This is a genomic window from Flavobacterium sp. (assembly GCF_031422135.1).
GTDB lineage: Bacteria > Bacteroidota > Bacteroidia > Flavobacteriales > Flavobacteriaceae > Flavobacterium.
Genome location: NZ_JANOQD010000028.1, coordinates 1 through 49,245, shown reverse-complemented (window position 1 = coordinate 49,245; position 49,245 = coordinate 1). Strand labels below are relative to the sequence as shown.

At 34.0% G+C, this 49,245-nt stretch carries 40 protein-coding genes, 1 other RNA gene and 1 pseudogene; 16 read left to right on the top strand and 26 right to left on the bottom strand.

The genetic code is table 11. The features are described 5' to 3' along the window. Positions 1-46 precede the first annotated feature (46 nt). The 6 genes from RMO70_RS04335 to RMO70_RS04310 all read right to left on the bottom strand — a co-directional run bounded on the left by RMO70_RS04335 (position 47) and on the right by RMO70_RS04310 (position 11,183). Complete coding sequence (locus RMO70_RS04335) at positions 47-928, bottom strand: LamG domain-containing protein (RefSeq protein ID WP_310379845.1); 882 nt, start codon at positions 926-928, stop codon at positions 47-49. Between the two features lie 42 nt (positions 929-970). Beyond that, positions 971-2,347 carry a glucoamylase family protein gene (locus RMO70_RS04330; RefSeq protein ID WP_310379847.1) on the bottom strand — a complete coding sequence of 459 codons (1,377 nt, stop codon included), beginning with the start codon at positions 2,345-2,347 and terminating at the stop codon, positions 971-973. 82 nt (positions 2,348-2,429) lie between these two features. Continuing rightward, on the bottom strand, positions 2,430-3,902 hold the full coding sequence (locus RMO70_RS04325) for a RagB/SusD family nutrient uptake outer membrane protein (protein WP_310555193.1): 1,473 nt from the start codon (positions 3,900-3,902) through the stop codon (positions 2,430-2,432). 4 nt (positions 3,903-3,906) lie between these two features. Then, a complete protein-coding gene (locus tag RMO70_RS04320; RefSeq protein WP_310555192.1) occupies positions 3,907-6,888 on the bottom strand; it encodes a TonB-dependent receptor in 2,982 nt (993 codons plus the stop codon). 241 nt (positions 6,889-7,129) lie between these two features. Continuing rightward, positions 7,130-9,874, bottom strand: coding sequence for a two-component regulator propeller domain-containing protein (locus RMO70_RS04315; RefSeq protein ID WP_310379853.1), 2,745 nt, complete (start codon positions 9,872-9,874; stop codon positions 7,130-7,132). Positions 9,875-9,980: 106 nt separating this feature from the next. After that, the gene (locus RMO70_RS04310; protein WP_310379855.1) at positions 9,981-11,183 is read right to left on the bottom strand and encodes an NAD(P)-dependent oxidoreductase; all 1,203 of its coding nucleotides are present in this window, start codon (positions 11,181-11,183) and stop codon (positions 9,981-9,983) included. A 219-nt stretch (positions 11,184-11,402) separates the two neighbouring features. Here RMO70_RS04310 and RMO70_RS04305 point away from each other — a divergent pair, with 219 nt between their 5' ends. The 7 genes from RMO70_RS04305 to RMO70_RS04275 all read left to right on the top strand — a co-directional run bounded on the left by RMO70_RS04305 (position 11,403) and on the right by RMO70_RS04275 (position 19,384). After that, on the top strand, positions 11,403-12,596 hold the full coding sequence (locus tag RMO70_RS04305) for a serine hydrolase domain-containing protein (protein ID WP_310379857.1): 1,194 nt from the start codon (positions 11,403-11,405) through the stop codon (positions 12,594-12,596). A gap of 101 nt (positions 12,597-12,697) precedes the next feature. Further along, positions 12,698-13,094: a transfer-messenger RNA gene (gene ssrA, locus RMO70_RS04300) on the top strand. A gap of 246 nt (positions 13,095-13,340) precedes the next feature. Beyond that, a complete protein-coding gene (locus tag RMO70_RS04295; RefSeq protein ID WP_310555191.1) occupies positions 13,341-14,588 on the top strand; it encodes a site-specific integrase in 1,248 nt (415 codons plus the stop codon). Between the two features lie 299 nt (positions 14,589-14,887). Next, a complete protein-coding gene (locus tag RMO70_RS04290; RefSeq protein ID WP_310555190.1) occupies positions 14,888-15,979 on the top strand; it encodes a DNA cytosine methyltransferase in 1,092 nt (363 codons plus the stop codon). After that, a complete protein-coding gene (locus tag RMO70_RS04285; protein ID WP_310555189.1) occupies positions 15,966-18,122 on the top strand; it encodes a sensor histidine kinase in 2,157 nt (718 codons plus the stop codon). The genes RMO70_RS04290 and RMO70_RS04285 overlap by 14 nt, the downstream gene beginning before the upstream one ends. A 4-nt stretch (positions 18,123-18,126) precedes the next feature. Further along, complete coding sequence (locus RMO70_RS04280; protein WP_310555188.1) at positions 18,127-18,756, top strand: hypothetical protein; 630 nt, start codon at positions 18,127-18,129, stop codon at positions 18,754-18,756. Continuing rightward, a complete protein-coding gene (locus RMO70_RS04275; RefSeq protein ID WP_310555187.1) occupies positions 18,746-19,384 on the top strand; it encodes a hypothetical protein in 639 nt (212 codons plus the stop codon). The genes RMO70_RS04280 and RMO70_RS04275 overlap by 11 nt, the downstream gene beginning before the upstream one ends. A 292-nt stretch (positions 19,385-19,676) precedes the next feature. Here the strand turns inward: RMO70_RS04275 and RMO70_RS04270 are convergent, their stop codons facing one another. Continuing rightward, positions 19,677-19,964: a DUF3892 domain-containing protein gene (locus RMO70_RS04270; protein ID WP_310555186.1), complete on the bottom strand. Its 288-nt coding sequence runs from the start codon at positions 19,962-19,964 to the stop codon at positions 19,677-19,679. Positions 19,965-21,163: 1,199 nt separating this feature from the next. Between RMO70_RS04270 and RMO70_RS04265 the strand changes: the two genes are divergently transcribed. From RMO70_RS04265 to RMO70_RS04255, 3 genes are read left to right on the top strand one after another with little or no spacing between them, the layout of a single operon-like run. Further along, positions 21,164-24,163, top strand: coding sequence for a SusC/RagA family TonB-linked outer membrane protein (locus RMO70_RS04265; RefSeq protein ID WP_310555185.1), 3,000 nt, complete (start codon positions 21,164-21,166; stop codon positions 24,161-24,163). A gap of 17 nt (positions 24,164-24,180) precedes the next feature. Further along, a complete protein-coding gene (locus tag RMO70_RS04260; RefSeq protein WP_310555184.1) occupies positions 24,181-25,575 on the top strand; it encodes a RagB/SusD family nutrient uptake outer membrane protein in 1,395 nt (464 codons plus the stop codon). 3 nt (positions 25,576-25,578) lie between these two features. After that, positions 25,579-28,215 (top strand): prolyl oligopeptidase family serine peptidase, encoded by a 2,637-nt coding sequence (locus RMO70_RS04255; RefSeq protein ID WP_310555183.1) that lies wholly within the window; start codon positions 25,579-25,581, stop codon positions 28,213-28,215. 424 nt (positions 28,216-28,639) lie between these two features. Here RMO70_RS04255 and RMO70_RS16885 read toward each other — a convergent pair whose 3' ends face one another. The 5 genes from RMO70_RS16885 to RMO70_RS04235 all read right to left on the bottom strand — a co-directional run bounded on the left by RMO70_RS16885 (position 28,640) and on the right by RMO70_RS04235 (position 31,960). Further along, the gene (locus RMO70_RS16885; protein WP_409025068.1) at positions 28,640-28,906 is read right to left on the bottom strand and encodes a DUF6520 family protein; all 267 of its coding nucleotides are present in this window, start codon (positions 28,904-28,906) and stop codon (positions 28,640-28,642) included. Positions 28,907-28,984: 78 nt separating this feature from the next. Then, complete coding sequence (locus tag RMO70_RS04250; protein WP_310555182.1) at positions 28,985-30,487, bottom strand: MauE/DoxX family redox-associated membrane protein; 1,503 nt, start codon at positions 30,485-30,487, stop codon at positions 28,985-28,987. A gap of 111 nt (positions 30,488-30,598) precedes the next feature. Then, positions 30,599-30,991, bottom strand: coding sequence for an AraC family transcriptional regulator (locus RMO70_RS04245; protein WP_310555181.1), 393 nt, complete (start codon positions 30,989-30,991; stop codon positions 30,599-30,601). A gap of 78 nt (positions 30,992-31,069) precedes the next feature. Continuing rightward, positions 31,070-31,528, bottom strand: a complete 459-nt coding sequence (locus RMO70_RS04240) for a hypothetical protein (RefSeq protein ID WP_310555180.1) — start codon at positions 31,526-31,528, stop codon at positions 31,070-31,072. A gap of 48 nt (positions 31,529-31,576) precedes the next feature. After that, positions 31,577-31,960, bottom strand: a complete 384-nt coding sequence (locus tag RMO70_RS04235; protein ID WP_310555179.1) for a hypothetical protein — start codon at positions 31,958-31,960, stop codon at positions 31,577-31,579. Positions 31,961-32,193: 233 nt separating this feature from the next. On the opposite strand from RMO70_RS04235, the gene RMO70_RS04230 reads away from it, so the two are divergent. From RMO70_RS04230 to RMO70_RS04205, 6 genes are all read left to right on the top strand, one after another. Continuing rightward, a complete protein-coding gene (locus RMO70_RS04230) occupies positions 32,194-34,629 on the top strand; it encodes an aminotransferase class I/II-fold pyridoxal phosphate-dependent enzyme (RefSeq protein WP_310555178.1) in 2,436 nt (811 codons plus the stop codon). A gap of 28 nt (positions 34,630-34,657) precedes the next feature. Beyond that, positions 34,658-35,488, top strand: a complete 831-nt coding sequence (locus RMO70_RS04225; RefSeq protein WP_310555177.1) for an RteC domain-containing protein — start codon at positions 34,658-34,660, stop codon at positions 35,486-35,488. Between the two features lie 537 nt (positions 35,489-36,025). Continuing rightward, complete coding sequence (locus RMO70_RS04220) at positions 36,026-36,316, top strand: helix-turn-helix domain-containing protein (RefSeq protein ID WP_310555176.1); 291 nt, start codon at positions 36,026-36,028, stop codon at positions 36,314-36,316. Between the two features lie 322 nt (positions 36,317-36,638). Further along, positions 36,639-37,325 (top strand): transcriptional regulator, encoded by a 687-nt coding sequence (locus tag RMO70_RS04215; protein ID WP_310555175.1) that lies wholly within the window; start codon positions 36,639-36,641, stop codon positions 37,323-37,325. An 82-nt stretch (positions 37,326-37,407) separates the two neighbouring features. Continuing rightward, complete coding sequence (locus RMO70_RS04210) at positions 37,408-38,016, top strand: ATPase (RefSeq protein ID WP_310555174.1); 609 nt, start codon at positions 37,408-37,410, stop codon at positions 38,014-38,016. Between the two features lie 122 nt (positions 38,017-38,138). After that, positions 38,139-38,792 carry a hypothetical protein gene (locus RMO70_RS04205; protein ID WP_310555172.1) on the top strand — a complete coding sequence of 218 codons (654 nt, stop codon included), beginning with the start codon at positions 38,139-38,141 and terminating at the stop codon, positions 38,790-38,792. 212 nt (positions 38,793-39,004) lie between these two features. Here the strand turns inward: RMO70_RS04205 and RMO70_RS04200 are convergent, their stop codons facing one another. The 14 genes and pseudogenes from RMO70_RS04200 to RMO70_RS04135 form a co-directional block, all read right to left on the bottom strand. Then, a complete protein-coding gene (locus RMO70_RS04200; RefSeq protein WP_310555171.1) occupies positions 39,005-39,583 on the bottom strand; it encodes an NAD(P)H-dependent oxidoreductase in 579 nt (192 codons plus the stop codon). 2 nt (positions 39,584-39,585) lie between these two features. Then, complete coding sequence (locus tag RMO70_RS04195; RefSeq protein WP_310555170.1) at positions 39,586-40,605, bottom strand: saccharopine dehydrogenase; 1,020 nt, start codon at positions 40,603-40,605, stop codon at positions 39,586-39,588. Between the two features lie 62 nt (positions 40,606-40,667). Beyond that, entirely contained in the window at positions 40,668-41,234 is a 567-nt protein-coding gene (locus RMO70_RS04190; protein WP_310555169.1) for a Crp/Fnr family transcriptional regulator, read from the bottom strand. 252 nt (positions 41,235-41,486) lie between these two features. Continuing rightward, positions 41,487-42,659 (bottom strand): nitronate monooxygenase, encoded by a 1,173-nt coding sequence (locus tag RMO70_RS04185; protein WP_310555168.1) that lies wholly within the window; start codon positions 42,657-42,659, stop codon positions 41,487-41,489. Between the two features lie 13 nt (positions 42,660-42,672). After that, entirely contained in the window at positions 42,673-43,197 is a 525-nt protein-coding gene (locus tag RMO70_RS04180; protein ID WP_310555167.1) for a YceI family protein, read from the bottom strand. A gap of 149 nt (positions 43,198-43,346) precedes the next feature. Continuing rightward, entirely contained in the window at positions 43,347-43,868 is a 522-nt protein-coding gene (locus tag RMO70_RS04175) for a Crp/Fnr family transcriptional regulator (RefSeq protein WP_310555166.1), read from the bottom strand. Between the two features lie 471 nt (positions 43,869-44,339). Continuing rightward, entirely contained in the window at positions 44,340-44,666 is a 327-nt protein-coding gene (locus RMO70_RS04170) for a GNAT family N-acetyltransferase (RefSeq protein WP_310555165.1), read from the bottom strand. Beyond that, positions 44,632-44,841 (bottom strand): hypothetical protein, encoded by a 210-nt coding sequence (locus RMO70_RS04165; protein ID WP_310555164.1) that lies wholly within the window; start codon positions 44,839-44,841, stop codon positions 44,632-44,634. The genes RMO70_RS04170 and RMO70_RS04165 overlap by 35 nt, the downstream gene beginning before the upstream one ends. A gap of 625 nt (positions 44,842-45,466) precedes the next feature. After that, entirely contained in the window at positions 45,467-45,868 is a 402-nt protein-coding gene (locus RMO70_RS04160) for a carboxypeptidase-like regulatory domain-containing protein (RefSeq protein ID WP_310555163.1), read from the bottom strand. A gap of 163 nt (positions 45,869-46,031) precedes the next feature. Continuing rightward, on the bottom strand, positions 46,032-46,526 hold the full coding sequence (locus RMO70_RS04155; RefSeq protein WP_310555162.1) for a YdeI/OmpD-associated family protein: 495 nt from the start codon (positions 46,524-46,526) through the stop codon (positions 46,032-46,034). A gap of 6 nt (positions 46,527-46,532) precedes the next feature. After that, entirely contained in the window at positions 46,533-47,162 is a 630-nt protein-coding gene (locus tag RMO70_RS04150) for a hypothetical protein (RefSeq protein WP_310555161.1), read from the bottom strand. A gap of 73 nt (positions 47,163-47,235) precedes the next feature. Further along, the gene (locus tag RMO70_RS04145; protein WP_310555160.1) at positions 47,236-47,931 is read right to left on the bottom strand and encodes a YafY family protein; all 696 of its coding nucleotides are present in this window, start codon (positions 47,929-47,931) and stop codon (positions 47,236-47,238) included. Between the two features lie 472 nt (positions 47,932-48,403). Beyond that, on the bottom strand, positions 48,404-48,856 hold the full coding sequence (locus RMO70_RS04140; RefSeq protein WP_310555159.1) for a hypothetical protein: 453 nt from the start codon (positions 48,854-48,856) through the stop codon (positions 48,404-48,406). A gap of 266 nt (positions 48,857-49,122) precedes the next feature. After that, positions 49,123-49,245: pseudogene (locus tag RMO70_RS04135) on the bottom strand (IS982 family transposase); the annotation flags it as partial.

The window sequence follows — 49,245 nt, the reverse complement described above, 5'->3', positions numbered from 1 at the left end:
AAAAACAGATAGTAACGAATTTGGCTGTCTGTTTTTAGTTAAAATACTATCTTTTACTTTTTTCTAGTTTATACAAAAATCTAACTTCTACATCAGAAAGTGCTATATCATAAATTCTAAATTCGTCCATTAGACCCGTGTATGGTATCATCCAAGGTTCTGGAGTTCCCCATGGTGCTCCTAAATGCTGTTGAAAACCTCCAATAACAAATTTGGAAGCATCCGAATTAACTAAACCTCCTAAAGGCAATCCTCCGTTTGATGGATCACTTGCATATCTATTTGTAAATCCATCCGAAAGGTTTAATTTTTCTCCGTCTACATACATTTTATATTTAGATGTTGTGGCATCATAAGTCCAAACTAATTGTTTCCATTCCCCATACATATTTGGTAAAGCATTATTGCCAACATGTTCCATCCATTGACCACTCCAATCAGCACCCGTTTTTTGAATATGAACTTTTAAATTCATGTTTCCGTTACTAGAACCATCAATTAACACAAAAATATTACCAAAAAAATCGGATGTTTTTGGTAACATAAACAAGCATTGAGCGCCAGAACCAGGCGAAGTTTTAATCCACATTGAACTAGTTATACTTTTTAAACCAATAAGTTTTGCACTTGATGCGCTATAACCCACAAAGCTTGTTGAAGTACCATTATATGCTTTTCCTTTTACGCCTTCTACATAGGTAACATTCGTTGCAACTCCGCCAGTAGCACCATTAAAAGCATCATTAATGTTGTCTTCAAAACCTAATTTTACAATTAAATTAGATTTTGCAATATCATCAGAAGTCTCATATCCACCAATTGGCGGATAAGGTAACGGCTCATTGCTGTCAACATTATCGGAACAACTTGTGAATAACTGCAAAGAAATCACTGCCATTAGACAGCTTATTTTTATACTATTTTTCATATTTTAAATTTTTAATAATTAATAATTAATAGTTACTTTTTTTTAAAATCCGTATTTACCAGAATGAAATCCAAGAGTAATCAAACCTTGTTTTACCTCTGGAGCATTCATAAATAATTGCCAAATTAAACCGGATCGGTAATTTTCTAACATGACCATTTCTGGTCCTTGGTCTATAGCTAAATAGCGTTGTGCTGACCAATTGTATTGCTGACTGTGTGCGTCATAAAATCCAGCAACTCCCCAAGTATCTTTATTATAATTTTCATATAAATTACGCATGAGCGCTTTAGATTCTATAGGTGTATAAACAATCGAACTTATTGCCGCTGTTGGCGAAATAACTGCTTTGTCGTTGCTTGGCATGTGTGAGTCATACCCTATTGTTCCATCAGTATTTCTAGAATATGATGCAGATAATCCCCAATAATTTGCGCCATAACCTTTGTAGCTTAGAGGATTTGCAACACAATACAAATAATCAATTTTGACTTGATTTGAATTTAAATCCCAATAATTAGCATACTGATCAGTTAATTGATGTGGGTCTAAACCTAAATACGAATAATGAGCCCAAAACAATGGACCACCAAATTCTTCTGCACCATTGTGTTTTAAAATCAATGGCAAATTGTATTTAGTTCTAGCCGAAACTATCGCGCCACTTCTCGCCCAACCTTCGTGATAAGCAATAGGTGCAATTGGATGTGTTGGCGAAGCTGCAGCCATGACATAGGTTATCAAGCATTCGTTATAGCCTTCGAGCGGAAAATTCATTTGCCAAGCATAATTGGGAGACCAATGCCAAAATAATTTATTCTGACCGTTAGTGTACCATTGCCAATCGACTCCTTTATAAAGATCATCGAATTTTTGAGCCAAAGCTTTTTCGCTGGTTGTGCCATTTTTTAAATATTCACGAACGGTTATCATTCCAGCTACTAAAAATGAGGTTTCAACTAAATCGCCACCATTATCTTTAGTTCCAAAAGGGATAACTTGTCCTGTGTTTCCGTTTATCCAATGTGACCATGCTCCATGAAAACGATCAGCAGTTGCCAAAAAATTAGCAATTTTATTGAGCCTTTCTGTGCCTTGATCTCTACTGATATAACCTCGAGACATTGCCGAAATTATAGCCATTAAACCAAAACCTGAACCACCTGTTGTAACAATATGTTCGTCATAAGTTGGGTCTTGAGGATGGTATCGCTCTCGTGCCATTCCAGAATTGGGTTGCGCATAATTCCAAAAATAAGCGAAGGTTTGTTTTTGTACTAAATCCATCAGTTCTTCGTCTGTGAGTTTTACAACAGGAACTTCTACTGGAGGAACAACAACTGGCCCACTTGGCTTCGACCCAGAAGAATCGCAACCAGTAAATAGGAAAAATGCAAATAAGATTGATATTTTAATCATTTTTGGATTCTATTTTTATAATATTTAAACCAAACTGCCTTAAACTTCAACCCTTAAAAAAAGGGTTGAAGTTGTTGGCCTTTTAATTATAACCTGGATTTTGAGTTGATTTTCCTGCGGCTTGAGTAATGAATTTTTGAGGAATCGGGAATAATTCATGTTTTCCAACTACAAAAGTTTTTCCATCAGCAGCCATAGCACTTTGTGCTTGACCAGTTCTCACTAAATCAAACCATCTGTCGTGTTCAAAAGCCAATTCGTGTCTTCGTTCTGCTCTAATTGCAGTTCTTAATCCTACTTGACCAGTAGCAGTTGTATTTGCTAAACCAGCTCTGTTTCTGATAGTATTCAAAGGGCCAATTACATCTCCAGAACCACTTTCGTTGGCAGCTTCGGCTTGCATCAATAATACTTCAGCATATCTCAAAACTCGAATGTTTTTTGTTGTTTCCCAGTCACCATTGAACGCTTCTGCAGTATTGCTAACATAAGCTTTCTCGTTGTACATTGGATTGGCAACAAGTGGCGAAACTACTCTTCCGTCCCACATGGTTTCTCCAGCAAAAACAATGGTGGCATCTTTTCGAAGATCGCCAACTTCATAAGAATTAGCCAAATTTGCTGTTGGTGTATTGAAACCCCAACCCCAACCACTTGTTCCTCTTGCTCCTTGTGAAACCATATAACCTTCTATTCCTTGAGAAGGGTTTCCACCGTAACCTCGAATTTCGAAAATAGATTCTATATTGTCTTCTCCAGCTTCTCTCCAAATTGTAGCATAATTTGGTGTTAAATTATATCCTGTTACTAATGCACATTGTGCTTTAACTCCTTGCCAATTGCCTTGATATAAATATACTTTTGCTAGTAAAGCATGTGCAGCACCTTTAGTCGCTCTACCTAAATCACCAGCTGTATATCCAGATTTTTCAGGTAACGCATCGATAGCTGTTAATAAATTAGCTACAATAAATGCATACACTTCTTCTTTAGATTTACGAGTAAGTGTCATATCAGTATCTTCGGTAGAAGATGGTACTGGAACGTGATCCACAATAGGAACACCGCCAAAACATCTTACCAAATTAAAGTACATCAAAGCGCGAAGAAATTTTGCTTCACCAGTTAATCTTGTTTTTAGAGCAGCGTTAGCTTTATCTAATTTTGGAAGGTATAATAAAGCAATATTTGCTCTACTAATTCCTTGATAATTAGCCTCGAAAACTTCCTGTGCAGATAGTGAAGTTGCATCTAGAGTTAGTGCATCGCATTTGTCTTTATCTGCTCCAGTATCACCTGGATCTGATCCTTTATCAGCATCGTCAGAGGTCATACTTGATAATCCGTTCCATGAGAACGAACTCATGTTCCAGTCGAGTGATTTGCTATAAATAGCGGTCACAAAACTTTTTGCACCAGCATCATTATTATAAATAGTTAATAAATCAGATTCGGCTATGTTCTCCGTTGGAGGAACATCTAAGAAATCATTAGAGCAACTATTTGAAAATAGTGCAATAGTTACTAAAGTTATGGGTATGAATATTTTTTTCATGATATTAAAATTTTAAGTTAGCACCAATAATGAATGAACTCAATGTAGGATAGGCATCAAGCTCTATTCCTTGCATTCCCATTGGGTCGCCATCATTATTCAGTTCTGGTGAATATCCTGTGAATTTTTGAGAAATAAATGGATTTATAGCACTGGCATATATTCTCAAAGAAGAGATAGCACTTGATACTTTTGGTAAAGTATAGCCTAAAGTGATGTTGTTTACTCTAAAATAAGCGCCAGATTCTAAATAATAATTTGACGATAATGGAACTGAATTAAATGGTGCTGGATTTCCTGCATTGGTATTTGTAGTGGTCCAAAAATCTGTAGCAATAGCAGCCTCGATGTTTTCGTTACCAAAACGTTGTGCTTTTTTGCCATTATAAACTTTGTTTCCGCCAACTCCATATCCATCTACAGAGAAATCGATATTTTTATATTGGAAACCTAGATTTACACCATAATAATAGGTTGGCAAAGAGGAACCAAAGAATTTTCTATCTGTTTCAGCTGGTGTAGAAGTGATAACACCGTCTTTGTCATAATACGTAAAATTTCCCGAAGCATCGTATCCAGCTACTTCCCATAAATAAAAACTACCTAATGGTTGTCCTTCTGCTAGTTGCTTGGTATATTGTCCGTTACCTATTCCTCCGCCTTGTTGTTTTATTGCTAATGGATTGTAAACATTAGAAACTTCATTTTTATTATTAGAATAATTAGCACCAACCCAATATTTAAAATCTTCGCCAATTTTATCGTCCCATCTCAAGGCAACTTCAAATCCTGTATTTGTAATTTCACCTGCGTGTGCTGGAGTTGAACCTGTACCTACAGTAAGTGGCGGTGTAACATTTAGAATTACATTTGATGTGTTTTTATCATACCAATCAATTGATCCCGATAATTTATTATTTACTGTTTTAAAGTCTAAACCTATTGAAGTTTCTTGGGTGATTTCCCAACCCAAAGTAGGGTCAATAAAAGCACCAATAGTCGTTCCGGAGTAAAGTGATCCTCCAAAATCATATCCTAATCCGTTGCCTGTACTAAATGTTTGTTGATTAATAGGCACATTTTGATTTCCTAATCTTCCCCAACCTCCACGAAGTTTTAAGTAGTTTATTGCTTTGCTGTCTTTCAAGAAATCTTCTTTAGAAACAACCCAGCCTAAACCAAATGACGGAAAATTACCCCATTTGTTATCAGCACCAAATTGTGAAGAACCATCTCTACGAATTGTCCCAGTCAAAAGGTATTTTTCCATTAATGAATATTGAAAACGAGCAAAATAACCAATTAAGTTTTTTTGGTTTCCAATAACGTGTTTGGTAACTACATTATTAGACGGAGAGTTTGATAAATTCAAATTCCAATAATTGGAATTTTCAGGAACATTTCTTCCTTTTACTTCTAATTCTTCCTTACTTCCCCATTCTTGAGCAGACATACCTACTGTTACTTCAACGTCGTGAATGTCAGCAAATTTTTTATTATAAGTCAAAAAGTTATCAAAATTCCAATTGAAATAATCACTTCTTGCAGTTGCCAATTCGTTTGTAGGTTCAGAAGCAGAATAATTTGCCACATCTCTTGTTGGATCTGCCGCTAACCAAAGTTCACGAGATGGTGTGTAAGCAAATTTTTTCCAATTATTATATTCAACTCCTAATCTTGAGGTGAACTTCAATTCTTTAAAAATTTTGTATTCAGCACCAAGGCTTCCTTGAAATAATAAACTTTTTTGTTCTTCAGTAAAATATTCTAATTGCGCTACTGGGTTTCCTACATTGTTAAACAAAGCACCAGTTGTAGAAGCTTGTCCATCTGTACCAATAATAGGCATTCCCCATCTTCCGTTAGGATATCTAACAGGAACTAAAGGCGATTGTTTGTAAGCAGCTGTAAAAGCTGATAATGGTTTTGGTGTAGATTTAGAGAAAGATACACTCACGGTTTGCATTATTTTAAACTTATCAGAAATTTTGTAATCGTTGTTGTTTCTAAAAGTAAAACGTTGAAAATTCAATCCGTCAAGAACTCCTTTTTCGTCATAATAATTCAAACTAAACAAATAGTTGATTTTTTCGGAAGCACCAGATAATGACAAATTGTTTGATGAATATGTACCTAATCTAGTGATTTCGTCGAACCAATTTGTATTATACAATTGATCTGTAGAGAATCTAGTGTTTTGTTCAGCAACATCAGAATAGTAAGCAAAATGATTTGAGCCAGCCATTTTAACTGTTTTAAGTGGCGTTCTCACTCCGTAGAAACCATCATATTCAACAGTAGTTTTATCTCCTTTTCCCTTTTTGGTAGTAATAATCACAACTCCATTTGCAGCTTGATTTCCATAAATAGCTAACGAGGAAGCATCTTTTAAAATATCAAATGACGCAATATCATTAGAATTTATGTTTCCAATATTTTTGGTTGGTATACCATCAACAACATATAGTGGTGTTCTATCTGCGCCATAAGTTCCAATTCCTCTAATAATAAGTGACGGTGAACTTCCTGGAACATCGGTTCCAATAACCTGGACACCAGCCGCTTTACCTTGTATGGCTTGTGTGGCATTGAGGACTTTAGATTTAGTTATATCTGCAGCCGAAAGTTGCGAAATTGCTCCAGTGTTGTCAGCTTTCTTTCGTGTTCCGTACCCAATGACAACCACTTCTTTCAATTCCATGTCTTTAGATTCTTGCAACGTTATTGTTATTGCGTCCAAAGATGCGGTTGCAGATAAAGTATCAAAACCTATCATGCTAATTTTTAATACTTCTCCCACTTTGGCATTGATATTAAAATTTCCATCAAAATCGGTATCAGCCGTAGTTTTAGAATCTGCTGCAACGACAATTGCGCCAGGAATTCCTATGCCTTTGGAATCTAATACTTTTCCTTTAATTACTTGACCAGACATATAGGCTGGAAGTAAAATGAGTGCTAAAAAGCTAAAAATAAAATTTCTCATAAATTAATAATTTGTTAAAGTTAGTAGAACGAAGTTATAGTATTACTGCGTTGCTACATGTTAAATACAGTTACTACATAAATACATCAAAGTACCGAAATTATTGATAAAATCAATGATTTAAGGTGTTTTAAGCTGTACTAAAATGATGTAGTTTGACTAAATGATGTAGTAATGATGTGTTGTGATTCTGCAATAAACTACTAGAAAAAAAATAGTATCCATAAAAAAAACCACCTATTTATACAGTTAATAAAAATTTAGAGAGGTTTTCATCCTGAACAAGGTTTAATTTCTTGCGCAAACGATACCTGTGTAACTCTACACTTCTAAAAGAAATATTCATCATTGGTGCAATTTCTTTCGAAGACAGATTCATTTTTAGGTAGATACAAAGTTTAATATCCTTTGAGGTTAGGTTTGGATATTTTTTAGAAAGATTGATTATAAACTCATTGTGAATTTGATTCAGATTTGTTTCAAAAGTTTCCCATTCATGCTTGTTTACAGCGTTAATTTTTATGGCTTTTTTAATTTCACTTTTTAGCTTATTGAAGTCGGTTTCATTGTCTAAAATTCCTTGAATATTCTCAATCATTTCGCTTTGCTTTGCTATCGAGAGCGATTTACCCGCAACTTCTGATGATTTTGATTGTATTTCGATTTCTAGAATATGCTTTTCATATTCTTGAGTATTCAATTCATTTTCGGCTTTCAACTCCATTTCTAGAATTTTTTTCTGATGTTTTAATTCTTCCTCACGCAATTCTAATTTTTGAATGTAACGCATTTTATTCCATTTATAATAAAGGTATAAAATCACTCCAATAACGACGAGATAGAGCAGAATCATCCAAAATGAAAAATACCAAGGTTTTGCCACTGTAAATTTGAAATTTGAAATTTTTGTGTAGCTCAATCCATCGTGATAAAAAATAGCGACATCATGCGAACCATTGCTCAAGTTGTTTAAAACGATTAAGCCTTCTTTTACAGAAATAAAATCTGTACCATCATCTATTTTATAAAACAAATTGGGTTTTGTAGCTCCAAATATTCCTGAAATTACATTTATCCGCAACTCTGAATTGTAGCTAATTTTTGATTTGTTTTGAACTAAATTATCGTTATTGTAAGCTTCAATTTTTATATTCGTGCTTTGCTTATTTTTATATTTTGATTGAATCGAAATAAAGCCATCATCTAAATTTAGCAAATAATTATCTCGATTTTTGAAAATTTTTAAATTGTCATTAATGATTTTTCCTTTGTAATATTTCTCTTGAATGCTGTTCCAAATAAACTTGTTTTCATTGGCATAAATATGATACAAAAGCCCTTCTTGTTGTACCAAAAAATGATTTTCATCAATAGAAACAATATCCGAAACGTTTTTAAAATTGGTGTTAAACAATTGATTTTCTACTAATTGATTGGTAATCGGATTGTAAGTGTACCAAGAATTATGTATTAGAAAAAGAACTTCATTGCGGAATTCAAATATTTTTACGCTAAAATCATTCGTGATTTTACAACGCTGTGTAACATTCTCTACTTTAGTAGTTTCGTAATTGTCATTATATAAAATTCGATACAAACCTCGGTAATTATCGGCTGCCCATATTTCATTTTTTCGATTTTGAGCGACATATTTTATGGGTTTCAAAAGTCCTTTTACAACTATTTTTTGAGATAAATCATTACTATCATTATAAATTAAAACACCACTATAAGTTGCTTGCAAATAAGAATTATTGATGCTGCTTTTTGTTAAATTCCATCCTCCATTTACCGTATTCAATTTTGAGAATGAACCGTTATCATAAACAAAAGTGCCTTCGTTGTGACCTATGAGATATTTGCTGTTTATTTTGCTAATATTCCAAGCTTGTCCTTGTGTATTTGAAATCAAGGAAAGGCTATGATTATCGTATTCAAAAATACCATGATTAGAAGCCATCAAATAGCCTTTTGGAGTAGTTGCTACCGAATATACAGAGCCTAAATTCCCAGAATTATCATAAAAAATAGAGATAGGAGAATTGACCTCAACATGAGCAATACCGTTGTCTAAACCCAGCCATAAATCATTTTCTTTGTCTTGACAAATACTTAATATGGAGTTGTTCATCAACACATTATTTCTGTTGATGTTTTTATAAGTATTGCTATTTAAATCAAAAATAAAAACTCCTTTGCTCGCTGTACCAATTACAAGTTTATCGTTTTTTATAAACTTAGCAACATTGATAATCCCTTTTTTTAAAATTTCGTTTAATGGATTATTCCAAGTACTCAAAGTACCATTTTTTGCAATATAAATGCCGTTTTTTTGAGTAAAAACAAATGTTTGGTTTTCATGTTTTTCTATGGCATGTATAATATTATTTTCTAAAATTTCCCAGCCTTTTACCTTTTCAGGTTTCAAATTATTCATTTTATAAACTCCACTTCCAACCGATGCAATCAAGAGTTGATTATCAACAACAAAGCAATAGGAAATAAGAAACGGAAGTGTGGTTTTCTTTATTTTTTTTCCGTCGTACAGAAAAATTTCATTAAAGGATTGAAAATAAATTTTGTTATTGAGCTTAAAAATTTTCCAAATTTCCTCATTTTCGTTCTCGTCAAAAACATTGGTTTTATCCGAAATAGAAACATACTCCATCTTTCCGTCCTTTCGAAACCAATATCCAAATTCCTTGTAAGAACCAGAGTAAATCTTGTCGCCATCAATCAGTATAGAACGAATTATGGTTTTGTTCGGCAACAGGTATTTTTCCCATTTCACATCATCATACCGCAACAAATAATGATTGTTAGCAAAATACATCGCATCATCATTTCCTTGTGCAACATTCCAAATCTGATTATCACCCTGGTAATTTGATTTGCTATAATTCTCAACAAAAGGAAGCAACTCCTGTGAATATAACTGAAGTGTCATCAAGCCAAAAAGGAATACTATAAATTGTTTGGTTTTCAAATTGTGAGGATTTATTTTCAAATATAATCACAATTTTTGAATATAAATCATATAAAAAAAAAGCCCCTGACCATGCAGAAGCTTTCGATTATAATAAAAAATTAAATTATTTTCCGTCTACATAATCCTGCAAATAAGAAAAATTACTGGTAAGCTTACCGTTTTCGGTCATTTTAGCACGTTGCAGAATTCCGTCTTTGTCGCCGTTAAAAAAAGCTGGAATTACATGTTCCATAAACATTTCGCCAAAGCCTTCGCTAGAATCTTTTGGCAGTTCACAGGGCAAATTATCAACCGCCATCACTACTAATGCTGCTGGATGAAACACATCTACTTCCTTATTTTCGCTCGGCAAATAACCGTACAAAGGTTCTGCAATTGTGGATGCTCTTACGGTACAGGCGATTGGTCCGTTGACATCACAAGAAATATCAGCAACAATTTTTATTTTGCAATCTTTGGATTGAAGCATTGCTCGAGTCAAAATTGCTGGTGCTGCATTGGCATGAAAATGACCCGTGATATAAATGTCTGAAACTTTTGTAAATCGCTCAAAATCAGAGGTGTATTCCTGCGGGTTTTGATAAAAATCATTGAAATCCAATACTTTTCCATCAACTCGTTTGTTGTATTCTAAAACATCAATTTGCGTGTAAACCGGTTGCGTGTAATTTTTTGCCAAATAATTTTCGACCGAGACTTCCTTAATTTTCATCGCGTCAAGCATTTCTTTTACACCGTTGCCCACTTTTCCAGTTCCTGTGATTACAAATTTTAATGGTGGAAGTACAACTCGTTTCAGATGCACAATCAAAGCTTCTTTCCCGGAAAGTGTTTCTGCTTTTGGCAGCTTGAATAATTCAAATTTTATTCCAAAAGCACGAATGCTATTGTATGTACCTACAATTCCAGCATATTTCCCAAAACCTATAAGCCTGCGATTATGCGCATCAACTATGGTTTCATGATCGTACAAGTCAATGTTTTTTTCTAAAATAGCTTGCAACAATTTTCTGTTGTGAGTTTGCTTTTTTATGGTATGCGAAAAAAAGAAGTACGCTTTATTAGGAATCAAATCGGCAATTGGAACTTCTTTTACTCCAAATAAAATATCACAATCCGAAATGTCATTTGTAACTTCAATACCAAAACTTTTGTATTGCTGATCTGTAAAAACTCTAATATCGGAACTCTCTACTTTTATTATCGCTTCGTGGTATTGCTGTTTCAATCGTGCCAATTCGTCTGGAGAGAAAACAACTCGTCTATCTGGTGGACTTTTTCTTTCTTTTATAATTCCGAATTTCATTTTTTGTACTACTTTTTATTTTAATATAACTTTAAATGTAATTATTGTTACAAATATAACATTTTTAATGAATTAGAAATAATATTTTAAAATAATTATAAAAAAAGAAAATGTCAATAAACCCTTTATTAATGTTAATAAAATAGTGTTTAAAATTATAAATAACATTACCCAAGAAGGATTGATTCAATATATTTGTTTTTTTAGACCTACAAAAAAATGAATTTTATAAAAAGCGCAAATATACTACAAATACTCGTATTGATTTTGGTTTTTAGTTCTTGTTCCAAAGAGAAAAAAGTGGCTTTAAGCGATGCTCAACTTCCAAAAAATGCATTGCCAAAAATGAAACCTTTACAGAATGAAACTCCCAAACTTACAGCCGATTACATCGACTCTAAAAAAAGAAGTATCGATTCTTTTTATACAAAAAACTGGAATAATAGTGCCAATGGTAGTTTTCTCGTGGCAAAAAACGGTCAAATTATCTACGAAAAATATGAAGGTTATGCCAACTTTAGAGACAAAACTCGTATCACAAGCAAAACTCCACTACATATAGCTTCGGTCAGCAAAGTCCTGACTGCAACAGCAATTCTAAAATTGGTTAACGCAAAAAGAATCGATTTAAACCAAAAAGTAACTACCATTCTCAAGGAGTTTCCTTATCCAGATGTAACTATACGAACACTACTCAATCATAGAAGCGGTATGCGCAGTTATGCTTATTTTACAGATCGCGATCCCCAAGTTTGGGACAGTCATAAAATACTTACTAATCAAGATTTATTGACCATCATGGCCACAAAAAAAATAGCTTTAGAATATAAAACCGACTCACGTTTTACCTATTGTAATACTAATTATGCCATGTTGGCTTTGATTATAGAAAAAACCACCAAACTTACCTACAAAGAAGCGATGAAGCAAATTATTTTCAAGCCACTCGGCATGAAAAATACCTTTGTAATGGATTATGATACCGATAGAAAAACAGTTGCTCCATCCTACAAAGGCAATAAAGTGGAAATTGGAATGGATTATCTTGATGCTATTTATGGTGACAAAAACATTTATTCCACTCCTCGTGATTTGCTGAAATTTGACAGAGCACGATATTCTCCATCGTTTTTAGAACCAGCACTACTTGCCCAAGTTTACAAAGGTTACAGTAACGAACGCAAAGGCACAAAGAATTACGGACTTGGAATTAGAATGATAAACTGGGACACAGGACAAAATTTTTATTTTCATAATGGATGGTGGCATGGTAACACTTCGGCATTTATAACTTTACCAAAAGAAAAAGTAACGCTAATTGCTTTGTCTAATAAATTTACAAGAAACACCTACAATATCCGAAAATTGTCTGTATTATTTGGTGATTATCCATTTCGATTGGAAGACGAATAGCTTTTGAGTTTACCATTTTTATCTAAAATTCTAACCAAAAAATCGACAAAAAAAACATATCTTTGCAAATTCAAAATTCAATTTTTTTTTAAAATAAAAATGGGGTCGACTGGTTTTGACAGCAAGTCGAATTGAAAAGTAAGCACGTCGAGAACTGGGACAATTCTCGTTAATAAAAGGTTTCAAAACACATACACGGCGAAGGAAACTACGCTCTTGCTGCATAATCTGAATCATAGTAAGATTAGCCTCGCTCCTATCAGATAGGAGAGCAGGATTTACCTCGAAAGCTTTGGTTTATAGCGGTCGATAAAGGTGAATCGTAAATTTAAACCTAGATTTGATAAAGCGTTGGTGTCATTTCGAAATTAAAACGATAAGCGTTTGGTGGTTGTTTCTGTCCTAGCCCAACGTCGAAAACTCAAACAGGAAATAAGCGTGTAGAAAGCTCTTTAGTTGCTTGTTTGGACCCGAGTTCGATTCTCGGCGACTCCACTAACCTATTGTCAAATAGAACTAAATGCCCGTAAATCTTAGGATTTACGGGCATTTTTGTTTTCAATACTTTCTAAAATCACCATTAAATCATAATGTCGAGGGTGCAAATTCGGGTACCTAAAAAAATCAAAAAAAAAGTACCCGAATTTCACGGGGACACCTGTAAAATAAGGGGTTCACAATATGAACATCTTGACAATAGAATATTAATAGTCTAATTTAATAACTTCAAAAAGTCACCACATTATGAAAAACAAAATTGCAATACTTTTTTATACAAAAAGTGCCAAAGTATTAAAGAATGGTTTAGTGCCAATTTATTTGAGAATTACTGTTGACGGAGTTCGCATAGAAGTGAGCACATCAAAATATGTCGAAAAATCAAGATGGTCAGTTGAAGCTGGCAAAATCAAAGGCAATTCAGAAGAAGCCAGAACAATTAATAGTTACCTTGATATTTTAAAAAACAAAGTGTATGAAACTGAAAAGTCAATGATTAACAACAACCAGAAAATATTCTCTAATAGTTTCAAAAACACATTTTTAGGTGTTGAAGAAAAACAGAGGATGCTGATTCCAATTTTCCAGGAACACAACAAACGAATGAAGTCATTGATTGATAAAGAATATGCACTAAATACACACAAACGATATGAAACGTCACTGAATCATATTCAAGATTTTATTAAACATAATTATGCACTGAATGATATCCCAATAAAAGATGTCAATTTGGCTTTCGTCAATGATTTTGACTTTTATCTCCGAAGTGTACGTAATTGCAACAACAATTCTACTATTAAATATGTTAGAAATTTTGGAAAAATCATAAAATCCTGTTATGCCAATGAATGGATTGAAAGAGATCCATTTCTCAGTTACAAAGGAAAGGTTAAAGAAGTCGAACGAGAATTCCTCTCAAAAGAAGAAATTAACACCATTTATCTAAAAGAATTTTCCACAATCCGGCTAAACCAAGTTAAGGATGCCTTTATTTTTTGTTGCTTCACCGGTTTGGCATACATTGATGTCTTTCAACTTAAAAAATCAAATATAGAAATTGGCATTGATGGCCAAAGATGGATATTCACCCATCGCCAGAAAACAGACACACCTTCGAGAATTCCCCTATTGCAGATCCCAGAAGAAATAATCCATAAATATGTGAACCATCCACAATGTTTAAACGAAGACAGACTACTACCCGTTTTAAGCAACCAAAAAACGAATAGCTATTTAAAGGAAATAGCAGACGTTTGTGGCATCAACAAAGAATTGACCTTCCACATTGCCAGACATACTTTTGCAACCACCATAACCCTTACAAATGGCGTACCCATAGAAAGCGTCAGCAAAATGCTGGGGCATAGAAGTTTAAGGACTACACAACATTACGCCAAAGTTTTGGATAAAAAAGTAAGCGATGACATGGAATTATTAAAATCAAAATTAGGCAATTTTAAAAGTAATATTTCGAATGGAACTGATTTATGAGTTTTCACTTATCCCAGTTTAAAGTCAACAACTATATGTTTTTATAATTATGCGGTGATTAAATCTTATTTTTATCGTAAAAAACCGGTAATCTTTAATCTTGATTGAGAAATATTTTGTTTGCGCAACACTACACATTGTGTAGTATTGCGCAAACAAAATCACTTACTTCTGAATCGTCTTTGATAAGTATTTTTTTTAATTGATTGTATGGTTTGTGTAAATTTTTCTTACATTATTTTTTTTTATTAGTTAAGATAAAAATATGTAAATTCGCATTTGAACATTCCCTATATTAAATGCACTTACATAAAAAAAAAATATCGCCTGCAAATTTTGAAGTTGTAGATTTATTCTGCGGCGTTGGCGGGCTATCTCATGGTTTCGTTCAAGAAAATTTCAAGGTTAAAGCAGGTATTGATTTTGACAACTCTTGTTCCTATGCATTCGAAGAAAATAATGATGCTACATTTTTGCATAGAGACGTAAAAGAATTTAGCTCCACTGAGCTTAGTAACCTATACTCTAAAGGAAAGTATAAAATTTTAGTTGGTTGTGCTCCATGTCAGCCTTTTTCCATTTACAATAGAAATAGTTCAAATTGCGAGAATCGTCCAGAGGACAAATGGGGTCTATTGTATTCCTTTTCCAACTTAATTGATGAACTTGAACCTGAAATTGTATCAATGGAAAATGTTCCTCTGCTATTGAATTTTAATGGAGGAAAGATATTTGATGATTTCGTTAAGCGCTTAGAAGAAAAAAAGTATTTTATCAGCTACAAAGTACTTAACGCGCAAGATTATGGAGTAGCCCAACGTAGAAAACGATTAATTCTACTGGCATCAAAATTAGGCCCAATTTCGATTATATCACCAACACACAACAAAAACACATACAAGACAGTTAAAGAAGCTATTGGTCACTTACCAAAGATTGAGGATGGTGTTTTTTGCCCTACTGACCAATTGCATTACGCAAAAAAACTCAATACAATAAATAAAAAAAGAATTCAGGCCACTAAAGAAGGTGGTTCTTGGAAAGATTGGGATGAAAGTTTATGGCTTGAATGCCATAAAAAGGAATCAGGTAAAGATTTTGGTAGTGTTTATGGTCGTATGAAATGGAATGATGTAGCTCCGACAATGACAACTTATTGTATTGGTCTTAGCAATGGGCGCTTTGGACATCCTGAGCAAGACCGAGCAATAAGTTTACGCGAAGCTGCATTAATTCAAAGTTTTCCTGAAAATTACAAGTTTATTGACCCAAATACTGAATTCTCATCACCAAAAATAGCTAGACAAATTGGCAATGCAGTTCCAGTTGGATTAGGAATTGCGATTGCAAAGAGTATAAAAAATCATATAAAAGCACTTGAATCAAAATAAAAAAACACAGGAAGAGGATAATAATAATCAAACTTTGCAATGGAGGTTTGATGTTAACACTTTTCGTCTTCTCGGAAGAGACTTAATTACAGATCGTGTGACCGCAGTTTTTGAATTAGTTAAAAACTGTTACGATGCTAATGCAAAAGAAGTTCAAATTCAATTTTTTAACATCACTAAAAAATCTGAAGTTCAAAAAATTATTATTTCCGACAATGGAATTGGAATGTCTTTTGAAGATATTAAAGACAAGTGGATGGTTGTTGGAACTAATAGCAAACGAGCCAACTTATATTCTGACAAACCTTTTAATCGTAAATATGTTGGTGAAAAAGGAATTGGAAGATTTGCAGTTGACAAACTTGGTGAACGAGTACAAATAAGAACAAAGCAGCTGGGCACAGATGCTTGGCTTTGTGTAAACATAAATTGGGATGAATACGAAGAATTATCCAAAAACTCTGCTCAAAATCAACTATCTCTATTCACTGACGTTAAAAACACATATACTTATGAAAAGGGAGATATTAATGAGCAAGGAACTCAAATCATCATATCGAAAGTTAGCGACGAATGGCAAGAAAATGACTTGGATAGATTGTATAAAGAATTATCAACGTTAGTATCACCATTCTATCCTGTCTCTCCGCCATTTGATATTCGAATGAAATGTAATGATTTCAAAAATTACGAAGATGTTCCTGTAAAACCTGAACCATTAAAGTATTATTCACATCATGCAGAAATTAGCTTTGATAAAGAACAAAAGACTCAAGAATCACTGGTTTTTAATGAATCTAATGGGCAAATTGAAAAAATAAATGTAGAAATAAAAAGCTTTGGCCCAATTATACTTAGAATTTACTATTTCAATGAAAGCGCTAAAAGAAGGTATAACAGTGCTTACAAAAATAATGATACCAGAATTGACGGAATAAAAATATACCGAGACGGCATAATTGCAACACCTTTTGCCGAATATGAAGCCGATGTAAATAAGAGAAGGGACATTTTAGGACTCGATAAAAGAAAATGGAGCGGAACTTTTGACACAATTGGAACACGCGAAGTAATCGGCGTTGTCGATATTACTAAAGAAAATAATCCTAATATTATTGATGCAACAAACAGGCAAGACTTCATTGATAATAAAGAATACAGTGCTCTGAAGGAGTTTATTTTGGAGCAACTAACCGCTTTCGAAGAATTAAAAGTGTATGAAAGGACAGCAAAAAGGAGTGAAGTTGAAAACAAACTTATTGATGCTGGTAGCAATGTTAAATTTTTTGAAAAAGAACTCGATAAAATTTTTGCTGATTTAAAAACATCTAGCCCACAAACTAAAGATGTTATAGACCTTTTGAAGAATCAGTCGCAAGAATTGCATACAACAATAAATAAAGCAATTGCTGAGCAAAAGAGGTTTCAAAAAGAAGTTGAACGAAAGGAAAAAATATTCTATAGTATTGTCTCAATGCAAGAATATGCATCTTTAGTTGCACATGCTGTCAGAACTTCAATTGCAAAGGTCAAACATTTAGCAGAATTTTTAAAAGTAAATTTTCCAAATCCACAATTTGATGATTATTTTAAATTATATGCTGCACAAATATATAATGAAATGAATACCCTAATTGGGGTTACAGACTTTATGTTAAGTTATGCTAGCGTTGATGAAAACTTTGAAGAGTTCAGTGTTAAATCTCTTATTAAGGATTTAATAGAAAATCAATATCAAGCTGTTTTTAGTAATGAAGGTATAGACACAACACTTGATATGAAAGATGAATTCATTATCGAAACTAATAAAAAAGCATTTCAGGATATTTTCCAAAATTTAATTTCTAATTCTATTAAAGCCTTAAAAAATGTGAATGATAAAAAAATTAAATGCTCAGGATTTTTGGGTACAGATAATTTTACGATATATTTCTCAGATAATGGATACGGAATAGCCCCGGAAGATAAACAATGGATTTTTGGTCTATATAATACCCGTACAGCCGAACAAGGAGGTGGTGGTGTGGGATTATTTATAGTTGAAAAACAAATTAAATCGCTTAACGGTCAAATCGAAATAATCGATAGTGAATTTGGAGAATTTGGAGCAACATTTAAAATCACATTACCTTTTAATCAATAAAAAAATGAATGAGATAGTACCAACAAAAGTTGTCGTAATTCATGACAATATAGAAGAGACTTCACCTATAATGGTCGAAATGAGAATTAAGTATGGCTTTGAAAATGTTATTTTATTTCAACATTCACAGCAAGGGTTGGATTACGTACTTTCCAATCTTGGAAACAAGATGGTTGTCTTATTAGATAAAAACTTTGATGGTAATGAAATAGATGGTATAAAAGTTTTCAGTGAAATAAGGGAAAAGACATCTTTGGTTTATGTAATTCTAATTACTGTAAGCAAAATTTCTGAAATTAATAGCGAAACTCTTAAAATGCTTATCAATAAGGATTTATTTAAACTTGAGAGTTTTACTCAGGACTATCGAAAAATTATTGAATTAGTGGATGATGCACTTTCATCTCTTAATGTTAGGATTGATGCCGTTATTGAAGATTGGATAATGAGGCACCCAATTGAAAAAAGAGAACAAATAATTCTTAAAACTCGGGATGGTCAAGCTTATTCAATGAATGATATTTTAGAAAGCATAAGAAAAGAAACGTCAGTTGGTATCCAATTCGAGAGAAATCTATTAAAATTAGCCATTGAACTATTTAGTCGTCAAAAATTGAAATTAGATGATAAATAAAATTATTGTTTACGATGATAATGATTTTGAGTTAGGAGAATATTTTGAAACTAGCTACCAAGATATTACTGATAATGTTTCACTATTGGATTATGTATCTACAAATTCTGTGGATGGAATGACTTGCAATATAGAGCATATAAGTGGTCTACTAGCTGCATTTAACCAAAGTCCTTCAGTATTTGTTGGTATCTCACATGGCAATGAAAACGAAATGGTAATGAATAATTGCGGTGCCTATGTAAATGCAACAAATGCACATAATTTCATTAATTCTTTAGTTTTTTCAGCGACTTGTAGAAGTGCAAAAAAACTGGGACCAGTTTTATTAGCAAACGGATGCAATTCTTTTATTGGATTTATTGATGATGCACTTGCTACATATGATGAATTTTATCACTTATACACTGCTTGTGAAAACTATTGCATTAAAGAATTTTTAAATACTGAAAAGTCTTTACAAACATCTTATGACGAAATGATGGATTATTTTGACAATCAGATTAACACATTGTTTGAAGGAGATGGCGACGAAGTACTTGTAGGAATGGAGCTCCAGTCAAATAAAGACTGTTTAGTTTTATTAGGTAATCAATCAGCATTAACGAAATCTTATTATAACATTTAAGATTAACAAATTCTTTACAATTCCAACAATCCCCCCCTATTATCTCATACCATTCCATCTGTCAAAAATAGAATAGTAATCAAGAAATTTAAACATGTTGAACTCAGTTGCTACCGATTTGACAAGTTTTTATTCAGAATTGACAAGCACCTGAAAAGCACAAAAAAAAGATGCCAATAGCATTTTTATTTGTGCTTTTCAACTATATCAATTCTAATAACGTTTTTTATTAGGAGTGTTTTAAAATAAGCTACCCTATGTAGCCTATTTTAAAAATAAGTTTCTAAAAGACTTATGGACATTCAGGAAGACTCAGAAGATTGTTCGATGTAGTAGTATCATTCTTGGTTTTCAAGTATTTATAACCTGCAGCACTTTCTGCAATAATGACATCTACTTTGTTTAATCCTTGTCCTACAAAAAACTGCCATTTGTTAGCCTCAATCGCAGAAATAGCATCCCTTTGACTTATTTTCCAACGTGTGCCGTCTTGATTGATACCTCCGATATTAACTATCCTTTCGTGAATGTTTGTCCTATCAGATTTGTTAATGCATCTGATTTCATGTGATGATGCCATAATTAAAATATTTAAGTTAAGTTCCAAATGTAACTATTATGAATTTTAGTGTTTTACGGTTTTCCACATTATCAGAAAAAAAATAAAAATTTATACAAAAAAGGCTCCTCCCACCACCTCCTCTATTTACCTCTATTCCTCCAACTCTCATTATTATACCTATTCCTCAAACGTTCATAAACCTTCCCTCCTAGCCATAATCCAGCAAACCAAACCACAACAAACCCTATTATCTCATACCATTCCATCCTTCAAAGATAAATTGGCAATTCCAGTAATAAAGTATTCTAAATTCTAATAATCCCGAATGGACAAGTATTAATTCTAAATGGACAAACTAACTGAAAAGCACAAAAAAAAGATGCCACTGGCATCTTTTTTTATTTATCGATTAACTTAAAAAACTCTGAAAGCTTTATGTTTCTGGCCTCGCAAATTTTGTTAAGTGTATTTACAGGTATGTTATAATTTGAGCCTTCAACTTTTAGTGCAGTATTTTTAATTTTTCTTACTATACTCTCTTCAACGTTATGATCTAATGCAAAAGAGCGCTGTGATTTATATGATTCAATCCAGTTTCTATAAACATATTTACAAATAATATTGTTTGCTTCAATCATACTAACAAAGGAAAGTCAATCAATAAAAAATAATGCGTACTAAAGTGCGCATATTGAAATATTTTGTTATATTTGTTACCAATTACATAAATTTGCGATTCTTCATATAAAAATATTTGAAGCATTCGCTTTGAATTTCGTCTTAGAAAACTGGTAATTTTAAAAGGAACGAAATGATAAGTAAGATGCTCACGTCCTATGGCGTGGGCTCACTTATTGTTCCCCGGTATACCAGTACCTCTAAGGCAATAAGCTGAGTTCCATGCCATTTTTTATTCCCATTGGTTTCTCACTTCAATTCTTGGCAAAGCTTCATTTTTAAGTTTCGTAATACATTTTTAGTTAACTGAATTAGTCGGGAAAGGAACCGCTTGCGCTTGGCTGCAACAAGCAATAGCGGTTTCATTTCCTATTCAAAAACCTTTCAAATTAATATGCCTATGAATTAAACACAAAAAACCTTCGTGCCTTGTTGTCTTCGTGGCAAAAGCACAAAAAAAGGCCCTCTACCCTGTCGCCAAACGAGTATAGAGGACCAAAGCAAACAAAACTAATGTTTCATTAAAACTAACCAAAAGTATGAATAAATATTCACTCTTCAAGACTTGGGTAGTCATAGAACTGCCTAAATTATATTACATTTTTTTCTTGTGTTGCATATCAGGAGTTTATGGACAAAACAAGACTATTACAGGAACCGTAAATGATGTCAACGGGGCTTTGCCAGGAGTAACAGTAACCGTTAAAGGTACTGGAATAACAACTCTCTCCAATCTAAACGGGAGTTACATCATTACAGCCAATCCTACCGATGCTATCATCTTTTCTTACATCGGTTATATGACAATTGAAATAGACATAAACAACCGACAAACGATTGATTTAATGATGCAGGAAGATACTTCTATGCTTCAAGAAGTCACAATAAATGCGGGCTATTACTCCGTAAAGGAAAAAGAACGGACTGGAAGTATTGCCAGAATTACGGCAAAGGATATCGAGAAGCAGCCTGTAACCAATGTGCTTGCTGCGATGCAAGGACGGATGGCTGGAGTTAATATAACACAAACGACAGGAGTACCTGGTGGTGGATTTTCTATACAGATACGAGGACTAAACAGTTTAAGAAATACCAGTAATGAACCATTGTATATTATTGACGCAATTCCGTACTCTTCTGAATCGATAGGTTCCTTTTCTACATCTAGTCTTTTAGGTGGTTTATCAAGTCCGTTAAACAGTATAAGTCCCGACAACATAGAAAATGTTGAGGTGCTGAAAGATGCCGATGCTACGGCTATTTATGGTTCACGTGGTTCTAACGGTGTTGTATTGATCACGACCAAAAAAGGTAAAATTGGAAAAACCCGTTTTACTGCAAACTACTCTAAAGGTGCAGGACGTGTAACCCGATTTATGGATTTGATGAATACGGAACAATACCTTGCTATGCGCAGAGAAGCTTATGCGAATGACGGTATTACTACTTATCCGGCAAATGCGTATGACCTTAACGGAGCTTGGGATCAAAACCGATACACCGACTGGCAGAAGGAACTAACGGGTGGAACTGCAGAGTATACTAATTTGAATGCAACCGTTTCGGGAGGTAACAGCAGTACACAGTTTTTAATGAGTGGAAATTTTGCCAAACAAACGACGGTATTTCCGGGAGACTTTAGGTATAAAAAAGGTAATATTCATTTGACAGCCAACCACGAATCGGAAAACAAAAAGTTTCGTATTTCGTTTTCGGGTGGTTATACGGTGCAAGACAATAATCAGCCCTATCTTGACCTTACGAGAGACTCCAGGTTATTGGCACCGAATGCACCAGCACTATATGATGCTAACGGAAATATAAATTGGCAGAATAACACTTTTAATAATCCGTTGCGACACTTGAACGGAAAGTACAGTGCGTTGACTTATGATTTGCTCGCCAATTCTGTAGTTTCGTATAACGTATTACCGAATCTAGAGTTAAAGTCTGGATTTGGATTTACTGAACTGCGACATCAAGAAAGTAGTACGGCGCCTTCAACCATTTATAACCCTGCGTTTGGTATTGGAACTGATAATTCTATTTTATTCCTCAACAATTCCGGTCGCCAGTCATGGATTGTTGAGCCGCAGACAAATTGGAGCAAAACCTACGGAAAGGCAACTGTTTCAGTACTTGCCGGCGGCACTTTTCAAAATAAAACGGGAAACCAGATTGTGCATCAGGCATTGGGATTCCCGAGTAACAGCCTTATCTATAATCTAGCGGCTGCATCCAATGTAACCATAACACAAAATGACGAAACTGTTTATAAGTATCAGGCCTTCTTTGGTCGAGTGAATTTGAAATGGGATGATACATACATCATCAACTTAACAGGTCGACGTGATGGTTCAAGCCGTTTTGGACCTGGCAAGCAATTTGCAACGTTTGGTGCCATTGGCGCTGCCTGGTTATTTACCAATGAAAAAGTACTTAAGGACAACAAAATTATAAGTTTCGGAAAATTACGTGCGAGCTATGGTACGACCGGAAATGACCAAATTGGAGATTACCAATTCCTTGATACCTATACTACAACTGGTGTATCGTATGATGGAGTTGTGGGGCTTGAACCAAGCCGTCTTTTTAATCCCGCCTTTGGATGGGAAACCAACAAGAAATTTGAAGTTGCCTTAGAGACAGGCTTTCTTAAAGACCGAATATTTTTAACTGCCGGATGGTATTCTAACCGTTCTTCGAATCAGCTGGTCGGGATACCGCTTCCGGGAACAACTGGATTTACTTCGGTGCAAGCCAACTTGGATGCCACCGTTGAAAACAGAGGATTGGAAATCACCTTGCGTTCGGTTAATTTTCATAATAAGGACTTTACATGGTCTACGAACTTCAATATATCTTCGTCGAAAAATGAACTTATATCGTTTCCGGGATTGGAAGCATCAAGCTATCGCAATCAATTTGTGATAGGTCAACCCATCAATATTGTGAAGGTGTATCATTTTACAGGTGTAGATCCTGCTACAGGTCTTTATCAGTTTGAGGATGTAAATGGTGATGGTTTTATAAGTGAACCGGAAGATAAACAAACGGTGAAAAATTTAAATCCTAAATTTTTTGGAGGGCTGCAAAACCAATTAAAGTATAAGCAGTTTCAGCTTGATTTTCTGTTACAATTTGTTAAACAGGAAAACTACAACGCCAATACCACTTTTAACATGCCAGGAACAAGAAGCAATCAATTGGCCTCTACTTCTGACCATTGGCAAAATGCGGGTGATGTGTCGCCTCATCAAATGTATTCTGCTACAAATGGCTCCGCCGATGAAGCTTACTTTTATTATACTGAAAGCGATGCGAGCATAAGCGATGCCTCATACATACGACTTAAAAATATTGCTCTTACTTATGATGTTCCTGAGAAGTGGCTCAACAAAATGCGATGCCGTATATCTATCACCGGACAAAATCTTTTGACGTTTACCAAATTTAAAGGTGCCGATCCGGAATTTCAGATGTACGACCGTTTGCCGCCACTAAAAGTTATCACTGCAGGAATGCAAATCTCCTTTTAATCTTAAATCATCACATTATGAAAAACACTATTGAATATATAACAGCTAAATTTTTGTTATCGGTTTGCTTGGTTTTACTGCTTTCTGGCTGCGATAATTTTGTGGATGCGGAGTTACCTAATTCCCAACTGACAGCACCTGCCGTTTTTGAGGATATGGCTACTGCGAACGCCGCCATGACAAGTATCTACTCGAAAATGCGCGATACGGGTTTACTGAGCGGTTCGCCAGCAGGATTGTCGCATCAATTAGGTAATTACAGTGACGAACTTGACTTTTATGGATATCCGCAAAGCAGCACCGATTATTTTTATAGGAACGCTTTAACACCTTCGTTGAGCGACATGAAAAGTCTGTGGACAGACAGTTATAATAATATATACGCAGCTAATGCGGTTATTTATGGGACTGAAAACTCCATTGTTCTTGCCGTTGCTAACCGCAACCAGCTTAAAGGTGAAGCTTTGTTTGTTAGGGCATTGCTGCATTTTTATTTGGTTAATCTTTATGGTGATGTGCCGTATATCACTACGACTGATTATGCGGTAAATAGTACCGTTACGCGCATGCCTGTCGTGGCGGTTTATGATGCTATTAAAACGGATTTAACCACTGCGCTTGATTTGCTTCCGGAAGGGTATTTGAGTGCTAACCGTGTACGACCGAATAAATATGCTGTACGCGCATTGCTTGCGAGATTAAACCTATATCTGGGTAATTGGGATGAAGCGTCAAACGATGCTTCCGCAGTTATCAATGCCACTGGGTTATATACTCTAGCCACTAATATTGATCTGGTTTTTCTGAAAGACAGCCCATCGACGATATGGCAGTTTAGCCCTGCGTTGCCTGATAATAATACGCAAGAGGGAAGTACATTCCTTTTTACGTCGGGACCTCCGCCATTATCAGCGCTGACTAACAATTTAGCAAACAGTTTTTCGGCAGGCGATCTGCGAAGAACGCATTGGATAGGTACCATAACAGACGGAACTTCTACATGGTTTTATCCTAACAAATACAAGAACACGTTGACGGAAGGCGGTTCTGTGGAGTACTCGATTGTACTACGATTGGAAGAGCAGTATTTGATACGTGCTGAGGCAAGAGCACACCAAGGCAACCTGACAGGGGCTAAAGATGATTTAGATATCGTGAGGAACCGTGCAGGACTTGCAGGCACTACTGCAATGACGGGAACTGATATTATTGCGGCTGTATTGGTAGAAAGACGATTTGAGCTATTTACTGAATATGGGAACCGCTTTTTTGACTTGAAGCGCACCAACAATCTGAATTCTGTTTTGGGTATTGTTAAGCTGGGATGGAACGATACGGATAAGTTGATACCATTGTCAGCTTCTGAACTTATTTTGAACCCGAATCTCAATCCGCAAAATCCGGGATATTAAGTTATGGATATAAAATTTAGTTATAAGAGCGCCATTTGGCGGATTTCATGTTTCCTTTTTTTTGTTTTAGTTTCCTGCTCCGTTATGGGGCAGGCTAAACCAAAAAAGCAACTTACTCCGGAAGATTATCATTTATGGAGCAACCTCGATATTTCGGATATTTCCAATAAAGGAGAATGGGTCAGTTATTCACTTAGTTATCAATCTAGTAATGATACGCTGTTTGTCAAAGCGACAGACGGAAAAAAAACATTTTCATATCCGCTCGGTAATAAGGGAAAATTTTGTGGTGAAGATTGGTATGCCTGTACCAATGGAAAAGATATGAACTTAACCAATTTGAAGAATGGCAAACTTGAGGTCTTTGCAGCTGTCAGTAATTATGAATTTAGCAGTAATGGAAAGTACCTGTTTGTATTTTCTAACCCAAAAGACGGTAGAAGAACAATTACGATTAGGAATTTATCCAATGGTGAAACTTCACAGATTGAAAATATAACAAGCTGGCGGTTTAATAAAGACTTAACCCTATTGGCCTATTGCCTGCAAAATGGTCAGAGTGGTGAGGCAATTGTTATAGCAATTGAAAATGGCAATTTACCCGTAACACAATTACAATTCCCGAGCGGTATTGGAACCGACATCGTGTGGCAGGATAATAATGCTTCACTAGTGGTTGTATTGCAACCCATCAACGAATCGGGAAAGGTGGATGGATTGAATACAGCATTGGCACAATATCGATTTAAGGATAAACAGCTCCTAATTTTACAGCCAAAACAGACTACAGGTTTTTCGAAGGATAAGCACATTGAAGCAGGATATTACGGTGGTCTTAAAATTTCAGATGATGGCAGCAACGTCTTTTTTCAGGAAGTGCCAGACAAGCTAAACAATTCATTTGATAATCCCATTGTTGAGGTATGGCATGGTGACGATAAAATACTCTACAGCGAGCAAAAGCAGTATGGGAACTTTAGCGATTGGAGAAAAACAGCCGTTTGGTATCCCGATACCAATGAGGTCTTTGAGTTTATGCCCAATGAAACCCATGTAAAGTTATCGGGAAATCAGCAATTTGCGTTAACATCTAGTATGGAGCCCTGCGAGTTGCAGTTCAGGTATTCCCCGGATAGGGACTTTTACCTAACAAACCTAACAACAAAAGAACGCGGGTTATGGCTGCACTGCCATTCGCCGGAATTGCACCATACCTTGATGTCGCCTTCAGGGAAATACATCGCCTACTTTAAGGATGGGCATTGGTACAGTTACAACATTGCTACAGGAGTGCATAAAAACCTGACTCAAGGATTGAATGTTGTTTTTTATGATGAGGCGAATGACATTGGCGACAAACCGGATGCCTATGGTTTTGCAGGATGGACTCCAAACGATAAGGCAATTGTTATTTACGATAAATGTGATGTTTGGGAAGTGAATACGGATGGAACGGCAACAAAACGATTGACCAAAGGAAGGGAAAAAAGCATTGTTTATCGCATCACCAAGACAAAAGCCGCTGGAGATTCATTTAATGGAGTTTATCAGGAAGATGTAATTAATTTGAATACACCATTGGTACTTAAAGCTTTGTCACTTGATGAGCGTATGCAGGGCTGTTACCTTTGGGAAAACGGAAAAGAAAAGCCATTAGAGTTTAGCGCACATCGTATCTATGACCTGAAAAAGGCAGAAGCTGTGGAATCCTATATTTGGCTTCAGGAAGATTATGAACATCCTACCAGCCTGCAGTATAAAAGTAGTTCAACAACTAAAACAGTGTATCAGTCTAACCCGCAACACGACAATTTCTTTTGGGGAAAGGTCACCACAATAAATTATATGGGTGCCACAGGTGTTCCGCTTAAAGGGTTGCTTTATTATCCTTCCGATTATAAAAAAGGAACAGAGTATCCAATGATAGTTCGTGTGTATCAAAAGACATCCAATCAATTGTATTATTACCGGAATCCTTCCAATACTATTGATGACGGGTTTAGTATCTTTAATTTTGTTCCCAAAGGGTATTTTGTATTGCTGCCTGATATTGACTACATCATGGGCAATCCTGCGGATTCAGCAGTAATTTGTGCAACAGCAGCTGTCAATGAAGTATTGCAACAGGGAGATGTCGATCCTAAAAAGGTCGGATTGATGGGTCATTCTTTTGGTGGTTTTGAAACAAGCTACATTATTACAAAAAGTAATCTGTTTTCCACCGCTGTGGCAGGTGCTTCACAAACGGATCATTTGAGTGGATATTTAACCATAAGTGAAAATTATAAAAAGGCAGAGAGTTGGAGGTTTGAATATTTTACCAATCGTATGGGCAAACCATTGTTTGATAATTTGGAAGGGTATATACACAATTCACCCGTTTATGGAGTGCCCAATATTAGTACACCCTTATTGCTGTGGACGGGAGAAAACGACCAGCACATAGCATCAACACAATCTACTGAACTATACCTGGCCATGAGAAGGCTGGGCAAAAAGGTCACCATGCTGCGATATCCCAAAGAAAATCATAATTTAGTAAACCCAGCCGCACAGTCGGATTTGGTGAATAAAGTTATGGAGTGGTTTGACTATTATCTCAAAGATGCTCCAAAAAAGGAATGGATAGAAATCCCCTAAAGTAAAATAAATGGAAATGCAGTTCCCGAAAGGAACTGCATTATTCTTTTAAACTCAGAAACTAAGGGTTTCTGGTTAATGGATTTGGACAACTTACAGTGCTTACAAAATCGTAAAATTGATTAGTGCCCTGCTTACAAGGAAGACCTCCACCAATTGTGCACATTACGTTTGTCAGCACACAATTCTCGCCCTCTAAATGTGTGTATCCCCATTTGTTAATTTACTACTATTGCTTTTTTATTCATCGCGTTGGTATGGATTGCACTAGCAATACCAAAGACAATTACAGCCGTTGGTATGGCTAATTTAAAAATTCTGATTTTCATGATATAAGTATTTACAATCTTATGAACTACTGTTTAAGACAAAAAATGATAATGCAGTTCCAAACGGAACTGCATTATTCTTTTAAATAAAAATACTAAGGAATTTTATTTAATGGATTAGGGCAACTTGAGGTACTCACGAAATCGTAAAGCTGCACTGTACCCTGTTTACAAGGAGAACCCGGTTCGGTTCTACACATCACGTTGGTTAGAACACAGTTCTGTCCCTCGATATGTGTATAACCCCACTTGTTTGCCAATGCTGTCGCTTTTTTGTCCATTGCATTAGTATGCATCGCGCCAGCCAAACCAAAAGCGACAACCGCTAATGGTAGAATCAATTTAAAAAATTTGATTTTCATAATCGTAAAATTTAAAAGTTATGATTTACTCTTTTATACAGGTTTTCAATCTTATCCCTGAAACCAGCTGGTATATTTTTATTGTAGAATTCTTTGTTTAAAATTCACTGTAATGGACTTTCGGAGTTTATAAATGATAATATTTGAACCTATAAGTGCATATAAATTATCACCTTCTATATATAAACTGCGCATTTTTTCCCCATCAACATTATATATGTAAAAACTCAACAAATAGGAGCGATTTTCCAGATTGTATACGTCAACGATGGCAGCTTTTTTCCACATTAGCAGACTTTCATATTTCCCAGGCAAATTAGACGAGACGAATAAAGTGTTCTTAAAAACGGCGCTGGTGTTATTAACGATTAATGGTGGTGCTGCTAATTTTGTTTCACCTGAATTGGATATTGTTACTACTTTTAAATTGGCGTGCGCAGTAGTATCTATTGTATTTCCGCGATTTAGTAGTTTTAGATTGCTGTCTGTGACACTATACTGGTTGCGATAGGTATAGATATAAACAAGCTTTTCAAAGGCGGAATCATAGAGTGTTTGGCCATCGGTATCAAAAACGCCATCAATTTGTTTTTCGATTATTTTAGGTTCAAATTTTATAGAAGTTGTATCTGTCAAATCAAACAAACCCAATGTATTTGTTTTCGTCTTTTTTAAAATTGTTCGGAAAGCAATTTTTGTGGAGTCAATGGGCGCGAATTGCGAAAAATAAGGATCACCACGCATTATGTAAGATGCTTTCCAATCTGTTGTTTTGCCTCTGAAAATGCAAGGCACATTACCATCTACAAGGTAAAAATACGGAGAAAGAACTTTTATTTGAATTGTAGTGAACGGCAGGTTCATCTTATTGAGCTTTATTCTGTGAACTGTTTTGGTTTTTAAAGTGCTGTCGATTTCCTGAATTTGAAGTGGTGCAGTATAGTTACCAAGATAAATTTTACCATTACCACTACCAGCAAAGTAGTAGGAATCAGCATAAAGATTCATTTCTTTATCTATAACAGCTGGAAAGTGTGGAAATCTGCGAGTGAAATTATTGTGGTGATGGATGACGTTTTCAGAAAGTTGAAATAATATAGCAACAAGTCCAATGCTGAATATACTGCCACCTCCTAATATGATATATTTCTTAACCTGATATTTAGGATTGTTAACTAATACGCCGATTATGGCAAGAATTATAAACGCAATGTTGAAGAATATATGTTGGTTCCAAGAAAGGTCTTCTAGAATACCACCGCAGGAGCATGGAATAAAGGAGCTGTAATTTAAGATTATGTAGATGTATGCTGTAAACATTACCATCAATCCATAAGCTGCAAATAGTCCAATCATTCTACATCGTGGTATTATAAATAGGCAACAAATAAGTAGTTCGAAAGTTGGAACGGCATAGGAGATAAAGTACGCATAAGCACTTAATAATGGTGACTGTCCCAATTGCACTTGAAAATTTTCAAAATCCAATAATTTACTGGCTGCCGCATAAACAAACAATAGAATGTAAATCATGGTGATAAACTCAATAATTATACTTTGTGTTCGGACAGATAGTTTCATAAAGTAATGATTTAGTTTTGATTCCGTAAAATTCTGGATTTCAAAACAAAACCACTTTCCTTATCGGGAGGAAAATTTGATAAAAAAGGATAAAAAGCTAAAACTTAAAAATTATTCTTCTAGGGTAAAACTGGAATTATTGCGTTGAATCGCATTGGGGGCATAGCCAAATCGTCTTTTAAACGACTTTGAAAAATTGGGGTAATTGGAAAATCCATTCATCACTGATATATTTTTAAAGGGAATATCAGTTTGCTGAATCATTAAGTGGGCTCTTTTCAAACGCTCATCATTGTAAAACTGGTAAATACTTGTTTTAAAAAAATGACGAAACCCATCTTTCAATTTATATTCATTGGTACCAAATAGACGGGATAGTGCTTTCAAGGAAGGAAGTGGTTCCTCAAGATGAGCCAAGATGTAATCATATAATTTCTGGATCAAAAGGGCATCTACTTTTCTGGAACCTGGCTGTTTTTCTGTATCGTTGTCTTTTTCAAACATAATGTTAGTAAAGGAATCCTGTGGTAATGGACTAACGAAACTTAAAATTATTTCAGGTTTATTCAATAGTTTACAAAACTAACAGTCGGCTGAAACGTATAAAGCATCCTTGGTAAGAAAATGCAGAGGGACAATGGTCTGAAAAGATTTGTTATCTTGTAATGACTCTTTTACAAAAGTTAGTTTCTCAATAGATTCAGGACTAATAAAAATTTCAAGAGGTTGATGAAGCAAGTCCAATTCAGAAAATCCTAAAACATTGGAAATCTGTGGATTAAAACTTTGAATTAAAAAAGAAGGGTCTAAAATAAAGGTAGTTTGGTTTATAAATCGATATGTGGTATGAGGATTAACATAACCGGAATGAAAGATGGTTTCTTTCATTTCTTCAGCAACCATGTTAATTAAAACAACTAAAGTCTCTAATTCATCGTCATACTGGCTCAATGGAATACGACTATTGAAATTACCTCTAGCCATCTCAAATAGCATTTGATGAAGGACAACAATACGCTCTTGATTATGTGGATTTTCCATAAAATTTAATTTTCAATACTTATAACTCATAACTGAATACTCATAACATTACACAAATTGCTTCAAATAAGCCAATGCTTCATCTGGATCAGTGAAAAGTTGGGTGGGTACGGTGGGCTTGTTGATCCGTAAATAAAAATTACTGATGGTGAGGGATACTTTTTGGTTAACAAGCAAGGCGACAGCTTTGGTTAATACGGAACCCGACTGGGCAAGATAATCTCTACCTGATTTGTCTGTATTGACGATACCTCTTACATCACACAAAACAGGAAAAGCCTTTTCATTTTGAAAACGGATCCTGTCCGCAACAACGTTTTGGGCAACTTCTAAACCAAGAATAAGGTTTTGTTTATATTCAAAAATGAGAATGCCATTGGTAATCCAAAATTGGGCATATTCATTTTCATAAAAATCATGGGCTGCAATCATTTTTTTATGAATTTCATATTATAATTTAACAAAAATAGAAACATTCTTAAGTAATACAATTGTCAATTAGGTATAATTTATTGCAAATTGATTAATTTAATGTCCATTTGGGATTATGAATTGTCATAAAGGGAATATTACATAATCTAATGAAATAATTATCAAATATTATAATGAATTTTAAAAATTCTAATTTTTGGATAATAAACAAATTCTTATAAAAAAACAAAAAAATGGCCAAAATCAAACACAACAACTTTATAGATACTGTCGATGAAGTTTTATCAGGAGCAAAAAAAGAAGGGATATTGCATTTGTATGCAGAAGACAAAATTTTAACAGGTAGAACGATCCAGATTAAGGGAAAAGAAATGTTCCATTTCGGCACAACGGGCTATTTGGGATTGGAGCAAGACGACAGGATCAAGGAAGCGGCAATTCAGGCAATTCGGGATTATGGTACCCAATTTCCCCTATCAAAATCTTATATTTCGCATCCATTATATAGCGAACTGGAAAGTAAAATTGAACAGATGTATGGCATCCCTCCTATCATAACCAAAAACAGCACATTAGGTCATCTAGCAGTTATCCCAACACTTATAAGGGACGAAGATGCTGTTGTAATGGATCATCAGGTGCATTGGAGTGTTCAAAATGCTTGCCAATTACTCAAATTAAGAGGTATTCCCGTGGAAATGATTAGACACGGAAATTTGGACATGTTGGAAGAAAAAATCAAAAAACTGTCATCAAAATGCAACAAAATTTGGTATATGGCGGACGGTGTATATTCCATGTTTGGTGATTATGCACAAATCTCTGAAATATTAGATTTGACTAAAAAATATCCTAAACTCAACCTTTATTTTGACGATGTCCACGGTATGAGCTGGAAAGGCAAAAACGGTACAGGCTTTATTTTTGACGCTATCAAGGAACTACCCGAAAATATTGTTGTCGTAAGTACACTTAGTAAAACCTTTGGTGCCAGTGGAGCAACATTCTTTTGCAAGAACCAGAAATTAAGAGATAAAATTAAAAACTTTGGAGGGCCTTTAACTTTTTCGGCTCAATTAGAGCCAGCTTCTGTGGCGGCGGCAATTGCTTCAGCTGACATCCACTTATCACCCGAAATAACAATTCTCCAACAAGACTTGGCGGATAAAATTGCTTACTTTAACCAATTGCTAACTAACGGAAACCTCCCTATAATTTCAAAAAATGATTCACCGGTTTTTTTCTTGGGAATGGGCACGCCTATAACGGCTTATAACTTTCTGCATCGATTATTCAATGAAGGATTTTTTCTGAATCTGGGAATTTATCCAGCGGTTCCTATCAAGAATACCGGGATTAGAATTACACTATCAGCCCACAATCTCAAACAGGACATCAAGGCATTGGCTGAAGCGATGGAACACCATTTCCCTAAAGCTTTGGAAGAAACAAATAACAGTGAATACAAAATAAGAAAAGCCTTTGGAATTCATGCTGAAAAACCAGAAATGATTTCAGAACCTCCAATGCAAGAACTCAGTATCGTAGAAAAAATCTCTATCAATGAAATCGTAAAATCAGATTGGAATCACTATATAGGAAAACAAAATATTTTCGATTGGGAGGGAATGATGTATTTGGAAAACACATTCAAGCATCACCCAGACCCAACTAACCAATGGGATTTTTATTATTACACGGTCAAAGACAGTGGGGGTAAAATCATACTAATGACATTTTGCACGTATGGTCTTTGGAAAGACGATATGCTGGCAACGGAATCCGTATCCCTTCAACTCGAAGAAATAAGAAAAACAAATCCGCTTTACCTCACTTCAAAAGTATTAGGTATGGGCTCTTTATTCACCGAAGGAAAACACTGCTACATCAATCAAGAACATCCTCTAGCTGAAACAGCCTTGAAATTATTATTGGATAAATTAGAAGAAAAATACAATGCTTTAAACGCTGATATGTTGGTGCTGCGAGACTTTGAAGAACACAACAAATACGACAAAACAATCCAAGAGCAAGGCTATTTCAAAATAAATATGCCCGAATCCTGTGTCATAGAAAATAAAAACTGGAACACCTATGAGGAGTTGGCAAAAGAATTATCTCCTCGTTCCCGAAAACATTTCAGTAAAGAAATATTGCCATTTGAAAGACATTATGATGTGGTAATAAAAGACAAATTAGACAAAATAGAAATCGAAAGAGCCTATCAACTTTACAGTAACGTCAAAAATAATAATTATGCCATCAATACTTTCCTGTATCCTCAAGAGGTTTTCGAAAATATGAATCAAAGTCCCAACTGGGAGTTTATCTTGTTGGCACTAAAAAACAACAGCGAAACACCAATCATTGGAGTTATGTTTTGCTACAAAAATGACAATCACACTTATGTACCCGAATTGGTGGGAATGGACTATAAATGGGCTAAAGAATACCAAATCTACAGGCAACTGTTGTTTCAAACTATAAAGCGAGCCAATGAATTACAATTTTCAAAAATAGACTTTGGAGTATCGGCTTCCTTTGAAAAAAGGAAATTAGGTGCTCAAATAATTCCAAAAGTGGCTTATGTACAGGCGAGAGACAATTTCGCTATGGAAGCAATGAATACCTTACAAAACGATTATAAATCGCTCACAAAAACAACTTAAATTCATTGTGAACTAATAATTCAAAAAGATGTTAAAAAAAACAATTGAATCATTTAATGCTACTTGCAATGAAATTTTAGAAGCAAACGAAATGATGCTAACCAAGGCAAGCAATGGTATTCTATTATGCAATAAAACATTATCGGACTTAAAAGAAATTGTCGACAAGAAAGATTTCAATACCGTCCCTGAAGAAATTGATTTTTTTAAAAATGTTAAGCCCATACCAATGAGCTTATTAATTTATTTTACCGAAGTACGTTCCTGCGAATTGAGAACGCCTAAAGCAGGCAACACCTACAAAATTCAATTTCTCCAAAAAGAATTGCGAAAAATAAATAAGTTCTTTTATCGCAATGCTGATTTTGTACATTATATGGAACAAGGATACAATTATTTGGATCATCAATTCTTCACCCGAAACCACCGGAATAATTTTCCGTTCACACCAATGACCGATTATTACCAGTTTCCGGAATTTTCAACTTCACAAGATATGCTATGGGCTAAGGTAAAAGCGATGTACCGTTTTATTCATTATATCCGACAAGCACTAAAAAGACTGAAAGTAGATGATTCCGAAATCTTTGAAGAAAAAAAACACAAAGTATTGGTATGGACAGGGCCAAAAACAGCCTTGACAGAATTGATCTATGCCTTGTTTTCGAACGGGGCGATCAATCATGGTGCGGCTGATATTAATATGATAACATCATCCTTTGAAGATTTTTTTAACATTAAATTGGATAATGTGTACAAAACCTACACCGAAATAAAAGCCCGCAAAAGTAGCAAGACAAAATTTTTGGAGGAATTGACCCTGAATTTACAACAAAAAATAGCAAGAGAAGACGCTTAAAAACAGCAATACTAAAGTAATTTAATCTCGAATGTGTCGTCTTGATGTTGAATTTTATTCTAAAAAAGCAATATGAAATGACGTAATATATTAGAAGCACTCCAAACTCCCCTCTTGAAATCGAAGATTCAACGACTCCAATACTAAATAAAAAATGGAGTTATAGGGGTTAGGAGTGTGTTTTCATAAGCACTTAAAATTCAAAATTTCATGTTCTACACACGAAAAACAAGGGATACTTTTCCCATCAAATCGTAACTACGAAAAACAACAAGCAGTAAAACCTTATTTGAAGCGGGATTTACTGCTTTTTTATACCTTAAATATTCCAAAAATAAAATCTAGAAAACAGAACTGCTGGAATAAATAAACTACCCATTTTTTTTTTTTGCAATTATTTACCCAGTAGTATCTAGACTTAACTAGTTTTTAATGTTAAATCTTTTCGGTACTACGAAAGCTATTGGGATAAACTTCAACAAAAGCTACTGAATTTTGTGAAAGCAAACTAAAGTGTATTAATCTAAAACAAAAAATATGTCAGCAACAATAATTACAACCGAAGATCTATTAGAATTCAAAATTGATTTATTGCAAGAAATCAAAAAAATGATACAATCATCAGAACTAAGTAGTATCAAAAAATGGCTAAAATCAAAAGAAGTAACCAAACTCCTCAATATCTCTCCAGGAACACTCCAAAACCTCCGAATCAACGGTACACTAACCTACACCAAAATAGGCGGAACAATTTACTACGATAATACTGATATCGAAAAACTATTAAACACAAACAAAGTATCCGCAATACCTAGTTTATTCAAATAATAACAGGCAGCTCAAGTCCCTCTCTGTCATTGCGAGAAACGAAGCAATCTAGGGAAATAGGGTGAGGAAAAACCGTATAACCGTATAACCATATAACCGAATGATCCATAAATCATAAACCACAATGAACTACATCAAACACCTTACCGGTTTCTTCGACCGTATCATCCAGGATCGGAACCTCAACCCTACCCATATCAGCTTATACATTGCCTTGTTTCAGTTCTGGAATATCAACCGCTTTCAAAATCCTATAAGCATTACCAGAGACGAAGTGATGCGAATAAGCAAGATTTCTTCCAAGGCAACCTACCACAAGTGTATGAGAGAATTAAATGAAAAAGGATACGTCAAATACGAACCCTCATTCAATCCCTATAAAGGAAGTATGGTGATCCTTTTTGATTTTTCAGAATACCTAAAGCCAGTTCAAAAAAAAGCAAGCACTTCTGAAAAAATTTTGCCAAATATTGAACAAGCACTGAACAAGCAGCAAACAGGTAGTGATACAAGTACTAGTACAAGCACTGAACAAGCACTGGTATCTTCTATAAACAATACAAACATTACAAACAAAACAAACATTTTAAAAGATTTAAACTTGGATGAGCAAACTCAAAATTTTGAAGATGAGAATGTCATTGCGAGGAACGAAGCAATCTCAGAAAAAAATGAAGAAGAAAAAAAGTTGCGCGAAAAAAAGAAAGGTAATATTGTCGCTTCGAGCGCGTCATCCAGAGCGCAGTCGAAGGACGAGAAGCCAACAAACGATGAAGTCAAATCCTATTTCCTCCAACAAAACTTACCCGAACTCGAAGCCAATAAGTTTTTCAATTACTTCTCCAGTGTCGGTTGGCTAGTTGGTGGCAAAATCCCGATGGTCGATTGGCAAGCCGCTGCGCAAAACTGGATGCTAAATGCGAACAAATTCAATCCCAACGAAATACTCCCAGACAGAGCAAAACACCTCAACATCGGAAACGACAAAGACTATTCAGAACCGCTATAACTAAATACAAACGTGCTCAAAACCCCTCTCCTTTAGAGAGGGATTTAGGGTCAGAATAACCCAAAACTGAAAACTAAAACCTATGACCCAACACAACTACCCCGAATTAATCACTTGGCTCGAACAAAAGGGAAAAAAAGACTTTGGTAATAAATTCCACTTTCTCGAGCAGGACATACCATACATCACAAAACTCATTGCTTATTTCCTCGAGGATGAAGCAATTTGTTATCAATTAGATATAGACCTCGCCAAAGGAATACTACTTTCAGGTCCAGTCGGTTGTGGAAAAACGACCCTAATGACATTAATGAGATACGTTCCACAACCCAACAAAAAGTTCTTTCTCAAACCTTGTCGTGATATTAGCTTTGAATTCATCAAAGTCGGTTACGAAGTCATCCACCGCTACAGCCACGGACACAACACCCACGCAGAACATAAAAATTACTGTTTCGACGACTTAGGCATCGAAAAGAACCTCAAATACTTCGGTAACGAGTGTAATGTAATGGCAGAGATAATACTCTCCAGATACGACATTTTTATCTCCAAAAAAATCCAAACCCACATCACCACAAACCTATCCGCCACCGAAATAGAAACAGCATATGGCAACCGAGTCCGCTCCCGTCTCCGCAATATGGTCAACCTAATCGCCTTCGACAAAACCACCAAAGACAAACGATAATGAAACCTATACCTCATCGAAAAGTACTCCTAATTCCCCTCTTGAGATGGGCTATGGGTGTGTAACCCATACACAATTAACCGATTAACCCTTTACAAAAACCCACAAACACATCCCTCACCATGAAAAAAATCATCACCTTTTGGAACTATTTCAAAAAAAACGAACAAGAAATCTTGAACGCAATCCTGCTCGGTATCAATACCGAAAAAACCCTCTCCCAAATAACAAAAAAAATGGATTATGTTTCTCGAAGAATCGGATATATAATTAAAGCTCCAAAAACAATCAATGACAAATTCATTATTATTTTTACCGGGAACGGATACCGCAAACTATTCGCAAAAATCATTGCATTAGAAAACCAAGCACCGGTGCTGTTAAACTTCAGCGCCCAGGCATTTATAAAACCATTGGAAGATGCTACAAAATTCATAAACGGTACCGACGAACCCTGTAATTGTGGCAACTACGAAATCAAAATTAGTGAATTACAAATAGCACTATTGGACTACAATATCGAAACTAAGCAAATAAAATTAAACATCTACCTACCCGATTACAACGAGCTAAAACATTTCGAGGATTTAAAACATAATATCAATTGGATTGTAATGCAAATCATAGGAGAAATAGCCTTCCACAGACACATTAAACAAATACAGTTAAACCAAATGCTATTAGAACAAAAAGGGCTGTTAAACCTAATAGAACTACCAGATTTCATTGAGTATCTTTACAAAATCAATTCCAGAAATAAAAAGAGACAAGTTTAGATGAAATTGCATCAAATTATGTTATCCTATACGAAGATTATTTTTGTCAATTCTTAACAGAATATTTTTTTAGGTAGTATCCCATATTTTGGTTATTTTTTGTAGTAGAATGCGGTAGCGCTTTTGAATAGTGCCATTATTTTTAATATTTACTTTTTTAGAGGTGTTACAAGATAGCTATGAATGATAGTTTTTAGTTGCTTTTTTGCTTTTTATTTTTGTTTAGCTCCTAATTCTTCTACTTTCACTAACCACTTTTTTCTTAAATCTGTTGTTGCTGTTTTTACTACACCAATGTATGTTACTTTCACTGGCTTCACTCCACAAAATTCCAAAGTTGCTTTTTTAAGTTGATTAACACTTGGTCGCCCATATACAAGCCAATAATACCAACTTGGCTGGTCAAGAGTTGTAATAATATGTGCTGTTTTCCCTTTTAATAATTTGTCCCACAATATGGAATTTTCTCTATATTGAAATGCAAAACCTGGCAAAAAAAGTCTGTCAATAAAACCCTTTGTAATTGCAGGAAGTCCACCCCACCAAACAGGATGAATCCACACTAAATGGTCAGCCCATTTTATTTTTTCCCAAGCATCGGTTAAATTAGGTTCTAATTCCGTTCTCTTTTGGTAGCCAAATTGTAGATTAGGATTAAAATCTAAATCTGCAATTATTATTTCTTTTACTTCTGCTCCTGAGTTTTCTGCTCCATTTTTATAAGCTGTCGCAATTCCAAAACTGAATGCATCCTTATTTGGATGTCCGTTAATTATTAAAATTTTTTTCATTTCTATTTAATTATAATTGAGTTGTTTGATTTTAATGAATCAATAAATTGGTGAGATTTGTGTAATTGGTGGCTAAAATAAATGCCATTTGGATTTGAATTTTCTAACATTTTTTCTACATGAAGCACAGTAGAAAAAGCTGTTAATTCTGACTGTCCTTTTTCGCATTTCAAAATAATTTTATTTTCTGTGGAATTATTTTTTACATAGACAATTTCAAAAGTAGCAATATCACCCTTACCGCTTCCACCGAAAATCAGCTTTTTTTCTTTAAAATTTAAAATTTTAAAGAAGCTTATTTTTTGCAAAATTGCTAAAGTTGATGTAATAAACTTAGAATCAAATGTTAATTTAGAACTTACATTTGGAATTTTTTCTATTTGGTTAAAAATATATAAATCTGGGATGTCAAAATCAAAAACCTTTCTAGTTTGTTTATCGAAATCAAAATTGTGATTTTCTGTTTCTAAAAAATGCTTAGTTTCAATAGCCAAATTGTTTTGATAAACAAAGAATGGTTTGCTTACATTTTCAGCCATAAAATCAGCAGAACTGTTTCCAGCTTTGTCTTTGGTTGAATAATATGCTATGATTTTTATTTTTTTTATTTCGTTTGCTAATACACCTGTAGCATAAAGTAATAATGGAGTTATGCCACCCATCCATCCAGAGCTAAAAACAATTCTACTTTCTACTGGACTATCTTTTATCTTTAGATATGCTTTGAGTAATTCACTCGAAGGTTTTGTAATATCAATATAATCAATTTTATGTGTTATGGCATAGTTGAGAATATTATTATTGGTATCTTTGGTGCATACAATTATGAGATCAATAGAATGGTTTTTCAATGACTCGTACGTTTCTAAATCATTTACATTTATTTGAATATGATTTTGATCTATACTTTTTTTTCTTGTTCCTATGATGATTTTTTGATTGGGATTTCTTTCAGTCATCATTTTTTGAATGGTTTGCCCTATCAATCCTGTTCCGCCAATAATTAAAATTTTTTTACCCATCTTTTTTATATTTATGATGCGCAAAAATAAAAGTCAAAAAACAAGAAATACAGGACAAATGTCTAAAAAGAAATTTCTCTTCTAATTCTGCTCAAATGTCTTTGTGTAATCCCTAAATATGAGGCTAAATATTGTAAAGGAATGTTTTGTATATATTCTGGTTGATTTTTAATTAGGTCAGAATAACGTTGTAAAGCATTATTTTTTTGTAATTGAAATATCCGCTTTTCTAGTTCGATGTATTGTTGCTCGGCAATAATTTTTAAGAATTTTACCCAATTCGGATTTTTCATTGCCAAATCATCAATTTTATTTTTCGGAATTATCAACAATTCAACAGAAGTAATTGCTTGGATGTTTTCATCAGTACTTTGTCCCGTAATAAATGAAGAATAGGCTGTCATTAAATTGTTTGGAAAAGTAATACAATAGGTAATTTCTTCTCCTTTGTCCGAAATATAAAAGGAACGCAAAGTACCACTTAATATAAACGCCACATCTTTGCAAGTTTCGCCTTCACGAATAAAATAATCTGCCTTGTTTAAAACTCTCTTTGTTGATAAATGAATGAGATTCCCAATTTCATCATCGGTTAAAATATTAAATGATTTAAGGTAATTTTTTATCATTTTTATCAGAGATTGTGACCAAAAGTCGTTGTTAATTGCTATTTAGTTTACGTATTTGTAATCGGTTGATAGTTGTAGAATGTCGTTTTACAATTACAGCTAAGGCTTTATGGCTTTATAAAGTTGTGTTTTTCAAAACACAAATGTTCAATAAATCGCATATGTTGATTAGGGATTCAAATGTTCAAAGTTAGCAATTTGCCCCAATTTTGCAAAATCCCTGCTGTGCGTCCGTCTCTTACGTCCTGTTGGCTACATTTTATTCATTTCATTTACCAATGTTTCCATTAATATTTTAGCATCTCGATGTTTTAATAGTAAAGCCGATTGTCCTGCCCAATATGATTTATAGTCTGAGTTTGAATCAGTGCTTGATGGATATGCTTTTAGTAAACCCATAAACTTACTTTGCAAAGGGTATGGAGCAAATAAGTCTTCGTGATGCTTTAATTCTTCGGTAAGCCTGTTTCTAATTCCTCGTGATAGTCTGCCAGTGAATACTTTTGTAAGTGTTGTATATTTGGCATCCAAAGTAAAAAGTTTGTCTTTATGGTCTTGTGAAGCATTAGATTGTGTTGTTGCCAAAAAAGCTGTGCCCATTTGCACTGCATCAGCGCCTAAAGCTAATGCAGCCTTTATGCCTCTTGCATCTGCAATTCCCCCTGCTGCAATTATTGGAATTTTCACGTTATCCACAACTTGTGGTATAAGTGAAAATGTTCCTGTCAAAGAATCTTCAGCCGACCTTAAAAAAGAAACTCTATGACCTCCAGCTTCAAAACCTGTTGCAACTATTGCATCAACTCCTCCATTTTCCAAAGCAATTGCTTCATCAACTGTTGTTGCAGCACCAATTGTTTTTATGCCTAGCCTTCTACAATTCTCTAAAACATCTGATGAAGGAATACCATAAACAAAGCTAAATATTGCTGGTTTTGCATCATAAATAGCTTCTATTTGTTCCTCAAAATTAGCCCCAAAATTAGTTGGTCTTTCTGGAATTGGCATGCCTAATTCATTAAAATAAGGCTTGAATAAATCTGTTAGTCTTTTATAATCTTTATCGCCAAAACTTGCTAGTCGTTCATCTCTGTCATTTACCCATAAGTTGATATTAAAAGGCTTTTTGGTTAGTTTTCTTATTTCGTTACAGGTTTCAATAATTTCTTTTGAAGAAAACGGTTGACCTCCAAACGAACCTAATCCGCCTGAGTTTGAAACGGTACTTGTAAGTTTAACGGACGATAGTCCGCCACCAAACGGACCTTGAATTATTGGATATTCTATGCCCAATAGTTTTGTAAATTTTGTATTATTCCACATTGTCTTTTTACTGTTAAATGTTGATTGATTCACAAAAGATGAAAGCGAATTGAATGAAACACCTGCTAAAACAATCGCTTTTAATGCACTTCGTCTTTTCATATTATTTTAGATTTTATGCTTGTCCTATAAGTTTGAATTGTAAAACAAAATCATCATAAATAAGTTTATCGCCCAAGTTATCAATAAATTTTCCCGAACCGTAGCGAATATTGTATAATGTTCTATCTATTACCACTTCGCCAAGTGAATGCAAAGTATCTGTAAATATTTCAATCGAAGATATAAAACTGATTGGATGTGAAATGTCTTTGATAGTCAGATTTCCATCTATTTTGAATTTATTGGTTTCGATTTTATTTGAACCTGTTATAGTAAGTGTAGCAGTTTTAAATTTATCAACTGAGAAAAAATCATCGTTTTTTAAATGTGCTAAAAAATCATCGTGCGATTTTTTGTCTTCTATATCTGTAATAACAATTGAAGTCATATCAATTTGGATTTCTCCACTTTTGATAAGGTTGTCTGCCATTTCAATAAAGCCGTCTTTAATATTAATGCTTCCGGTATGTATGCCTAAAACCTTTTTGCCAGTCCAGTTTACAGTACTACTTGATTTTTGAATTTTAAATTTTGCCATTTTAATTTTGTTTTAAATTATTAATGGCGCAAAGTTCTATGAAGTAAAAAGGAAGCAAAAGGACATAAATCACAACTTTTATGTGATGTACATCACATTATTTTGAGGAAGAGTTAAATCTGCTAAGTGTTTCTCTTGTAACACCTAAATTAGGACGCAATAAGTTGTTTAGGAACTTTTTGAAAAAGTTGGGGATATAATTGTAGTAATTGATCGTATTTTTCTTTTGCATTATTGCTTAATAATGAAAGTATTCTTTGTTGTAATGCAACATTACGTTTATTGGTTTTCTTTCTAAAAAAGTGCTCTATTTTATGAATTTCGGCACAAAGTTTTTCTCTGTTCTGAAAAGATAAGCAAAGTAATTCACTGTCTTCAATACAATCAATATTTATAGTTGCTTTTGATTGATTGTAGTACGCCTCATAGTCAGTAATCCACCAGTCCTGAATTCCAAAAGCCAAAATATGCTCTTTGCCATTTTTGTCTGTGAAGTATGATTTTAAGCAGCCATTCAAAATGAAATAGTCGTTTGGCACATTTTCTCCTTCTTGAAGTATAAATTGATGCTTTTTAAAATTCTTTTGTACAAAATGTGACAAAACGTATTCAAATTCTGAGTCAGAAATTTGAATGATTTTCTCTATTTGTTTTCGTAAAATAGTGCTCATACACTCTTAATATTTGTTAGTCTGTTGTTTTGCGTAGGCTGTCTTGCGATGTCTGTTAATGTCTCGTGGCTTGGCGTCAGTTGGGGATTTGATTAGCAAAATATATCAATTTAAGACCGAACTTCCAAGTACAAAACCAACTTTAAAGTTTGCCTAAAACCCCAATTGCGCCAAACGTCTGTTGAACTAAACCTACGGTAGCTGTATCTTGAATAGCAACTTTCAAATTGTTGATAATAATTATTTTTTTTGTATTTTTAAAGATAATTCAAGGCGACTGATTTTAATTTAAAATATTGATAATCCGTTAAATGTCGATAAGTTATAGTAAGAAGTATCTAATATCTTTGATCTCTCTCAAAACTTTATAATAGTTCCTTATTCTTAAGGGATGTGTAATTGGTTCCGTTCAACAGGGGTTACATTGTCCATGCTGCGCACACAACGAAACCCTAGCCGTTAGCGGTAGTTTTATTTATTAGTTGTTAAGTCTTTATACATTATGTAAGTGTCAACAAGTCCCAAGGTTTGGTGTCTAAATGCTTTTGGTGTTGTCCCAATTATATCAAATCCAAATCTTTGCCACAACTTTACTGCACTTTCATTTGTGCTAACTACAATATTGAATTGTATTCCTAAAAATCCTTTGTTTTTGGCAAATTTTATTGAGTGTTCACAAAGTAATTTTCCTGTGCCACGTCCATGAAATTTTGGGTTCACCATATAACTGCAATTTGCAACGTGGTCGCCAAGGTCAATTTGGTTAGGCTTGATAATATATGTTCCTAAATATTTCATTATTGTCGTCAACCGCTACAAAAGTGTCCATATAGTCAGCAAACCAATGCTTGTTTAATTTGTTTTTTTTTGTCTTTGGGTCAAAAACATACGTGTCACCTGTCGAAATAACATTTGTAAAGATGTCCCAAACTTTGACGTAATCGTTTTGTTCGTCTGCTTTTCTGATATTCATTATAAATTCCTTTTAGTGATTTTTGTCTTGCCGATGGTCGGTTCTAACTTTGCACATTCTGTTTTCGGTTACAATTTTCAAGTTTCCACTATTTAGGTTTCCACTTACAATTCCAAATTTAAGTTTTCCGCTTATTTGGCAAAATAAAAATTGAGTCAATTCGTTTTTTTTATTTACACATTGTATTTAAGTAAAAACTTAAACTTTGTCCACTTTTTCTCCAACTATCCATTGATTTTTCTCTGAAAAAACTTGTTTCTGTCGCTGACATTGCCGTTGATATTCCAAAATATTTGCTTTTTTCGTTAGCTTTTTTGCTTTCAACCCATTGAATTGTAATTACAATATTCTCGGTTTCCTTATCTAAATAAATTTCATATGGTTTCAAGTCTAAATTAAACCAACTTTAAATTCATCTTTGATTTCAAAAACTATATCTTTTTCGAAAATAAGTATTGTTGGAAATCCATTTTCAATTTTATAAAAATTCAACCTAAATTTCAGAGAACTAAATTCATTAGAATTTATGTTGAAATTTAAATCATTTATTTTGCAATCTTTTTTTAGTTTGAATTTCATTCCAATTTCTTTGCTCAATCGATCATCAACATCTTTTTCGTAATAATTAAAAATTAAAGTGCATAAGTCCAAAACCTTTTGAATTTCTTCCAATTATTTTTGGTTTTGGTTTTACAAGTTTCACTACAACTTCATCTAATTGGTTTTTCTCTGGGTCTAATTCAATTACGTTATTTGATAATTTAAGTTTTGATATGGCAATTGTTTGAGTTTGATAACCAACATAAGAAAAAGATACCAAATTATTTTCATTAATTTTTTCATTAATTTTTATAGGAAATTTTCCGTCAGAGTTTGATACAGTTCCTGTATTATTATTTGAAATTCCGATATTGGCATATTGTAAGTAAGTTTTGTTTACTGCATCTTTTATTTCTCCGTTTATTATTTTTTCTTGAGAAAAAGAATTTAATGTTATTGCTATTAAAAGGAAAAAATATAATTTCATATTTTGTTTGTTTTTCGTTCATTCGGGCAAAATGACGCACAACGTCTTGCTAGTAGGCGATGGTCGGGCTAAATAAAGCAATTATTTTCGGATTTTCACTAATTTCCCAAATACAAAACCATTTTTCCATTAAGCCTGATTCCCGACTATTGCTTACTAGCTGTTACCTGCTGGCGTTTTTGTCGGTCAATATATTTTTTGCTATTTTGTCTATCGATTTAGCAATTCGTTCTACTTTTGTTGCGTCTGTTTTGGCAGAATAAATCCATTCTATAATTGTTTTTTGTTCTCCATTTGTATAGTTTAAAAAGGTTTCATAAGTATTTGGTTCGTCCATTAAGCAAAGTTTTAATTCCTCTGGAATGTCAGTTGGAAAATTGTCGGCAAATAAAACTATGTGAACATAGTCGCCTTCTTTTTTTCTTATTTTTTTTCTTATTTCTACTTTCACGGGCAGAAATAGATTTCCATTTCCCATTGGTTGCAAATTATAATTTTTAATTTCAAATTGGTCAATTGTTCCTCGAACTCTTACCCAACCAAAAGGCGTGTTTTTGTTTTGTACTATTTCAGGAATTTTTGCAAATGTCCAACCGCCTTTGCCTTGGAATTTTTCGAGCAAGTATTCTTTATCAACCAATGGGATTTGTTCTGTCATTTTTCGTTATGCTATTAAATACCAAAAATCAAGTTCCATTGTGGTTTCGTCTGCCATTTCCAACAATGGTTTGCAAAATGGATTGTTAAAATAACCAAAACATATTTCTTTGGTTTTGCCCAAAGTTTCACCAATGGTTATTTCCGAAAATCTATTTTCTTTTACTGAACCTATAAAATGTGCTTTTGTATTTTCAAAAGTGTTTAAGTACTCTCTTTCTATACTTTCTGATATTGTCAATAATTTATGATTATCATTATTATTTTTGAGTTCAAAAGTTCCACATTCCACACACGAAAAATGATTTGGAACGACAAAATCATCTTTCAATATTTTATGAAATACCATTTTAATGCTTTGTTCATCAATTAATTTAAAAAAATCTTGTGCTTCTTGAAGTTGCATTAGGTTTTCTTCTATTTTTTTAAAATCATCAATTTCTGTTACAAAAAGTACATTCGCATAGTCATTTTTGAAGTTACGAACTAGACAGTGAAAAATTACCCCATTTTGTTTACTTAATACCGTTTCAAATTTCCTAACTGCATTTATCAGTTCATCATCTGTTACAGCTTCTTTTTTCTTGAAACTTGTAAATTCCATTGCTCCTGCAAAATTGTTGTTTACTCTTATCATTTTTTTGAGTTTTAAATTAATACTTCTGCAAAAGTATAATGGGGTTGCGACAACCTTATGTCAAGGGTCAAATTTATATTTTACACATTTCAAAATATTCTTGAAGTGAAATTTTGTGCGGTTCAAATTGTTTATTAAGTATTTTTAAATTTTGAATTTTATCCAATCTAAAAGCTCGAAAATCTTTTCTCAATTGGCAAAATGCTATGAGTACCCAATTTTCTTGTGTGTTGTAAAGTGCAAAGGGTTCAATAATCCTTTTGGTATTTTCGTTTTTCTCGTTTGAAAGATATTCTATTTCTGAACAATTAAAATTGGTCAAAGCTAACTGCAATGTTGATAAAAAGTTACTGGTTTGATTATTGTCTATGTTGTATCTGAATGCTATTCGATTTGAGAGCAAGTTGGCTTTCGCTTTTGTATTGTCTCGTAAAACTGATTTGATTTTGTTAATTGCTTCCGCGAATGCTGCAACTAATGAAGCGTCTTTGTTTTTCACTATTAGTTGTTCTGCCGTAATTAATGCGTTGGCTTCACTTTCTGTGAACATTATAGGTGGAATTCTGTACCCTTCCATCAAATAGTAGCCTTTGCCTTCTTCTGTCAAAATTGGAACTCCTGCTTCTTCTAATGCTTTTAGGTCTCTATAAATTGTCCGGTTACATACTGAAAATTTGTTGGCAAGTTCGGAAGCTGTCAAGAGCCGCTTTGATTGCAGTAGTGTCAAAATTGTTGTTAATCGTGAAAGTCTTTTAGTATTGTCATTCATTTGTGTTTCATATTTGAGTGTTTCATTTAGCCCAGTCCTCATTTGCTTGTTTGAGAGAAAGGAGGAGCCTTTTTTCTAACTCGTTTATAATTAATATAAATTGATAGTAAAGACCCTAATAGGGAAGATTGCCCCTAGTAATTATGATTTTTTAGAAGAGATTTCTATTTTTTTACACTTTTGTTTAACCTATTTTAGGACAAGATAGTTGTAATTTCTGACATTCCATTTAATACTGACCACCATCTAATAAAATTATAGTTGACTTATTCTTTCTGCCACAACATTTTTTCTTGAAATTCAGCATTCCAAAAATTACCAGTTTCCATTTCGGTTTCTATTAAATTAAAGATTCCGTTTGCTGAAATTTCAGTAGTAAAAATCAATAAAATGATTAAGTTAAATATTTGTTTAATAGTGATTTATCCGTAATTTCCACATCCTTTTGTATTTTCGTCGAATTTTTGCCTGTTTATTTCTTGACAAAAAACATTCTTGTAATAAATATTCCTTTACCATCATTCGTTCCAGAGTCTGATTCAACTCCGCTAGTAATAAATGCAACTGACCAACCCTGCTTGACTACCTCGTTTATTTTTGCAGCTATTATTGCGTCATTTGATGCAATATTGCCAAAATTTATACCCACTAAGCTATAAAAGTTTAATAACTTAGTCTCTTTCATATTCTCACCTATTTCTTTTAGATCTTCTCTTTCAATTAAATCCTGTTTTGATTTATTTCCTTCTCGAGTTGTAGTTAGCGCATTTACATCAGGTGTTCCTTGGGTTTCAATAATTCTTGAACGACCAGCACCCATTGGTACTATTGACTCAATTATTGTTACAACTTTATACTCTTGTGCAGAAACAGTTAAAGTGGTCATTAATCCAATTAAAAATAAACTTTGTTTCAATTTTTTCATTTTGTTTTTGTTTTTATTTGTTCTTACTCATTTGGCTTTTCAGAATCCGCCCCGTTTATTTGAGTGGGTTCTTGGCTCCACTTTATAAAATTATTTTTATTGATTTCGTCGTTTTGAAAACATAGACAAAAACATAGCTGGCAGTAATCTTTAGTCAAATTTGATGTTTGGTTTTTCGATTAACATTTTGTTTTTGTTTAATGTAGCAAAACGGGTTTGGTTTGGCAAGATGGCCGATTTTTAGTATTATAACCCGTTGGGTGCAATTAAATTATTTGTGTTTTAATGTTGTTTATTGGTCTTTCAAAAATAAATTTATTGATGAATTGCACCAAAGTTAATGCTGTTATTTTAGCTAAAATTCTTGTTTTAAAACCTTGAAAAGATTT

Bases quoted from the DNA above. Each gene is read 5' to 3' on its own strand.
- RMO70_RS04295 (WP_310555191.1), top strand. From the start codon at position 13,341: ATGAAAAACAAAATTGCAATACTTTTTTATACAAAAAGTGCCAAAGTA.
- RMO70_RS04260 (WP_310555184.1), top strand. From the start codon at position 24,181: ATGAAAAACACTATTGAATATATAACAGCTAAATTTTTGTTATCGGTT.
- RMO70_RS04200 (WP_310555171.1), bottom strand. From the start codon at position 39,583: ATGAAAAAAATTTTAATAATTAACGGACATCCAAATAAGGATGCATTC.
- RMO70_RS04195 (WP_310555170.1), bottom strand. From the start codon at position 40,605: ATGGGTAAAAAAATTTTAATTATTGGCGGAACAGGATTGATAGGGCAA.
- RMO70_RS04280 (WP_310555188.1), top strand. From the start codon at position 18,127: ATGAATGAGATAGTACCAACAAAAGTTGTCGTAATTCATGACAATATA.
- RMO70_RS04240 (WP_310555180.1), bottom strand. From the start codon at position 31,528: ATGGAAAATCCACATAATCAAGAGCGTATTGTTGTCCTTCATCAAATG.
- RMO70_RS04215 (WP_310555175.1), top strand. From the start codon at position 36,639: ATGAGAGAATTAAATGAAAAAGGATACGTCAAATACGAACCCTCATTC.
- RMO70_RS04270 (WP_310555186.1), bottom strand. From the start codon at position 19,964: ATGGCATCATCACATGAAATCAGATGCATTAACAAATCTGATAGGACA.
- RMO70_RS04205 (WP_310555172.1), top strand. From the start codon at position 38,139: ATGAAAAAAATCATCACCTTTTGGAACTATTTCAAAAAAAACGAACAA.
- RMO70_RS04160 (WP_310555163.1), bottom strand. From the start codon at position 45,868: ATGAAATTATATTTTTTCCTTTTAATAGCAATAACATTAAATTCTTTT.
- RMO70_RS04305 (WP_310379857.1), top strand. From the start codon at position 11,403: ATGAATTTTATAAAAAGCGCAAATATACTACAAATACTCGTATTGATT.
- RMO70_RS04230 (WP_310555178.1), top strand. From the start codon at position 32,194: ATGGCCAAAATCAAACACAACAACTTTATAGATACTGTCGATGAAGTT.
- RMO70_RS04255 (WP_310555183.1), top strand. From the start codon at position 25,579: ATGGATATAAAATTTAGTTATAAGAGCGCCATTTGGCGGATTTCATGT.
- RMO70_RS04190 (WP_310555169.1), bottom strand. From the start codon at position 41,234: ATGATAAAAAATTACCTTAAATCATTTAATATTTTAACCGATGATGAA.
- RMO70_RS04290 (WP_310555190.1), top strand. From the start codon at position 14,888: ATGCACTTACATAAAAAAAAAATATCGCCTGCAAATTTTGAAGTTGTA.
- RMO70_RS04220 (WP_310555176.1), top strand. From the start codon at position 36,026: ATGTCAGCAACAATAATTACAACCGAAGATCTATTAGAATTCAAAATT.
- RMO70_RS04165 (WP_310555164.1), bottom strand. From the start codon at position 44,841: ATGAATATCAGAAAAGCAGACGAACAAAACGATTACGTCAAAGTTTGG.
- RMO70_RS04310 (WP_310379855.1), bottom strand. From the start codon at position 11,183: ATGAAATTCGGAATTATAAAAGAAAGAAAAAGTCCACCAGATAGACGA.
- RMO70_RS04275 (WP_310555187.1), top strand. From the start codon at position 18,746: ATGATAAATAAAATTATTGTTTACGATGATAATGATTTTGAGTTAGGA.
- RMO70_RS04155 (WP_310555162.1), bottom strand. From the start codon at position 46,526: ATGACAGAACAAATCCCATTGGTTGATAAAGAATACTTGCTCGAAAAA.
- RMO70_RS04320 (WP_310555192.1), bottom strand. From the start codon at position 6,888: ATGAGAAATTTTATTTTTAGCTTTTTAGCACTCATTTTACTTCCAGCC.
- RMO70_RS04245 (WP_310555181.1), bottom strand. From the start codon at position 30,991: ATGTTTGAAAAAGACAACGATACAGAAAAACAGCCAGGTTCCAGAAAA.
- RMO70_RS04170 (WP_310555165.1), bottom strand. From the start codon at position 44,666: ATGAAATATTTAGGAACATATATTATCAAGCCTAACCAAATTGACCTT.
- RMO70_RS04175 (WP_310555166.1), bottom strand. From the start codon at position 43,868: ATGAGCACTATTTTACGAAAACAAATAGAGAAAATCATTCAAATTTCT.
- RMO70_RS04185 (WP_310555168.1), bottom strand. From the start codon at position 42,659: ATGAAAAGACGAAGTGCATTAAAAGCGATTGTTTTAGCAGGTGTTTCA.
- RMO70_RS04140 (WP_310555159.1), bottom strand. From the start codon at position 48,856: ATGAAAAAATTGAAACAAAGTTTATTTTTAATTGGATTAATGACCACT.
- RMO70_RS16885 (WP_409025068.1), bottom strand. From the start codon at position 28,906: ATGAAAATCAAATTTTTTAAATTGATTCTACCATTAGCGGTTGTCGCT.
- RMO70_RS04150 (WP_310555161.1), bottom strand. From the start codon at position 47,162: ATGATAAGAGTAAACAACAATTTTGCAGGAGCAATGGAATTTACAAGT.
- RMO70_RS04330 (WP_310379847.1), bottom strand. From the start codon at position 2,347: ATGATTAAAATATCAATCTTATTTGCATTTTTCCTATTTACTGGTTGC.
- RMO70_RS04235 (WP_310555179.1), bottom strand. From the start codon at position 31,960: ATGATTGCAGCCCATGATTTTTATGAAAATGAATATGCCCAATTTTGG.
- RMO70_RS04265 (WP_310555185.1), top strand. From the start codon at position 21,164: ATGAATAAATATTCACTCTTCAAGACTTGGGTAGTCATAGAACTGCCT.
- RMO70_RS04180 (WP_310555167.1), bottom strand. From the start codon at position 43,197: ATGGCAAAATTTAAAATTCAAAAATCAAGTAGTACTGTAAACTGGACT.
- RMO70_RS04210 (WP_310555174.1), top strand. From the start codon at position 37,408: ATGACCCAACACAACTACCCCGAATTAATCACTTGGCTCGAACAAAAG.
- RMO70_RS04225 (WP_310555177.1), top strand. From the start codon at position 34,658: ATGTTAAAAAAAACAATTGAATCATTTAATGCTACTTGCAATGAAATT.
- RMO70_RS04325 (WP_310555193.1), bottom strand. From the start codon at position 3,902: ATGAAAAAAATATTCATACCCATAACTTTAGTAACTATTGCACTATTT.
- RMO70_RS04145 (WP_310555160.1), bottom strand. From the start codon at position 47,931: ATGAATGACAATACTAAAAGACTTTCACGATTAACAACAATTTTGACA.
- RMO70_RS04250 (WP_310555182.1), bottom strand. From the start codon at position 30,487: ATGAAACTATCTGTCCGAACACAAAGTATAATTATTGAGTTTATCACC.
- RMO70_RS04335 (WP_310379845.1), bottom strand. From the start codon at position 928: ATGAAAAATAGTATAAAAATAAGCTGTCTAATGGCAGTGATTTCTTTG.